The sequence below is a fragment of the Pauljensenia sp. 20925_1_34 genome, assembly GCF_041432775.1.
Classification (GTDB): domain Bacteria; phylum Actinomycetota; class Actinomycetes; order Actinomycetales; family Actinomycetaceae; genus Pauljensenia.
This window is the reverse complement of record NZ_JAPWAG010000002.1, coordinates 57,672-115,342: the sequence shown is the minus strand read 5'-3', so window position 1 is coordinate 115,342 and position 57,671 is coordinate 57,672. Positions and strand designations below refer to the sequence as shown.

47 protein-coding genes and 1 pseudogene (2 of these 48 cut by a window edge) are annotated in these 57,671 nt (G+C 64.9%); 32 read left to right on the top strand and 16 right to left on the bottom strand.

Translation table 11 applies throughout. The features are described 5' to 3' along the window. The 14 genes from O3669_RS01470 to O3669_RS01405 form a co-directional block, all read left to right on the top strand. A protein-coding gene (locus O3669_RS01470) for a bifunctional UDP-sugar hydrolase/5'-nucleotidase (protein ID WP_371523364.1) crosses the window boundary here: on the top strand, positions 1 to 261 show its 3' portion. Its footprint begins 2,043 nt before the window's first position; 261 of the gene's 2,304 nt are visible here — the last part of the coding sequence; the start codon falls outside the window, past its left edge; its stop codon occupies positions 259 to 261. Between the two features lie 156 nt (positions 262 to 417). Continuing rightward, the gene (locus tag O3669_RS01465) at positions 418 to 1,506 is read left to right on the top strand and encodes a BMP family protein (RefSeq protein WP_371523363.1); all 1,089 of its coding nucleotides are present in this window, start codon (positions 418 to 420) and stop codon (positions 1,504 to 1,506) included. A gap of 213 nt (positions 1,507 to 1,719) precedes the next feature. Beyond that, positions 1,720 to 2,817, top strand: a complete 1,098-nt coding sequence (locus tag O3669_RS01460; RefSeq protein WP_371523362.1) for a BMP family protein — start codon at positions 1,720 to 1,722, stop codon at positions 2,815 to 2,817. 93 nt (positions 2,818 to 2,910) lie between these two features. After that, the gene (locus O3669_RS01455; protein ID WP_371523361.1) at positions 2,911 to 4,473 is read left to right on the top strand and encodes an ABC transporter ATP-binding protein; all 1,563 of its coding nucleotides are present in this window, start codon (positions 2,911 to 2,913) and stop codon (positions 4,471 to 4,473) included. After that, the gene (locus O3669_RS01450) at positions 4,473 to 5,609 is read left to right on the top strand and encodes an ABC transporter permease (RefSeq protein ID WP_371523360.1); all 1,137 of its coding nucleotides are present in this window, start codon (positions 4,473 to 4,475) and stop codon (positions 5,607 to 5,609) included. The genes O3669_RS01455 and O3669_RS01450 overlap by 1 nt, the downstream gene beginning before the upstream one ends. Then, positions 5,596 to 6,870: an ABC transporter permease gene (locus O3669_RS01445; protein WP_371523359.1), complete on the top strand. Its 1,275-nt coding sequence runs from the start codon at positions 5,596 to 5,598 to the stop codon at positions 6,868 to 6,870. The genes O3669_RS01450 and O3669_RS01445 overlap by 14 nt, the downstream gene beginning before the upstream one ends. 14 nt (positions 6,871 to 6,884) lie before the next feature. Then, the gene (locus O3669_RS01440) at positions 6,885 to 7,340 is read left to right on the top strand and encodes a cytidine deaminase (RefSeq protein ID WP_295918969.1); all 456 of its coding nucleotides are present in this window, start codon (positions 6,885 to 6,887) and stop codon (positions 7,338 to 7,340) included. Positions 7,341 to 7,353: 13 nt separating this feature from the next. Beyond that, positions 7,354 to 8,640, top strand: coding sequence for a thymidine phosphorylase (locus O3669_RS01435; protein ID WP_371523358.1), 1,287 nt, complete (start codon positions 7,354 to 7,356; stop codon positions 8,638 to 8,640). Between the two features lie 29 nt (positions 8,641 to 8,669). After that, entirely contained in the window at positions 8,670 to 9,653 is a 984-nt protein-coding gene (locus O3669_RS01430) for a sugar-binding transcriptional regulator (RefSeq protein ID WP_371523357.1), read from the top strand. A gap of 109 nt (positions 9,654 to 9,762) precedes the next feature. Then, positions 9,763 to 10,470 (top strand): purine-nucleoside phosphorylase, encoded by a 708-nt coding sequence (gene deoD / locus O3669_RS01425; protein ID WP_314768084.1) that lies wholly within the window; start codon positions 9,763 to 9,765, stop codon positions 10,468 to 10,470. Positions 10,471 to 10,489: 19 nt separating this feature from the next. Beyond that, positions 10,490 to 11,143: a deoxyribose-phosphate aldolase gene (gene deoC, locus O3669_RS01420; RefSeq protein ID WP_371523356.1), complete on the top strand. Its 654-nt coding sequence runs from the start codon at positions 10,490 to 10,492 to the stop codon at positions 11,141 to 11,143. Between the two features lie 3 nt (positions 11,144 to 11,146). Continuing rightward, positions 11,147 to 12,820, top strand: a complete 1,674-nt coding sequence (locus O3669_RS01415; RefSeq protein WP_371523355.1) for a phospho-sugar mutase — start codon at positions 11,147 to 11,149, stop codon at positions 12,818 to 12,820. Positions 12,821 to 12,901: 81 nt separating this feature from the next. After that, positions 12,902 to 13,723 (top strand): methyltransferase domain-containing protein, encoded by an 822-nt coding sequence (locus tag O3669_RS01410; protein ID WP_371523353.1) that lies wholly within the window; start codon positions 12,902 to 12,904, stop codon positions 13,721 to 13,723. Then, positions 13,720 to 14,091, top strand: a complete 372-nt coding sequence (locus tag O3669_RS01405; RefSeq protein WP_295966284.1) for a cupin domain-containing protein — start codon at positions 13,720 to 13,722, stop codon at positions 14,089 to 14,091. Before O3669_RS01410 ends, O3669_RS01405 begins: the two co-directional genes overlap by 4 nt. A 94-nt stretch (positions 14,092 to 14,185) precedes the next feature. Here the strand turns inward: O3669_RS01405 and O3669_RS01400 are convergent, their stop codons facing one another. The 7 genes from O3669_RS01400 to O3669_RS01370 form a co-directional block, all read right to left on the bottom strand. Then, positions 14,186 to 14,542 (bottom strand): permease, encoded by a 357-nt coding sequence (locus O3669_RS01400; protein ID WP_295918989.1) that lies wholly within the window; start codon positions 14,540 to 14,542, stop codon positions 14,186 to 14,188. A 159-nt stretch (positions 14,543 to 14,701) separates the two neighbouring features. Next, complete coding sequence (locus O3669_RS01395) at positions 14,702 to 15,457, bottom strand: ABC transporter ATP-binding protein (RefSeq protein ID WP_371523352.1); 756 nt, start codon at positions 15,455 to 15,457, stop codon at positions 14,702 to 14,704. Next, positions 15,454 to 16,536 carry an iron chelate uptake ABC transporter family permease subunit gene (locus O3669_RS01390; RefSeq protein WP_295966288.1) on the bottom strand — a complete coding sequence of 361 codons (1,083 nt, stop codon included), beginning with the start codon at positions 16,534 to 16,536 and terminating at the stop codon, positions 15,454 to 15,456. The genes O3669_RS01395 and O3669_RS01390 overlap by 4 nt, the downstream gene beginning before the upstream one ends. Next, on the bottom strand, positions 16,533 to 17,567 hold the full coding sequence (locus tag O3669_RS01385) for an ABC transporter permease (protein ID WP_295966290.1): 1,035 nt from the start codon (positions 17,565 to 17,567) through the stop codon (positions 16,533 to 16,535). Before O3669_RS01385 ends, O3669_RS01390 begins: the two co-directional genes overlap by 4 nt. A 57-nt stretch (positions 17,568 to 17,624) precedes the next feature. Further along, the gene (locus O3669_RS01380; protein WP_295966293.1) at positions 17,625 to 18,635 is read right to left on the bottom strand and encodes a siderophore ABC transporter substrate-binding protein; all 1,011 of its coding nucleotides are present in this window, start codon (positions 18,633 to 18,635) and stop codon (positions 17,625 to 17,627) included. 478 nt (positions 18,636 to 19,113) lie between these two features. Continuing rightward, positions 19,114 to 21,195, bottom strand: a complete 2,082-nt coding sequence (locus O3669_RS01375; RefSeq protein WP_371523351.1) for an NAD(+) synthase — start codon at positions 21,193 to 21,195, stop codon at positions 19,114 to 19,116. Between the two features lie 21 nt (positions 21,196 to 21,216). After that, complete coding sequence (locus tag O3669_RS01370) at positions 21,217 to 21,972, bottom strand: NUDIX domain-containing protein (RefSeq protein ID WP_371523350.1); 756 nt, start codon at positions 21,970 to 21,972, stop codon at positions 21,217 to 21,219. A 104-nt stretch (positions 21,973 to 22,076) separates the two neighbouring features. Here O3669_RS01370 and O3669_RS01365 point away from each other — a divergent pair, with 104 nt between their 5' ends. From O3669_RS01365 to O3669_RS01355, 3 genes are all read left to right on the top strand, one after another. Then, a complete protein-coding gene (locus O3669_RS01365; protein ID WP_371523349.1) occupies positions 22,077 to 23,087 on the top strand; it encodes an SPFH domain-containing protein in 1,011 nt (336 codons plus the stop codon). Positions 23,088 to 23,089: 2 nt separating this feature from the next. Then, positions 23,090 to 23,992 carry a hypothetical protein gene (locus O3669_RS01360; protein WP_371523348.1) on the top strand — a complete coding sequence of 301 codons (903 nt, stop codon included), beginning with the start codon at positions 23,090 to 23,092 and terminating at the stop codon, positions 23,990 to 23,992. A 172-nt stretch (positions 23,993 to 24,164) separates the two neighbouring features. Next, positions 24,165 to 24,290 carry a hypothetical protein gene (locus tag O3669_RS01355; RefSeq protein ID WP_314768067.1) on the top strand — a complete coding sequence of 42 codons (126 nt, stop codon included), beginning with the start codon at positions 24,165 to 24,167 and terminating at the stop codon, positions 24,288 to 24,290. Between the two features lie 107 nt (positions 24,291 to 24,397). On the opposite strand, the gene O3669_RS01350 is transcribed toward O3669_RS01355, so the two are convergent. The 5 genes and pseudogenes from O3669_RS01350 to pta form a co-directional block, all read right to left on the bottom strand. Beyond that, positions 24,398 to 25,147 (bottom strand): NAD-dependent protein deacylase, encoded by a 750-nt coding sequence (locus O3669_RS01350; RefSeq protein ID WP_371523347.1) that lies wholly within the window; start codon positions 25,145 to 25,147, stop codon positions 24,398 to 24,400. A gap of 616 nt (positions 25,148 to 25,763) precedes the next feature. Next, positions 25,764 to 26,084 (bottom strand): annotated as a pseudogene (locus O3669_RS01345) (acetate kinase); the annotation flags it as partial. Between the two features lie 83 nt (positions 26,085 to 26,167). Continuing rightward, entirely contained in the window at positions 26,168 to 27,376 is a 1,209-nt protein-coding gene (locus O3669_RS01340) for a hypothetical protein (protein WP_371523346.1), read from the bottom strand. A gap of 268 nt (positions 27,377 to 27,644) precedes the next feature. Further along, a complete protein-coding gene (locus tag O3669_RS01335) occupies positions 27,645 to 28,844 on the bottom strand; it encodes an acetate/propionate family kinase (RefSeq protein WP_371523345.1) in 1,200 nt (399 codons plus the stop codon). A 96-nt stretch (positions 28,845 to 28,940) separates the two neighbouring features. Further along, the gene (gene pta, locus O3669_RS01330) at positions 28,941 to 30,419 is read right to left on the bottom strand and encodes a phosphate acetyltransferase (protein WP_314768062.1); all 1,479 of its coding nucleotides are present in this window, start codon (positions 30,417 to 30,419) and stop codon (positions 28,941 to 28,943) included. A 197-nt stretch (positions 30,420 to 30,616) separates the two neighbouring features. Between pta and O3669_RS01325 the strand changes: the two genes are divergently transcribed. The 4 genes from O3669_RS01325 to pgi all read left to right on the top strand — a co-directional run bounded on the left by O3669_RS01325 (position 30,617) and on the right by pgi (position 36,648). Beyond that, positions 30,617 to 30,886: a DUF3017 domain-containing protein gene (locus O3669_RS01325; protein WP_371523344.1), complete on the top strand. Its 270-nt coding sequence runs from the start codon at positions 30,617 to 30,619 to the stop codon at positions 30,884 to 30,886. A 168-nt stretch (positions 30,887 to 31,054) separates the two neighbouring features. After that, positions 31,055 to 32,386, top strand: a complete 1,332-nt coding sequence (locus O3669_RS01320) for a dicarboxylate/amino acid:cation symporter (RefSeq protein ID WP_315282944.1) — start codon at positions 31,055 to 31,057, stop codon at positions 32,384 to 32,386. Between the two features lie 172 nt (positions 32,387 to 32,558). Then, positions 32,559 to 34,814, top strand: a complete 2,256-nt coding sequence (locus O3669_RS01315; protein WP_371523343.1) for a 6-phosphofructokinase — start codon at positions 32,559 to 32,561, stop codon at positions 34,812 to 34,814. 154 nt (positions 34,815 to 34,968) lie between these two features. Continuing rightward, positions 34,969 to 36,648, top strand: a complete 1,680-nt coding sequence (gene pgi, locus O3669_RS01310) for a glucose-6-phosphate isomerase (RefSeq protein ID WP_371523342.1) — start codon at positions 34,969 to 34,971, stop codon at positions 36,646 to 36,648. Positions 36,649 to 36,723: 75 nt separating this feature from the next. On the opposite strand, the gene O3669_RS01305 is transcribed toward pgi, so the two are convergent. After that, positions 36,724 to 37,755, bottom strand: a complete 1,032-nt coding sequence (locus tag O3669_RS01305) for a cation diffusion facilitator family transporter (RefSeq protein WP_371523341.1) — start codon at positions 37,753 to 37,755, stop codon at positions 36,724 to 36,726. Positions 37,756 to 37,956: 201 nt separating this feature from the next. On the opposite strand from O3669_RS01305, the gene O3669_RS01300 reads away from it, so the two are divergent. Then, positions 37,957 to 38,946, top strand: coding sequence for a malate dehydrogenase (locus tag O3669_RS01300; RefSeq protein ID WP_070834996.1), 990 nt, complete (start codon positions 37,957 to 37,959; stop codon positions 38,944 to 38,946). 1,049 nt (positions 38,947 to 39,995) lie between these two features. Here the strand turns inward: O3669_RS01300 and O3669_RS01295 are convergent. Both O3669_RS01295 and O3669_RS01290 read right to left on the bottom strand, forming a co-directional pair. Then, a complete protein-coding gene (locus O3669_RS01295) occupies positions 39,996 to 40,502 on the bottom strand; it encodes a GNAT family N-acetyltransferase (RefSeq protein ID WP_371523340.1) in 507 nt (168 codons plus the stop codon). Between the two features lie 115 nt (positions 40,503 to 40,617). Next, positions 40,618 to 42,861 (bottom strand): hypothetical protein, encoded by a 2,244-nt coding sequence (locus O3669_RS01290; RefSeq protein ID WP_371523338.1) that lies wholly within the window; start codon positions 42,859 to 42,861, stop codon positions 40,618 to 40,620. A gap of 589 nt (positions 42,862 to 43,450) precedes the next feature. Here O3669_RS01290 and purU point away from each other — a divergent pair. The 7 genes from purU to O3669_RS01255 all read left to right on the top strand — a co-directional run bounded on the left by purU (position 43,451) and on the right by O3669_RS01255 (position 51,029). Continuing rightward, positions 43,451 to 44,305 carry a formyltetrahydrofolate deformylase gene (gene purU, locus O3669_RS01285; protein ID WP_371523336.1) on the top strand — a complete coding sequence of 285 codons (855 nt, stop codon included), beginning with the start codon at positions 43,451 to 43,453 and terminating at the stop codon, positions 44,303 to 44,305. A 325-nt stretch (positions 44,306 to 44,630) separates the two neighbouring features. After that, positions 44,631 to 45,128 carry an adenylyltransferase/cytidyltransferase family protein gene (locus tag O3669_RS01280; RefSeq protein ID WP_295921817.1) on the top strand — a complete coding sequence of 166 codons (498 nt, stop codon included), beginning with the start codon at positions 44,631 to 44,633 and terminating at the stop codon, positions 45,126 to 45,128. Continuing rightward, positions 45,125 to 45,895 carry a CDP-alcohol phosphatidyltransferase family protein gene (locus O3669_RS01275; RefSeq protein WP_295921815.1) on the top strand — a complete coding sequence of 257 codons (771 nt, stop codon included), beginning with the start codon at positions 45,125 to 45,127 and terminating at the stop codon, positions 45,893 to 45,895. The genes O3669_RS01280 and O3669_RS01275 overlap by 4 nt, the downstream gene beginning before the upstream one ends. Further along, a complete protein-coding gene (locus tag O3669_RS01270; protein ID WP_371523334.1) occupies positions 45,888 to 46,796 on the top strand; it encodes a glycosyltransferase family 2 protein in 909 nt (302 codons plus the stop codon). The genes O3669_RS01275 and O3669_RS01270 overlap by 8 nt, the downstream gene beginning before the upstream one ends. Then, positions 46,793 to 48,178 (top strand): hypothetical protein, encoded by a 1,386-nt coding sequence (locus tag O3669_RS01265; RefSeq protein ID WP_371523332.1) that lies wholly within the window; start codon positions 46,793 to 46,795, stop codon positions 48,176 to 48,178. Before O3669_RS01270 ends, O3669_RS01265 begins: the two co-directional genes overlap by 4 nt. After that, a complete protein-coding gene (locus O3669_RS01260) occupies positions 48,175 to 49,518 on the top strand; it encodes a glycosyltransferase family 2 protein (RefSeq protein WP_371523331.1) in 1,344 nt (447 codons plus the stop codon). The genes O3669_RS01265 and O3669_RS01260 overlap by 4 nt, the downstream gene beginning before the upstream one ends. Continuing rightward, on the top strand, positions 49,515 to 51,029 hold the full coding sequence (locus tag O3669_RS01255; protein WP_371523330.1) for an O-antigen ligase family protein: 1,515 nt from the start codon (positions 49,515 to 49,517) through the stop codon (positions 51,027 to 51,029). Before O3669_RS01260 ends, O3669_RS01255 begins: the two co-directional genes overlap by 4 nt. On the opposite strand, the gene O3669_RS01250 is transcribed toward O3669_RS01255, so the two are convergent. Beyond that, complete coding sequence (locus O3669_RS01250) at positions 50,950 to 51,597, bottom strand: hypothetical protein (protein WP_295917679.1); 648 nt, start codon at positions 51,595 to 51,597, stop codon at positions 50,950 to 50,952. The two genes, O3669_RS01255 and O3669_RS01250, sit on opposite strands and share 80 nt — an antisense overlap. Positions 51,598 to 51,656: 59 nt before the next feature. On the opposite strand from O3669_RS01250, the gene O3669_RS01245 reads away from it, so the two are divergent. From O3669_RS01245 to O3669_RS01235, 3 genes are all read left to right on the top strand, one after another. Then, positions 51,657 to 53,144 carry a flippase gene (locus O3669_RS01245; RefSeq protein ID WP_295917676.1) on the top strand — a complete coding sequence of 496 codons (1,488 nt, stop codon included), beginning with the start codon at positions 51,657 to 51,659 and terminating at the stop codon, positions 53,142 to 53,144. A gap of 115 nt (positions 53,145 to 53,259) precedes the next feature. Further along, a complete protein-coding gene (locus tag O3669_RS01240) occupies positions 53,260 to 56,778 on the top strand; it encodes a fibrinogen-like YCDxxxxGGGW domain-containing protein (RefSeq protein ID WP_371523327.1) in 3,519 nt (1,172 codons plus the stop codon). A gap of 227 nt (positions 56,779 to 57,005) precedes the next feature. Beyond that, a protein-coding gene (locus O3669_RS01235) for a fibrinogen-like YCDxxxxGGGW domain-containing protein (protein WP_371523326.1) crosses the window boundary here: on the top strand, positions 57,006 to 57,671 show its 5' portion. Its footprint extends 2,805 nt past the window's final position; only the first 666 of its 3,471 coding nucleotides appear in the window; it begins with the start codon at positions 57,006 to 57,008; its stop codon lies off the right edge, out of view.

The window sequence follows — 57,671 nt, the reverse complement described above, 5'->3', positions numbered from 1 at the left end:
GATGGCCTGACGATTCCGGTGACCTGTGCGGGCACCGAGGCCCCTGTGCCGGCCCCGTCCCCGTCGGCCAACGCGGACCAGGGGGCTGCCCCCGGCGCGGGTGCTCCTGCTTCCACGAAGAAACCGAACGCTGGCGCTCCTCGTGGGGCCATCGCCCGCACGGGTGCTGATTCCCGGGGATTGCCTGTCGCGTTTCTGCTGGCCGTCGTTGGTGTCGCCGCACTCTGGCTGCGTCGTTCTCAAATCGTTACCAGCAGGTAAGCGATTTGCCTTGACGTGATGGTGGTGGTGCGGGACACTTGGATACAGCGTAACTGCTGGCTCGCATGATTGGTACTATCGTGCGATAGTGTGAGAAATTCGTTCCCGCACCACCATCAATACGCAAGAGACTCGCGTCGCTAGAGAGAGATATTCATGAAGCAGTCCGTCAAATTTGCCGCCGCTATGGGCGCGCTCACACTCGCCTTGACCGCGTGTGCTGGAAATGGAAATGTGGCCCAGCAGTCTGATGGGGCCAAAGCTGAGCTTCCCTTCAAGGCATGCGCCGTCTCAGACACCGGCGGCTGGCAGGATAAGTCCTTCAACCAGTCCGCCTATGACGGGCTGATGGAGGCCAAGTCGTTCCTGGGGGTGACGGTCGATACCGCCGAATCCGACACGGTGGAGGACTTCACGAACAACGTCGAGAAGATGGTTGACGACAGCTGCACGCTGATCATCGGCGTCGGCTTCCATCTCGAGCCGGCCATCCACGAGTCCGCCTTGAAGCACACGGACCGCAACTACGCCCTTATCGACTCCGGGTTCTCCGACGGCACCAACCCCGTTGTTCTCGAGAACGGTCGCCCGTTGCTCTTCAATACCTCCGAGGCCGCCTACCTGGCGGGCTATGCCTCGGCCGCAATGACGAAGACGGGTAAGGTCGCCACCTTCGGCGGCGCTCAGATTCCCGCCGTGACCGTGTTCATGGATGGATTTGCCGACGGCGTGAACGCTTACAACCAGGCCAAGGGCGCCTCCGTGCAGGTGCTGGGCTGGGATAAGGAAGCCCAGACCGGCGCGTTCACCGACTCCTTCGATGATCAGTCGCTGGGCCTGCAGCAGGCACAGCAGTTCATCTCCGAGGGCGCCGACATCATCATGCCCGTCGCCGGCCCCGTGGGCCTGGGCGCTGCCGCGGCTGCCAAGAGCAGTGGAAACACGCTGATCGTTGGCGTGGATACCGACTGGTACGAGGCCAACCCCCAGTACTCCTCGATCGTGCTGACCTCCGTTCGCAAGGAGATCGGTGCCGCGGTCGAGCAGGCCATTCAGGATTCGACCAAGGGGAAGTTCACCTCGGATCCCTACGTGGGTACGCTGGCCAACGGCGGCGTCTCGCTTGCTCCCTTCCATGACTTCGAGGCTCAGGTTCCCATGGAGGTCAAGCAGGAGATCAGCAAGCTGACCGAACAGATCAAGAAGGGAACGCTTGTCATCGAATCGGAGAACGCTCCGAAGTAAGCCTTCTGGCCTCTCGCTGGCGGCCAGATGATCACGTAATCGTTATCAAAGCGAGAACAACCAGTCCTTGACAGGGACTGAGACGGCGCGGGACACTCGGATCAGACGTAAAAGTCGACTCATGCAAATGTTCGCAGGCACGCTGCGAACAGGGTCCGAGCCCGCGCCGTCATTGATTCATCGAAGAATCCGCATCAACAAAGGAACATACTCATGAAGCACCTCACGAAGCTCGTCGCTGCGGCGGGCATTGCATCGCTCGCGCTGTCCGCATGTGGCGGCGGGGGAAGCGCCGGCGGGTCCGGCGGTGGCTCTGGCGAGGCTAAGGACGCTGCGTCCTTCAAGGCCTGCGCAGTCTCCGACGCCGGCGGCTGGGACGACAAGTCCTTCAACGAGTCCGCGTATAACGGCCTCACGAGCGCCCAGACCAGCCTGGGCATCAAGATCAACACGGCTGAGTCCAGCTCTGACACCGACTTTGCTCCCAACGTCGAGGCCATGGTCTCCGATGGCTGCAACCTGATCATCGGCGTCGGCTTCAACCTCGAGCAGGCGATTCACAAGTCTGCGGAAGACAACACGGACGTGCACTACGCCCTGATCGACTCCAGCTTCTCCGACGGCTCCAAGCCCGTCACCCTCGACAACGGTCGTCCGCTCCTGTTCAACACGGCAGAGGCCGCGTTCCTGGCGGGCTACGCCGCTGCGGGCATGACGCAGACGGGCAAGGTCGCCACCTTCGGCGGCATGCAGATCCCCTCGGTGACGGTCTTCATGGATGGATTCGCCGACGGCGTTGACGCCTACAACAAGGCCAAGGGCACCACCGTGCAGCTGCTCGGCTGGGACAAGGCCGCGCAGAACGGCTCGTTCACGCAGAACTTCGACGACCAGACCCTCGGCAAGGAGCAGGCTCAGCAGTTCATTTCGCAGGGTGCCGACATCATCATGCCCGTCGCTGGCCCCGTGGGCCTGGGCGCCGCGGCGGCCGCCAAGGCCGACGGCAACACTTTCATCATCGGTGTGGACTCCGACTGGTACGAGGCCAACCCCGACTACTCCTCGATCGTTCTGACCTCGGTCATGAAGGAGATCGGCGCCTCGGTCGAGCAGGCCATCAAGGACTCCGTCGACGGCAAGTTCACCTCGGATCCGTACGTGGGCACGCTGGCCAACGGTGGTGTCTCGCTCGCTCCCTTCCACGATTTCGATGCGAAGGTCTCCGACGAGCTCAGGTCCGAGCTGGACAAGCTCGCGGACGATATCAAGTCCGGCAACCTGAAGATCGAATCGCAGAACGCCCCGAAGTGATGTCCCTGTGGTGGGGCTGTCGGCAGGTGTGCCGGCAGCCCCACCCGGGTTTCGGGAGGCTATCGCGCGCCTGTACTGGGGAAGGTCGAAGGAATGAAACTAGAGCTGCGGGGGATCACGAAGAGGTTTGGTCCCCTCACCGCCAATGACTCGATCAACTTGACGATCGAGGAGGGGCACATCCACGCCCTGCTCGGAGAGAACGGAGCGGGCAAGTCCACACTCATGAACGTCCTGTACGGGATGCATCAGCCCGATGAAGGGCAGATCCTCATCGACGGGGAGCCCGTGACGTTCAAGGGACCGGGCGACGCGGTCGCCGCGGGTATCGGCATGGTTCACCAGCACTTCATGCTGATTCCGGTCTTTACCGTGGCCGAGTCGATTGCGCTCGGCTTTGAACCGACGGGTCCCGCCGGCATCATCAGCCGCGAACGCGCGCGCAAGACTGTGCGCGAGGTGTCGGCGCGATTCGGATTCGACCTGGATCCTGATGCGCTGATCGAGGATCTGCCGGTTGGTGCGCAGCAGCGCGTCGAGATCGTCAAGGCGCTGTCGCGTCAGGCGAAGGTCCTGATCCTGGATGAACCGACGGCCGTGCTGACCCCGCAGGAGACGGACGAGCTCATGACGATCATGCGTCAGCTCGCCGACTCGGGGACGTCGATCGTGTTCATCACGCACAAGCTGCGCGAAGTGCGCGCGGTTGCCGACGAGATCACGGTGATTCGACGCGGAAAGGTCGTGGGCGAGGCCTCGCCCACCGACTCCGAGGCATCCCTGGCCTCCCAGATGGTGGGCCGCGAGGTGCTCATGCGCGTCGACAAGGAGCCGGCGCGCCCTCGCGGTGGGGGCCTCGTCTTTGACAACGTGTCCCTGCTGGGCGCGAACGGCGTGCCCGAGCTCGATCACGTCTCCTGCCAGGTCCAGCACGGCGAGATCCTCGCGGTCGCCGGCGTGCAGGGCAATGGGCAGACTGAGCTCGCCGAGGCGATCCTGGGTCTGCGTGTTCCCGACAGCGGCACGATTACCCTGGAGGGCGCGGATATCACGCGCGCCAAGCCCCGCAAGTCCCTGGAGGCGGGCCTCGGGTTCATCCCGGAGGATCGCTCGACGGACGGCATTATTTCCTCCTTCTCGGTTGCGGACAACCTGGTCTTGGACCAGTTCGATGCCGCCGATTTTGCCGTCGGCCCGGTTCGTAAGCTGGGCGCGGTCGCCCGCAACGCGCGCGAGAAGCAGGAGGAGTACGACATTCGCCTGACGTCGATTACCGACCCGATTTCGTCCCTGTCGGGCGGCAATCAGCAAAAGGTCGTCGTTGCGCGCGAAATGTCACGGGACCTGAAGCTGCTGGTGGCCAACCAGCCCACGCGAGGCGTGGACGTCGGGTCGATCGAGTTTATTCACCGCAGGATCGTGGACACGCGCGACCAAGGCTGCGCGGTGCTGCTGATTTCGTCGGAGCTCGACGAGGTCGTGGCCCTGGCTGATCGGATCGCGGTCATGTATCGCGGCCGGATTGTCGGCATTGTTCCGCCGGACACAGGGCGCGACGTCCTGGGTCTCATGATGGCGGGTGTTCCCCTGGACGAGGCCATGGCGACCTCGTCCACGAGCGGCGTTGGTAGCGACGTGGAGGGGCAGGAGAAGTGATGAATAAGAAAAACACCGCGTCCCTCGGTGTGTTCACGAGGATCGTTGGTTCTCAGTGGTTTGTCTCGGTGATCTCGGTCGTGATCGCGTTCTTGATCGGCGCGATTCTTATTGCTATGACCGGTGCGTCGGTGACGGATGCCTACTATGCGATGTTCCGCGGCGCGATCGTGGACCCGCAGGCATCGACCTTCGTGCGAACGATTAAGCCGCTGATGGACTCGGTGTACTTTGCGATTCCGTTGATCATCTCGGGTCTGGGCCTGGCCTTCGGCTTCCGTGCGGGCCTGTTCAACATCGGCGGTAAGGGCCAGATGATCGCCGGTGCGCTCGCGGCCGTGTGGGTGGGTTTCTCGCTGAGCCTGCCTCCGGTGGTGCACACCCTCGTTGCGCTGACGGCCGCGATCGTCGCGGGCGCCGCTTGGGGTGGCATCGCTGGCTTCTTGAAGGCCAAAACGGGCGCTAACGAGGTGATCGTGACGATCATGCTCAACTCGATTGCGACGCTGGCTCTGGGTTATGTGCTGAGCCAGAAGGCGTGGCAGAAGCCCAATTCGAATCAGCCCATCACTCCCAACGTTGCTGATTCGGCTGCCTTGGCCAAGCTGATGAGCGGTCCGATCAAGCTGCACTGGGGCCTGATCGTCGCGCTTGTTGCGCTGGCGGTGTTCTGGTTCCTGATGGAGCGTTCCACGCTGGGCTTCCAGATCCGCGCGGTCGGCGCGAACGCGGCTGCGGCCCGTACGGCCGGTATTTCAGTCGAGCGCATCACGGCGGTCACGATGATGTTCTCGGGCGCGTTCCTGGGATTGGCGGGTGCGAACGAGGCCTTGGGTACTCTCGGGTACGTCTCTCGTGACGTGGCCGGTTCGATTGGTTTCGACGCGATCACGGTGGCCCTGCTGGGGCGCAACAAGGCGTGGGGAACGTTTGGTGCCGGCCTGCTCTTTGGTGCGTTCAAGGCGGGCGGTTACGCGATGCAGGCCAAAGACGTGCCGATCGACATGATTTTGATCCTGCAGGCTGTGATCGTGTTGCTGATTGCCGCGCCGGCGTTGGTGCGGTGGCTGTTCAGGCTTCCCGACGCCAAGCGCCTGGCAGCCAGTGGAAAGGGGAACGACGATGCGCACAAGTGAGAAGGACACGCAGGTTCTGGCCAAGCGCTCCTGGAAGCTTCCTGGCGCGTACGTGGCCGCCAGCGTTTTGGCGCTGGTTTTCAGCGTCGCAACGCACGGTGACGTCACGATCCGACTCAACGACAAGTCGCAGTCCTACACGATCCCCGACATCGTCACGGCTGGTGCCCCGATTGTGTGGGTGCTTGCGGCCCTGATCCTCGTCATCACGGCGTGGACGCTGGCCAGCACGATCCGGCGCGTTGAGGACCCGTCGTGGGCCCGCACAGCGGGGATGGTCGTCGTCGGCGTGTCCACGATCCTGGGCTTCCTGCTCTACGCCGGCTCGGATTCGACCGGTGCGGTGACGCTGACCTCGACCCTGGTCTCGACGGTGGCGATTTCGACGCCGCTGATTTTCGGTTCGCTCTCGGGCGTGATCTCCGAGCGCGTCGGCGTCGTCAACATCGCGATTGAGGGCGACCTGCTGGTCGGCGCGTTCGCGGGGGTCATGGCCGCCTCCTACTTCCAGACCCCCTACGCGGGCCTGGTGGCGGCTCCTCTGGCCGGCGCCTTGCTGGGCTCCCTGCTGGCGCTCTTCTCCGTGAAGTACGGGGTGGACCAGATCATCGTCGGCGTCGTCCTGAACGTGCTGGCTCTTGGCCTGACGACCTTCCTGTACGGGACGATCATGAAGGCAAACCAGGGTGCGCTGAATACGAACCGCTACTCGCTCACCGACATCAAGATTCCTGGCCTGTCTGAGATTCCGGTGATTGGGCCGGTGCTCTTCGACCAGTCGATCCTCGTCTACCTCATGTACGTGGCCGTTATCGCGCTGGCGTTCTTCCTGTTCCGTTCCCGCTGGGGCCTGCGTCTGCGGGCCTGCGGCGAGCACCCGCGCGCGGCCGACACCGTCGGCATTAACGTGGGGCGCACGCGCACGGTGAACACGATCCTGGGTTCGGCCTTCGCTGGCCTGGGTGGCGCGTTCTTCACGATCGGGTCGGGACTGGCGTTCACGGACAACATCTCCGCGGGCAACGGCTACATTGCCCTGGCGGCGATGATCCTGGGCAAGTGGAACCCGGTGGGTGCCATGGCAGCGGCCGTCATGTTCGGCTTCGCGCAGGCCCTGGCCCGCATGCTGCCCAACATTGAGCCCGCGATCCCCGCCGACCTGGTCTCGATGATCCCCTACGTGGTGACGATCATCGCCGTGGCCGGATTCGTCGGGAAGTCTCGTGCCCCCGCGGCCGAGAACGTCCCCTACGTGAAGTGAGAGGCACGGTTACGATGACACAGCTCGACTGGGACGCCCTGCTGGGCGCGGCCATCGACGCGATGACCCGCGCCTACTGCCCCTACTCCCAATTCCCCGTGGGGGCCGCGGGCCTGACGGACGACGGGCGCATCGTCAGCGGATGCAACGTCGAAAACGCGAGCTACGGGGCGACGCTGTGCGCCGAGTGCGGCATGGTCTCCGACCTGATCCGCACCGGCGGCGGCACGCTCGTCGCGGTCGTCGCCGTCAACGGGGAGCGCGTGCCGGTCGCCCCGTGCGGGCGCTGCCGCCAGCTCATCTACGAGCACGGAGGACCGGCATGCCAGGTTCTCATGCCCGGGGGCGTCGCCGACATGACGCAGGTCCTGCCCGGCGCCTTTGGCCCACACGACCTGGAGGAGGCGGCATCCCGCCTTGCCCCCAGGCCAGACATTGTGTCCGACCCGGCCCAGGCCTCGTCGGAATAGAAAGAAGGAACGAATGGCACTCTTTGATGCCGTTGACATCATCCGCACGAAGCGGGATGGGGGCGTCTTGACCCCCGACCAGATCGACTGGACGATCGACGCCTACACGAAGGGCGTCGTCAAGGACGAGCAGATGGCCGCCTTGGCCATGGCGATTTTCCTGCGCGGAATGGACCGTGCGGAGATCGCCCGCTGGACGGACGCGATGATCCGCTCGGGCGCGCGCATGGATTTCTCCTCCATCGGCAAGCCGACTGCCGACAAGCACTCCACGGGCGGCGTGGGCGACAAGATCACGCTGCCCCTGGCCCCGCTGGTCGCCTGCTTCGGCGTGGCCGTCCCGCAGCTGTCGGGCCGAGGCCTGGGGCACACGGGCGGTACCCTCGACAAGCTCGAGGCCATCCCCGGGTGGCGCGCGCAGCTGTCCAACGAGGAGATCATGACTCAGCTGGGGTCCGGCTGCGGCGCGGTCATCTGCGCGGCCGGATCAGGCCTGGCTCCCGCGGACAAGAAGCTCTACGCGCTGCGCGACATCACCTCGACCGTGGAGTCGATCGCGCTGATTGCGTCCTCGATCATGAGCAAGAAGATCGCCGAGGGCACGGGTGCCCTGGTCCTGGACGTGAAGGTCGGCTCGGGTGCCTTCATGAAGGATATCGACGCCGCTCGTGAGCTCGCCCGCACGATGGTGGACCTCGGACGCGACGCGGGGGTCGCCACGCGCGCCCTGCTCACCGACATGTCCGTGCCGCTGGGCCGCAAGATCGGCAACGCGCTCGAAGTCGAAGAGTCCGTTGAGGTCCTCGCCGGCGGCGGACCCGCCGACGTCGTCGAGCTGACCTGCGAGCTGGCGCGCAACATGCTGGAGCTGGCTGGCGTCCACGACGCCGACGTCGAGGCCGCCCTGGCGGACGGCCGCGCGATGGACCGCTGGCGCGCGATGATCAGTGAGCAGGGAGGCGATCCCGACGCTCCCATGCCGCGCGCCGCGCACACCCACCAGGTGCTGGCCGAGGCCGACGGAACCATCGCAGAGATGGACGCCCTGTCCGTGGGCGTGGCCTCCTGGAGGCTGGGTGCGGGTCGCGCCGTCAAGGAGGACCCGGTGCAGGCAGGCGCCGGCATCGAGATCCACGCCAAGCCGGGCGAGCGCGTCACCAAGGGGCAGCCGATCCTGACGCTGCACACCGACGACGAGTGGCGCATCGACCGCGCGCTGGAGGCTCTGTCCGGCGGCATCGGTATCGCCGACGGGGTGGAGCTCGAGCAGCGCCGCGTCGTCCTGGAGACCATCTCCTGACGGCTGGGCCGGGCACGGGAAGGACGGACGTGGACAGGCGCGACGAAGCGGCGATCGAGGCGGTCAAGGCCTACTACCAGCAGGACCTGAGCCAGGCCGAGGTCGCCGCCCGCATGGGCATCTCCCGCCCCACGGTTGCCAAGCTCCTGGCCCACGGCCGCGCCCGCGGTTTCGTGACCGTCGAGATCCATGATCCGCGCGAGGAAGCCTCCGAGCTAGCCTTGCGCCTGCAGGAGCGCTTTGCCCTGGCGTGCGTGCGCGTGGCCCACGGCTGCGTCGCGGACGAGGCCGAGGCTATCTCCCAGGTCGGGCGCGTCGGTGCGGAGCTGGTGGCCCGGCTGGTGCGCGACGACATGAGCGTCGGCATCTCCTGGGGTCGCACGATGAGTGCCGTGGCCTCCCACCTGGCGCGCTCCCCGCGCCAGGGTGTGCGCGTCGTCCAGCTCAAGGGCGGAACCTCCTTCTCCGACCGGGCGACGCACGACTTCGAGATCATGCGCGCCTTTTGCGACGCCTTCGGCGCTGAACCCAGCTACCTGCCTCTGCCCGTTATTTTCGAGGACACGGCCACGGCCTCGATCGTGCGGGCGGACCGGGGGATCGAGCGGATCCTGCGGGAGGGACGCGGCGTGGATATCGCCGTGTTCACGGTCGGCGCGGTCAAGAAGGAGTCGCTCTCGCTGAACCTGGGCCAACTCGAGGCCGGCGAGGTCGACGCGCTGCTGCGCGACGCCGTGGGAGACGCGTGCTCGCGTTTCTACACGCGCGCGGGCACTGTCGCCCTGGCCGCCATCGACGAGCGCACGGTCGGCATCCGGCTGGAGGAGCTGCGTTCGCGCCCGGTGCGCGTCCTCGTGGCGGGCGGGCGCACCAAGACCGCGGCGTTGGAGACGGCGCTGCACATGGGGCTGGCCACGCACCTCGTGGTCGACCACGACCTGGCCCTCGCGCTGCTGGACAGGCAGGGCGAGGCACCCCCGTCGAGGGCGGGCAACGACGCCCTCGACGGATGAGAACACTTGTCAATTCAGTCGTTGACACTATGACAATGCAGGGCATAGCCTTGCGAACAGGTAAAGAAGCCGTAACGGAGCCACCGCTCCACGACGTATCGGAGGACACATGCGCTCGACACCGCACATCAACCCCACCGCCCCCATCGCCGAGACCATCCTCCTGCCGGGGGACCCGCTGCGCGCGAAGTTCATCGCCGAGAACTACCTGGAGGACGTCCAGCAGTTCAACGCGGTGCGTAACATGCTCGGCTTCACGGGTACCTTCCAGGGCACGCCCGTGTCCGTCATGGGTTCGGGCATGGGCATCCCGTCCATCTCCCTGTACGCCTACGAGCTGATCCACGAGTTTGGCTGCACACGCCTCGTGCGCGTGGGCACGTGTGGCGCGCTCCAGCCCGACATGCACCTCTACGACGTCGTCGTCGCCCAGGCGGCCTGTTCGAACTCCGCGTTCCTGGATCAGTACCAGCTGCCCGGTTCCTACGCGCCGATCGGTTCTTTCCGCCTCATGGAGGATGTCGTGCGCCGCGCCCGCGAGGCCGACGTCCCGGTCCACGTTGGCAACGTGTTGTCCTCGGATACCTTCTACAACGCCAACCCGACCTTCAATGAGGGCTGGCAGCGCATGGGCGTGCTCGCGGTCGAGATGGAGACCGCTGGCCTGTACGCGACCGCCGCCCACGCGGGCGTCGAGGCGCTGGGTATCTTCACCGTCTCGGACTCCCTGGTCACGGGCGAGGTCACCGACGCTCAGGCGCGCCAGACCGCCTTCACCGCGATGATGGAGCTGGCCCTTCCGCTGGCCACGCTCTGACACGAGAGGAACGTACCCTATGAACAAGCGTGATGTGGCCGCGATGATCGACCACACGATCCTCAAGCCCGAGGCCACGACCGCGGACGTGGCGCGCATCGTCGAGGAGGGCGCCGCCGCCGGCACCTTCTCGGTGTGCGTCTCCCCCTCGATGCTGCCCCTGGACGTGCCCGAGGGGCTCAAGGTTGCCTGCGTGGTCGGCTTCCCCTCGGGCGCGGTCAAGCCCCAGGTCAAGGCCTTCGAGGCCGCCCAGGCCGTCGCCGATGGCGCCGACGAGGTCGACATGGTCATCAACGTTGAGCTGGTCAAGGACGCGCGCCTGCACGAGCTGGAGGAAGAGATCGCGGCCGTGCGCCGGGTCGTGCCCGCCCCGCGCGTCCTGAAGGTCATCATCGAGTCCGCAGCCCTGAGCGACGACGAGATCGTCGCCGCCTGCACGGCCTCCATGGCCGCCGGTGCCGACTTCGTCAAGACGTCGACGGGCTTCCACCCGGCGGGCGGCGCATCGACGCACGCGGTCGCGCTCATGCGCGCCACGGTCGGCGACGCCCTGGGTGTCAAGGCCTCGGGTGGCATTCGCGACGCCGACACGGCGCTCGCCATGATCGAAGCCGGAGCCTCCCGCCTGGGAGTCTCGGCCACCACCGCCATCCTGGCAGGGCTGGAGGACTAAGTGATGGAACTGCTCGACAAGGCCCAGCAGTGGGCTGACCATGACCCCGACAGTGCCACGGCCTCGTCCCTGAACGCCGACATCGAGGCGGCGCGCGGCGGAGACGAGGAGGCCCTGGCTCGCGTGGGCGCCGCCATGAACGGCCCCCTCGAGTTCGGCACCGCGGGCCTGCGCGGCGTCGTCGGCCCCGGCGAATCCCGCATGAACCTGGCCGTCGTCATCCGCGCGACCGCCGGCCTGTGCGAGGTTGTCAAGCGTCACGCGACGGGCACCCCGACCCTGGTCGTCGGCTGCGACGCGCGCTACGGCTCCTCGGAGTTCGCCACGGCCGCCTGCCGCGTCGCCTCTGCTGCCGGCGTACGCGTCCTCGCGCTGCCCCAGGCCAACCCGACCCCGCTGACCTCGTTTGCGGTGCGCCACTACGGCGCGGACGCGGGCGTCATGGTTACCGCCTCGCACAACCCCGCCCCGGACAACGGCTACAAGGTCTACCTGGGCGGAAGCGTCGTCACCGGCGACGGACAGGGCGTCCAGATCGTCCCGCCCTTTGACGCCGAGATCGCCGCGGCCATCGAGGCGACCCCGCCGGCCGACCAGGTTCCCATGAATGACGACCTGGTCGAGGCCGTGGACCCCCGCGACGAATACGTGGCCGAAGCGGTCAAGCTGGCCTCCGGCGACGAGGCCGCCCGCGCGGACCTGCGCATCGTCTTGACCGCCATGCACGGCGTGGGGGCGTCCATGACCGCGCGCGTCCTGGCCGAGGCAGGCTTTGCGAACGTCTCGCTCGTGGCCGCGCAGGCCGAGCCGGACCCGGACTTCCCGACCGTTCCCTTCCCCAACCCGGAGGAAGCCGGCGCCCTGGACATGGCGATCGAGCAGGCCCGGGCCGAGGGCGCCGACCTCATCATCGCGGTCGACCCCGACGCTGACCGCTGCGCGCTCGCGGTGCCCGACCCGGGTGCCGAGGCCGGGTGGAGTCCGCTCAGCGGCGACCAGATCGGGTGCCTGCTGGGCGAGTTCCTCGCGGCGCGCGGCCTTGAGGGCTCGCTCGCCAACTCGATCGTGTCCTCTCGCCTGCTGGCCCGCATCGCCGAGGCGCACGGCCTGGTCCACCACACGACGCTCACGGGCTTCAAGTGGATCGCGCGCGCCCCCAAGCTGGCTTTCGGCTACGAGGAAGCCATCGGGTTCTGCCCGAACCCGGAGATTGCGCGCGACAAGGACGGCATCGCCTCCTCGGTTGTCGCCGCGTCGCTGTTCGCCGCGCTCAAGGTCGAGGGGCGCACCGCGTGGGACGAGCTGGATCGCCTGGCCCACGTTCACGGCCTGCACGTGACCGGCCCGCTGACCTTCCGCGTCGAGGAGATCGAGCAGATCGCCGCTGGCATGGCTCGCCTGCGCGCCCAGCCGCCGTCCGTCCTGGCGGGCTCGCCGGTTGTTGAGGTATCGGACCTGTCGGAGGGCTACCGGGGCCTGCCGCCCACGGACGGCGTCCTGGTTGTGACCGAGGCCGGGGACCGCGTGATTGCGCGCCCGTCGGGCACCGAGCCGAAGCTCAAGTGCTACCTCGAGGTCATCCTGCCCGCTCCCGAGGGTGAGCCGGTGCCGTGGGAGGCCGCGCGTGAGCGTCTGGAGCTGATCAAGAGCGAGTTCGGTCGGATTATCGGCCTGTAATCGCTGGTGGGGGCCTCCGTCGGCAGATTTAATAGGGGTGAATCCCTGCGCACAAAAATAGATAACGTTATACTTGCGTATATGTCACCTCGCATTGAATCTCCAACGGAGGCCCTGCCTTTTGCTGACCGTCCCGTGGATAAGACGCCCGGACACTGGGTGCTCGCGCGAGCGGGTAAGACGGTCCTGCGCCCCGGCGGCCTGGCCCTGAGCACGTGGGCACTGAAGCGAGCCGTCCTGCCCGGCGCTGACGTCGTCGAATTCGCCCCGGGCCTGGGGGTTACGGCGAGGGCGATCATTGGCGTCGGACCCTCCTCCTATACCGGCGTTGAGCGCGACCCCGACGCCTGCGCGCGCGTCGATGCCATCGCCTCGGGCGTGGGCCGATGCGTGAACGCGGACGCGGCCGAGACCGGGCTGCCGGACGAGAGTGCGGACGTCGTCGTCGGCGAGGCCATGCTGTCCATGCAGGGCGAAAAGGCCAAGCGCGCCATCATGGGCGAGGCCGCGCGTATTCTGCGCCCCGGCGGACGCTACGTCATCCACGAGCTGGCGATGCGCCCCGACTCCATCGGCGAGGAACCTGCTACCGAGATCAGAAAAGCCCTCGCGCGTGCCATCAGCGTCAACGCCCGACCCCTGACCGTCGCCGACTGGAGGCGCGCCCTCGAAGAGGTCGGCCTCATCGTCGAAGAAACCCGCATGGCACCCATGGCTCTGCTCAAGCCCGGCCGCATGATTGCGGACGAAGGCGTGCGCGGGGCGCTGCGCGTCGCCCGCAACGTCGTGCGCGACAAAGACCTGCGCGGGCGCGTCGCGACAATGGCGCGCACGTTCAAGAAGTATGACCGCAACCTGTGCGGCGTCGCCATCGTCGCGCGCAAACCCAAGGAGAACGAATGAGCCTCTCGCCCGAATCCAACACCGAGGTCCCCACCCCCATCATGACGGACCTGCAGGACATCGCCTCGATGGTTCAGATCAACGAGGGGGCCACCGTCTCGCGCACCGTCATGCACGCAGAGGGCGTGCGCCTGGTGCTCTTCAGCTTCGACAAGGGCGAGATCCTCAGCGAGCACACCGCCGCGATGCCGGTCATCCTCCACACCCTGGAGGGCGCCCTCGAGATCGAGGCCGACGGCCGCACCGTTGTTCTCAAGCCTGGCGACGTCATCCACTTCGGCACGCGCCTGCCCCACGCGGTGCGCGCGCTTGAGCCCTCGAAGCTGGCCCTGTACATGCTGGATCGTCGCGAGCGCCCCACGGCCTGAAACGCTCCTACCAAGCTGGGAACCCCGACCTCGTCTGAGAGCAACGAGGCCGGGGTTCCCCGTCGTTGAGCGGTGCACCGCCCGAGCGCACGCGCTACGTGAGCGAGGCCCTGCCGGCGCCTCGTGCGACCAGCCACAGGCCGACCTCAACGATGAGGCCCGAGACGACGAAGACGAGTGGCACGCTCACACGCGCATCCATGAAGGTCGTTGCGGCCAGCGCGATCCCGTGGGCGGTGCCCAGGACGCCGCCGCCAAAAAGGATCGGCCAGGCAGCGCGATGCGCGCGTTCCCACTCCTCGGAGCCGGGCTCCACGCCCGGCAGGCGCAGGCCCAACGGAGGGCGGCACGCGCCCGCCCGCGCCGTCAGGCCCGAGGAGAAGAGGTAGAGGCCGCCCGCGACGAGCGCCAAGGCAACCAGAACGAAGACGGCGATCAATGCGACGGACACGGGAACCTCCAGAAATAACGAGCGTTTCACGGCTGTTTCACGGGTCGCGTCAGCCGCCCGATCATTCTACCCGGCCCCGGCCTCGTCCCGATGAGGCGACAGCGAGCGGGGCGCCGACCGTGCCCTCAAGCGCGCGACCCCGTCAGTGTGTGGGCTCAGTCAGAAATAGCAGGCGATCGGCCCCTTGGGGCCGGGCACAACTGTGACGGGGGTATCGAAGATGTCCGTGAGGACCTCGTCGCGCATGATCTCGCCTGGCGTGCCCATGAAGGCGACCGTCCCGTCCTTGAGCGCGCAGATCTGGCTGGCGTAGCGGGCGGCGAAGTTAATGTCGTGCAGGACGATAACGATGGTGCGCGAGAATTCGCGGGCCGCGCGCTCGAGCATCGTCATCATTTCGACGCTGCGCGCGATGTCCAGGTTGTTCAGGGGCTCGTCCAACAGGACGTAGTCCGTTTCCTGGGCGAGGACCATGGCGACGTAGGCGCGCTGGCGCTGGCCGCCCGAGAGCTGGTCGAGATAGCGGCCCTGCAAGTCCTCCAGGTCGAGGAAGCCGATGTAGCGGTCGATGATTGCCTCATCCTCGGCGTTCAGGCGTCCCTTGGAGTGGGGAAAGCGCCCAAAACCGACCAGCTGGCGCACGGTCAGGCGCGAAATGAAGTGGTTTTCCTGCCGCAAAATCGACAGGGTGCGCGCCAGCTCGGAGGACTTCGTCGTGGCCACGTTGAGCCCGCCGACCGTGATAGTGCCCTCGTCGATGCCGAGAAGGCGCCCGATCATGGTGAGCAGCGTGGACTTGCCCGCGCCGTTGGGGCCCACGAGCGCCGTAATGCCGCCCGCGGGGATGTTGAGCGAAATCTCCCCGATGCGCACGGAGGACGAATACTGCTTGACGACGGAATCGATGGAGATCACAGGCGGCCCTTCCGCAGAATAGTAACGATGAACGCGAGCCCGCCGACGAACTCGATGATGATGGAGACGACGCCCTGCGTGTTAAACACGTGATTCATGAAGAAATAGGCGGTGGACAGGATCGCGATGCCCAGGGCGACGGCCATCGCGAAGATGTAGCGGTGATCGTGCGTGTCCGAGAACTGGTAGGACAGTGTGGCCACGAGGAACCCGAGGAAGGTCATGGGGCCGACGAGCGCAGTGGATGTGGCCATGAGGATCGACACCAGGACGAGGATGACGACCGAGGTACGCCGGTGGTTCAGGCCCAGGTTGGTGGCGGTCTCGCGCCCGAGCGAGACGACCGACAGGCGCCTCGTCATGAGCACGAGCGTGAGCGCGGAAATCGCGACGAGAGGAACTGCGATCGGGAAGTACTCCTTCTGCGCGTTCGCGATCGACCCGAAGAGGCGCGCGGTGAGCACGTCGAACTCCGAGGGAGTTAAGAGGCGCTGCATGAACGTGGATACCGAGCCCAGGCCGGCACCGAGCATGACGCCGATGAGGAGCATCGCGTGCATGGAGGCGCGCTGGGAGGTCAGCAGCCACGAGTAGAGCACAAGGGTCAGGGCAATCATCAGGGCGAGCTGGCCAGTGAAGTTGCCGACGGTCGCCGACGCGTTGAGCCCAGCCACGCCCAGGAAAAAAATCGTGGAGGTATGGATCGCGCGGTACAGGGACTCAAAACCGAGGATCGAGGGTGTGATGATGCGGTTGTTGGCCACTGTCTGGAAGGCGACGGTTGCCATGCCCTGGCACACAGCTACGAGCACGATGGCCAGCACCGCGAAGGCGCGCCTGTGCGCGAGGCGCCAGAAGACGGGCGTGCCGAATTGCGCGGGGTTCTTCCACACGAGCAGCCCGATGCAGGCCAGGATCGCGACCGCGCACACGGCGCCAAAGGCGATCCACCAGCGGCGTCGGGCAGCCGGGGAGACGAAGGCGCCGGTTCGCCTCGTCGGGCGCTTAAAGGTCGCGGACGAGGCCGTGGCCGGGGAGGCGGAAACGGCCTCGGCGGTGGGGGAGGGGAGGGTGTTCACAGGACGGCCCCCTTGCGCGCCTGGCGCAGGACCAGCGCGATGAAGACGAATGCTCCGAGGATGCCCAGAATGACGGAGACGGGCATCTCGAAGGGAGAGATGATGGTGCGTGCGAGCAGGTCGGTGACCGTCACCAGGGCGATGCCCGACAGGCATACCCACGGCAGGTTCGTGCGCAGGTTGTCGCCCATGGACAGGGAGACCAGGTTGGGGACGATCAGGCCCAGGAAGGGTAGGGAACCGACGACGACGGTGACGACGCCGGTTGCCACGGCGACGAGGCCGGTCGCGATGAGGACCATGCGGTGGTAGTTGACGCCGAGCGAGACGGCAATGTCTTCGCCCAGCGACACGGCGGTGAGTCGGTCGGCCATGATGAAGACGACGGCCACGACGACGGTGACGATCCACAGGACCTCGTATTGGCCCTCGTAGACGGAGGTGAAGGAACCCTGGAACCATATGCCCACGCTTTGTAGCGTGTTGGTTTCCAGCGCGATGAACATCGAGATCGCGGAGACGACGGCGCCCAGCATCATGCCCATGATGGGCACCAGCAGGGAGGATCGCAGGGAGACGCGGCGCAGCAGCGCGAAAAAGACCATGGTGCCGGCAAACGCGAAGGCGATGGCGCAGGTCATGCGCACGAGGATCGGTGCTCCCGGCCAGGCGATCATGATGGTGAGCAGGCCCAGCCCCGCCCATTCGGTGGTGCCCGTCGTGGAGGGCTCGGCGAAGCGGTTTTGGGTGACGAGCTGCATGACCAGTCCGCTCATGGACATGGCGGCGCCCGAGAGGATGAGGGCGATCGTGCGGGGGACGCGCACGGCCAGGAAGATTCGCCAGCCGTCGTCCTGGGACAGGATCGAGTATTCGCCGGTGGACAGGGACACGATCAGCAGCGCTGCGACCGCGAGCGTGGCCAGGATCAGGGGCAGGGGGCGCCTGGACGAGGCCGTGGCTGGCGTGGTCGGTGCAGCTTTCGTGGCGGGTGCCGTGGTGGTGGGCGCGGTGGTGGTGGAGTGCGTCATGAGAAGGGGGGCGCGGGTGCCGCCCGGTGGGGCGGCACCCGCGAGTGTGTCAGAGGATCACTTCTTCGCGGCCTCGAAGGCGTCCGCGAGGGAGTTGAAGATCTCCGTGTAGGTGATGATGGACTCGTTGGTGTAGGTGTCGTTGGGTGCGTAGACGACCTGGCCCGTGCTGATGGCGGTGACGTTCTGAAGGACGGCGTTACCGGAGATCACGGTCTCGGCCGGGGTGTTGGAACCGTCCTTGGTGATGGCGGCGTCGCGGTCGAGGACCAGCATCCATGCGGGGTTGGACTCGGCGATGGCTTCGACGGAGATGTCGTCGCCGGTGTGCGAGTCGGTCGCACCTTCGATCTCGAGGGCGGGCTTGAGGTCGAGCAGGTCGAAGACCGGGCCCCAGGTGCGGCCCTTGCCGGGGGCGACGTAGCCGATGTTGCCGCCGGAGACGTCGACTGCCATGACGGTGGAGGTGCCGTCGTAGGCGTTCTTGGCGCGCTCGATCGAGGCGTTGAAGTCGTCGACGAGCTTCTTGGCTTCGGCCTGCTTGCCGAAGATCTCGCCGAGGTCGGTGACCTGACGGATAAGCTCCTTGTCGAAGGGCTGTCCGTCGCGCGGCTCAAGGTTGATGAGCGGGACGTCGGGGGCGAGCTCCTTGATCTGGGAGTCGAACTTGGAGAAGCGCTGGCCGGAGATGATCAGGTCGGGCTCGGCGGCGACCAGGGCCTCGAGGTTGGGCTCGCGGTGCATGCCCACGTCGGCGACGCCCTCGCCGTTAAACGCGGTGATGGTGGAGGGGATGAGCTTCTTGGGGGCGGCGACCAGCTCGACGTCCCACTGCTGCAGCACCTCGAAGGTGCGGTTGTCCAGGGAGGCCGCGCGGGTGACGGGCAAGTTGATCTCGACCATGCCGTCGTTTGCGTCGATTGTCACCGACGAGGCCTGGGTGGCGCTCGCGGTGTCGCCCGAGGCAGCGGAGGGCTGCGAGGAGGGGGCGGCGCCCGAGGAACAGGCAGCCAGGCCGAGGGCAGCGATGGCGGCGATGGCGGCCAGGGAGGTGGTCGTGCGAGTCATTATTTCTCCGTCATAGTTACTTGTGATGGCACTGAAATAGGAAAAGCTAGGCTTACCTAACTGCCAAACTAACCTTACAGAAATTTGGGCTCGCGTGCGTGTGAGTGTGCGCATAGTTTCGCGCTGTCCTGTCGGGGCTTCGCGTTCACGCGTTCGTCGGCCGCACCTTCCTCCCGCCGACGGCGGTCGCTTGTTGTCAAGCTCACGCATTTCAGAAATTTCGCACGTAATTTGGCTAACCTAAATTTTATTAGCACATTGAAAAACGGCGTATTTTCAACGTTTCTGGTGTGAGTCATCGCGAAGTCGCGGGGGAATTACGTGCGAAATTGTGAGTGCTGCTGTGAGTAAGCCTGAGTAAGCCTGAGTAAGCCTGAGTAAGCCTGAGTAAGCCGAGGGGCGGTGCTCACGTGAGCACCGCCCCGGGAACTAGCTCGGTCAGTCGAGCGAGCGTGAAGTCGGCCGAGCGAGCGTCAGGTCAGTCGACCAGGCCCTTCACGGCCTCGTCGAGTTCGGTGACCCAATCCGCGCCCGACACGTCCGAGGGCATGCGCCAATCCCCGCGCGGGGACAGGGAGCCGCCGGCCATGACCTTCGGGCCGTTGGGCAGGGCGCTGCGCTTGAACTGCTGGCTGAAGAAACGCCACAGGAACAGGCGCTCCCACTTGACGATCTCCTCGAGCGAGTAGGCGACCTTGTCCTCCTCGGGGAAGCCGACCGGCCAGGAGCCGACCGAGGCGTCCGACCATGCCTTCTCGGCGAGGAATGCGATCTTCGAGGGGCGCGCGCCGCGGCGCAGCACGTAGTAGAGCGTGAAGTCCTGCAGGTTGTAGGGGCCGATCTTGTCCTGCGTGGACTGCATCTTCTCGCCCGGCTTGGCGGGAACCAGCTCGGGGGAGATCTCCGTGTGCAGGATCGACAGGAGGACCTCACCGACGCGGTCGTCGAACTGCTTGGAGGATACGACCCAGCGGATCAGGTGCTGCATGAGGGTCTTCGGAACGCCCGTGTTGACCGCGTAGTGGCTCATCTGGTCGCCCACGCCGTAGGTGCACCAGCCCAACGCCAGCTCGGACAGGTCACCCGTGCCCAGCACGATGCCGCCCAGATGGTTGGCCAGGCGGAACAGGTAGTCGGTGCGCAGGCCCGCCTGGACGTTCTCAAAGGTCACGTCGTAGGTGGCCTCGCCCTCGCCGTAGGGGTGACCGATGTCGGCCAGCATCTGCGTGGCCGCCGGGCGGATGTCGATCTCCTGGAAGGACGTGCCCAGGTACTGACACAGCAGGGTCGCGTTCTTCTTCGTGCGCTCGGAGGTGGCGAAACCGGGCAGCGTGTAGCACAGGATGTCCGTGCGCGGACGGCCCAGCAGGTCCATCGCGCGGGAGGCCACGACCAGCGCGTGCGTCGAATCCAGGCCGCCCGACACACCGATGACGATCTTCGGGTTGCCGATCGCGCGCAGGCGCTGGACCAGGCCGGCCACCTGAATGTTGTAGGCCTCGTAGCAGTCTTGCTCCAGGCGCGTGGGGTCGTTGGGGACGAAGGGGAAACGGTTGACGGCTCGCTCCAGGCCCAAGTCGGTGCGCGGCGGGTCGAGCGTGAACTCGACCTCCTGCGGGGCCATGCGCTCGTCGCCCGCGAAATAGCGCTGGGCGTTGTCCGTGAACGAGTTCTGGCGCTTGCGCTCCGTGCGCAGACGCTCCAGATCCACGTCGGCGATCGTGATGTGCGCGCCCTCCTGGAAGCGCTCGCCGATCGCCAGGCGGTCCCCGGCCTCGTAAATCATGGTCTCGCCGTCCCATGCCAGGTCCGTGCTGGACTCGCCCATGCCCGCGGCCGTGTAGATGTAGGCTGCCGAGCAGCGCGAGGATACCGAGCGCACCATGAGCTCGCGGTCTGCGCCGCGTCCCACGGTGATGGGGGAGGCGGACAGGTTCGCCAGGACGGTTGCGCCCGCGAGCGCCAGCTCGGTGGCCGGGGTGACGGGTACCCACATGTCTTCGCAGATTTCGATGCCGACGGTTAGGCCGGGCACGTCGTCGGCGGAAATGAGGACCTGGCCGAAGGGCACCCACACGGGTCCGCCGGAAAATTCCTCGATGCCGCCCCACGGCACTTCGATGCGCTCGCAGGCGCGCGGAGGCATGGTGACGAAGTGGCGCTTCTCGTAGAACTCGCGGTAGTTGGGCAGGTGCGACTTGGGGATGATCGCCAGCACGCGCCCGCGGTGGATGGCGACGGCGCAGTTGTACAGGGCGTTGTCCTTGCGCAGCGGTGCGCCCACGATGAGGAGGGGGAGCAGGTCGGCGCTGGCCTCGACGATGGTGGCGAGGGCCTTCTCGACGTTATCGAGCAGCACGTCCTGCAGGAGGAGATCGTCGATGGCGTAGCCGGAGACGCACAGTTCGGGGTAGACGGCGACTGCGACGCCGCGCGCGTCAAGCTCGCGTGCGGTGTCAATGATTTCGCGTGCGTTCTCGAAGGGGCGCGCGGGGTGCACGGGCAGGGTCACGGCGGCAACGCGCGCGAAGCCCTGGTCGTAGAGGGAATGGAAGTTCATGGTTCTCCTTTGGTACTGGGCTTATTCTTGCGTACTCGGCGCGCTTGCGCTCTTCATTGACGAGGCCGGGGCTGGGGCGGGTGGTCGGCGCAGGGGTGGGTCGAGAACGAAGGCCGTCTCGTCGACGCCGGGGGCCAGTCGGTACAGGGCGGCGGGGCGCCCGGCTCCCTCGCGCACGGTGGCACCCGTCGCTTTGATGAAGGAGGCTGTTTTCGTTGCTTTTCTGTGGAAGTTGCGCGGGTCGAGGGCCGATCCCCAGATGGCTTCGTAGGTGGTGCGCAGCTGGGTGATCGTGAACTCGGGGCCGCAGAAGGAGGTGGCCAGGGGTGAGTATTCGATCTTGGAGCGTGCGCGCTCTACCCCGTCGGCGAGGATGGTGGCGTGGTCGAAGGCGAGGGGTGAGTCGGGCGCGAGGAGCGCATCGACCGGGCACCACAGTGCTCCGGCGGCGTCGCCGCCTGCACGCGTGGGTGAAAAAGATGGGGCGAGGAGGAGGTAGACGACGGAGAGGATGGGGCCTCGGGGGTCTCGTCCGATGGGGCCGTAGGTGCGCAGTTGCTCGAGGTGGCCCGGGGGAGTGATGCCGGTTTCCTCTTCGAGCTCGCGCGCGGCGGCTTGCTCGGTTTGTTCACCCTCTCGCAGGAAGCCGCCGGGCAGGGCCAGGTGGTCCTTGAAGGGCTCGATACCTCGGCGCACGACGAGCGTGTGCAGGGTGTGGTCGATGACCGTCAGAGCCACGACGTCGACGGCGACCGGGATGGTGAGGGGTTCAGTCATAGTGTCAGCATAACCTATTTGTGTCGAGTTGACATTAAATGCTGATGCGGATTATCGTCAGTATGACACAAACAAGTGGGAGACCACCCAAGCAAGGAGCCATCATGGGAACCCTCCACCACCACCCCTTCCTCATCCGCTACCAGGGCGGCGCCGGCGACCACGTCGTCCAAATCCGGGCCGGGCAAACCATCCGCTCCGGCGTCGGCCAGTCCTTCTGGCTGCGCGCGGGACGCTGCGCGCTCGCGGAAGTACCCACCGCCAACCGCACCCACAGCTTCCTCGTGCAGGTCCCCTCCGCCGACCAGCAAAACGTCAGCGCCCAAGTCGCCATCACCTACCGCATCGAGGAGGCCGAGGCCGCCGCCTCGCACTACGACTTCGACCTGTACCCCCGAGACGCGAGCAATGATGCGCAGGGGTTGTGGCAGATCGACGAAACCGTCACCCGAATCGCCCACTCGGCCCTGGCCTCGTCCATTGGCAAGATGCCCCTGTCCGAGGCCATCTCCGGTTCTCTGGATCGCGTCGGCCAGATCCTCGAAGAGGCCTTCGAATCGGACGAGCGGCTGCGCGCCACCGGCGTCGCCGTCGTCGATGTGCGCCTCATGAGCCTGCGCCCGGACGAGGGGGTCGAGTCCTCCCTGCGCGCCCCGCTCCTCGAGCAACTCCAAGCCGAGGCCGACCGCGCCCTCTACGAACGTCGCGCTCTCGCCGTCGAACGCGAGTCACAGATCTCCGAAAATGAGATGCAGTCCAAGCTTGATCTGGCCCGTAAGCGCGCCGACCTGGTTGACCAGGAAGGCCACAACGCGCGGCGCGAGGCCGAAGAGAAGGCCGCCGCCGACGCGATCGCCGTCGAGGCAGAAGCGCGACGCATCGTCGAAAAAGCCAAAGCCTACGAGGCGGATTGGAAGACCGCTGGTGCCGCGCGGACTGCGACCGATGCATCCTACGTCAGGGCCCTCGGCGAGGCCGGACCAGAGGTGGCGCGCGCCGTCGCCCTCAAGGAACTGGCCAAGAACATGCCGTCCTTCGGCGACATCACCATCACCGCCGACGTGCTCAGCGATCTCGTCTCGGCATTCACCGGCTCCAAGAAGGCAGGCAAGTAGCCATGCGTCGCCGCGCCGTCATCGTCCGACGCCCGACCGAGTATGACGAACTCATGGACCGCTACTCCACGCGCGGTCAGGTCGAGTTCGTCCTGCGGCGCCGTGGGCGCACCCTCGACGCTGTCGAGCGTGCCCACGAGTCACACGTGGCAGCCCTGGCCCGCGTGCGCGCGGGCATCCCGGAGGGGTGGGCGAGCGCCGACGTGTCGCGCGAGAGCCTGTCGCGCTTCCTCTTCGCCCCCGAGGACGTCATCGTTGTCGTCGGTCCCGACGGCCTGGTCGCCAACGTCGCCAAATACGCGGGCGACCAGGTCGTGGTCGGCGTCAACTCCGTCCCTCAGTCGAACGCCGGCGTGCTCGTGCGCTGCACGCCCGACCAGGGGGTTTCGGCTCTCGGTTGTATCGATGCGGGCGCCGACCTGCGAGTGGACCAGCTGACGATGGTACGCGCGACCTCCGACGACTCGCGCACGATCACCGCGCTCAACGAGGTGTTCATCGGCCACCCGAGCCACCAAAGCGCACGCTATGAGCTGAGCCTCGGCTCCCAGGTCGAGCGCCAGTCTTCCTCCGGAGTCGTCGTCTCAACCGGGACCGGGGCGACGGGATGGGGCGCCTCCCTGAAGCGTGGCCGAGCGATGGGGGAGTTGCCCGCGCCGACCTCGTCCTCGCTCGCCTGGTTCGTGCGTGAGGCGTGGCCCTCCCCCCACACCAGCATCGAGCACACCGAGGGGATCCTGGCGGACAGTGAGGAGCTGAGCCTTGTTGTTGGATCCGAGTCCCTCGTCCTGTTCGGTGATGGCATGGAATCCGACCGCCTCACCCTCACGTGGGGCCAGAGCGTGCGGGTCTCCCGAGCACCGCGAGCCCTCTCCCTCGTGGACCCCGCGGGCCTGTCGGCGTGACGTGGAGAGGGGCTAGTCTCCTGGACCCGACAGGCATAGGAGGCTCCGATAGACATGGGTAACGCTCGTGTCTAAGATAGAAAGTGATAACGGAGCTAGCGCTCAGAGTGCCACATCGAAGACCCACGCCCTTGCGGCGTGGGTTTCCGTCTATCTAGCCAAAGGGGGCCAGATGCTGGTTGCTTATCTTGATGAAGTCGCCGAGGCGGGAGCATTTGTCAGCAAGACGCACAAGAACTACAACGGATCGCCAGCTTTCGGGTATGCGGGCTTTGAGGATGCCTCGTTCGCTCCTTGATGAGGCGTCGCTTCAGGGAGAGGACATGAGAACCTGGCTAGGTGAACGACCTACACGTAAGCGCGTCCTGTCCGAATGTGTACCCGGGGTGAGCTACTCGCTACCGCTCAGATGGCCCCCTCCTCGCGCAACTCGGCCATAACTTGGTCGAACGTGCGGGCGACCGGGTCGCGGACGATCAGGTCCGCGTGCGCGTCGGCCGAGGTCGGGGTGGCGTTCATGAGCACCAGGTGGTCCCCGGAGAAGTAGTTGATGAGGCCCGCCGCCGGGTAGACCACGAGGGACGTGCCGGCCACGATCAGCGTGGACGCCCGCGCGATGGCAGACACGGCGGCCTCGATGACTCCCTGATCCAAGGACTCCCCGTACATGACGATGTCCGGGCGCATCTGGGAGGCGCACGATGGGCACGCGGGCACGGGATCCCCGTCGACTGTGACGGCCTCGCCCAGGGGTGCGACCATTCCGCAGCCCGTGCACACGAGGCGCTCCCAGTTGCCGTGCAGCTCCCACACGGCGCGCGACCCGGCCCGGTGGTGCAGGCCGTCGATGTTCTGCGTGACGACCGCATCCATCCGGCCCGCCGCTTCTAGCGACGCCAGGGCTTTGTGTGCACCGTTGGGCTCCACCGGGCGGTAGATCTCGTGGAACCACTCCCAGTACGCTTCGGGGTGTTTGGTGAAGAAGTCAATGCTCAGCACCGTCTCGAGGGGAATCTCGCGCTCCTGAAAGTAGAAGCCGTTCGCCCCGCGAAAATCGGGGATCCCGGACTCAGTGGAGACGCCCGCGCCGCCGAAAAACACGGTTGACGGGGAATCCGCAATCCACTCGGCCAGGGTAGAAACGTCGTCGTTCATGAGGGCCTCCTTGCTCGCGCTACCATCCCAGGATACGCCCGGAGCCCGCGCGCCCCTGGCTCACAGGACGAGTCATGTTGCTGGGAGCCTCTCCCGACATGAGGGGCGCTCCCAACATCTGGATAGGTTGCGTGCATCCGGATAGGTTATGGGCATCCGGATAGGTTATTAACCTATCCGGATATGTCGTTTCCTATCCAGATGCGCCGTTCCTATCCACAAGCAGCATCTGACAAGCAGGGGCGCGGCCCGACGCCCCGCACCTGGGCCACAACCGCCTTCGCGACCAATTCTCCCCATCCAGCACAGTGGCACAACGCTTCGCCCCCAACGCTGTCTGCCTCTAACGCCGAAAGGCCGGGGCCCCACGGGGGAACCCCGGCCTCGCCAACTTCGTCGATATAAGCGAAGAGCCTGTTCCTCCTCACTGAGAGACGCAAAGACCCACGGCGCAACGTGTGCGCTCGTGGGCCCGCGGATTGGCACTCTGCGAGGACTTGCTCGCCGTTACCACTATTGATAGTAGCCGCCGTGTGGGGGTGAAGTCAATGCGCGCGACGGATACGCCCGAGGCCGGGGCCCACGTGGGAACCCCGGCCTCGAACAAACCTGACAATCAGGCTGTGGTCAGCGCCTGGCGGGCGATCGCCAGCTCCTCGTTGGTCGGGAAGAAGTAGATCGTCACGGCCGAGTCGGCAGCGGAGACGACACGCGGCTCGCCGGAGCGAACCTTGTTCGCCTCCAGGTCGATCTTGACGCCGAAGGGAGCGAGGGCCTCGGCCAGCTCGCGACGCACTGCTGCGTCGTTTTCGCCGATGCCGGCGGTGAAGGTAATGACGTCCAGGCCGCCCAGCTCGGCGGTGTAGGACCCCACGTACTTTAGCAGGCGGTTGATGTAGACGTCCATGGCGACGCGGGCGCGCTGCTGTGCCTCGGGACGGATCTAAGGCAGATGTGGGACTGCCGAAGTGGGCTTATATTACGAACAAGGATGTGTAGCTATTCGAAGATCTTGTACTATTATTTCGTGGGTTCTAATTTGTAAACTCCTGCTGACTCCTCTTCAATATGATAAGAGGTAATCGCGGGATACTTGCGAGCAATAGTCTCCCATACTTTTGGCCAATTAATGCTGAGTCCAGCAGAAACTGTGGAGTAATAGTCCAATTTGTTTTGAGAACCTCCAAATTTGAAAGAAATCTCCATATTGGGAATATCTGATGAAAAACATTGGTTGAAGGCGGAGACTTCATCGTCTTCGAGTGTTACGCACCCTTTTTTGTTGGGTGCATTTGTGGCGAATCCGAGAACTAGGTTAAGGACAATTGTGAGTCGAAGAAGATCTCCGGCGAGGGTGGCGGGGGAGATGGGTGTGTTGTTGTGTTTCCATGTTGACAGACCTCGTTTCTTCTTCTTGTTATTCTCTAGCGTTAGCCATTCGGCGAGTGATGTCTTAAAGTGTGTAAGAAGGGGTGAAAGGATGTCTCGTGTATTTTGAATAAGTTTGTCAACATCTCTCATCTCTCCGATTTGTCTATTTGTTCCTGTAGCTTTGCTTGTTCCGATGTCGATGATTCGAATGTCTGCTGGTGTGAGAGAGCCGGGGGTTGCGATGTTTGTGAACCGAAGTAAATTAGTTCTTGTTATTTCGGTATCTGAGATTAGCAGGTTGCCTGTGTGTAGGTCGCCGTGTGTCATGTCGTTTTCGTATAATGTGCCAGTGCATAAGAGTAGTCCGCTTGTCACGTTTAATGCTTGTGCGCAACTGCGTAGCTTGCGATTTTGGAGACGCATTTTATCGGTCTTTGCGTCGTTCTCTAGTTCTTGTAGTGATTGATTTCGAAGTTTGATCCACTCTTTGAGGGTCTTTGCGTCGTTCACGATTTCCATAACTGCAAAGAAAATATCTGATGGGTATTCGTAGATTCCAGCGTCGTTGATATGTGCTACGGAATTCCCTAAGTTTCGATTCGCATTCTTTTTTGCCTCGTTCTTCGCTTTTCTGAAGTCGCTAGCCTTCTCTGGTCTCAAGACCTTAACGGCTTGCTGAATGCCGAGTATGCTGTGTGATGCGCGAAAAACGACACCATTTGCCCCGTCTTCACTGAGGGGCTCGTCCTCAAAGTAGAGGCGCGAGAATCCAGGATTGTGTTCAGAATTGCCGATAGGTTTGTTGTCGTAGTACAGTTGCCCTTTTTTGACTTTAAACAGATGGCTTCGTTTGCTCATTGTTGCGCTCCGGTATGAATGGTGTTGCGTATAGGGTGTGATTATATTCGCTAGATTAGGTTTTCTTTAGTTAACCTTTGTTGGGATCTTGGTGCTTCTTCGCAGTTGTAATTTGCAGTGAACTTACCTGGACGTAACGTGAGAATTTATACGTTAGAAAGGTTGACACGTCGTTGTTCATGAGGGCCTCCTTGCTCGCGCTACATTCCCAGGATACGCCCGAGGCCGGGGCCCACGCGGGAACCCCGGCCTCGTGCGGAATAGCCGATCAGGCGAAGGTCAGTGCCTGGCGGGCGATCGCCAGCTCCTCGTTGGTCGGGAAGACGTAGATTGTCACGGCCGAGTCGGCAGTGGAGACGACGCGCGGCTCGCCGGAGCGAACCTTGTTCGCCTCGACGTCGATCTTGACGCCGAAGGGAGCGAGGGCCTCGGCCAGCTCGCGGCGCACTGCTGCGTCGTTTTCGCCGATGCCGGCGGTGAAGGTGATGACGTCCAGGCCGCCCAGCTCGGCGGTGTAGGAACCCACGTACTTCAGCAGGCGGTTGATGTAGACGTCCATGGCGGTACGGGCGCGCTGCTGGGCCTCGGGGTCGTCATCGTTGTGGATCATGTCCCACACGGAGCGCATGTCGGACTCGCCCGTCATGCCCTTCATGCCGGACTTCTTGTTGAAAAGGGTGTCGACCTCGTCGACGCTCATGCCGGCCACGCGCTGCAGGTGGAACACGACGGCGGGATCAATGTCGCCGGTGCGGGTGCCCATCACGAGGCCCTCGAGGGGGGTCAGGCCCATGGACGTGTCGATCGGCTTGCCGTTCTTGACGGCGGACACGGACGCGCCGTTACCCAGGTGCAGGACGATCTGCTTGAGGTCGTCGCGGCCTTCCAGCTTCGCGATCTCCTGGGAGACGAACTGATGGGAGGTGCCGTGGGCGCCGTAGCGACGAACCGAGTACTTCTCGGCGGTTTCGGTCTCCAGGGCGTACAGGGCCGAGCGGTCCGGCAGCTGCTGGAAGAACGCGGTGTCGAAGACGGCGACGTGGGGGACGTCGGGCATGAGCTGACGCGCCACGTCGATGCCCTTGAGGTGGGCGGGGTTGTGCAGGGGTGCCAGCGGGCACAGCTCTTCGATGAGATCGCGGACCTCGTTGGTGATGAGGGCCGGGCCGTCGAAGTGGCGGCCGCCCTGAACGACGCGGTGGCCGACGGCGAGGATGCCGGCCTCGGCCAGGTTCGGGCCCTCCGTGTCGAAGAGGCGCAGGACCTCGCGCATGCCGACGGTGTGGTCGGGAACCGGGAGCTCTTCCTCGGTGACGGCGTCGCCGTGCACGTGCTTGATGAGGCCCATGGGGTCGCCGATGCGCTCGACGAGGCCCTTGGCGATCGCGTCGCCGGTCTCGGGGTCGACAAGCTGGTACTTGATGGAGGAGGAACCGGAGTTAATAACGAGGACGGAGGACGAGGACACGCGTTCGCCTTTCGTGTTGGGGGGATGGGGAGGAAAAGTACGAGGCCGGGGCCCGGTTACCGTCAATAGTAACCGGACCCCGGGACCTGGGTCCCGTCAGCCCTGGGCCTGGACGGCGGTCAGGGCGACGGTGTTGACGATGTCTTCGACGAGGGCGCCGCGCGACAGGTCGTTGACGGGCTTGTTGAGGCCCTGCAAGACGGGGCCGACGGCGAGCGCGCCGGAGGAGCGCTGGACGGCCTTGTAGCCGATGTTTCCGGCTTCCAGCGAGGGGAAGACAAAAACGGTGGCCTTGCCGGCGACGTCGGAGCCGGGCAGCTTCTTGGAGGCGACGGCCGCATCGACGGCCGCGTCGAACTGGATGGGGCCTTCGATGGCCAGCTCGGGGGCCTTCTCGCGGGCGAGGCGGGTGGCTTCGACGACGGCGTCAACGTCCGGGCCGGCCCCGGAGGTGCCGGTGGAGTAGGAGAGCATGGCGACGCGCGGGGTGACGCCGAACTGTGCGGCGGTGCGCGCGGAGGTCACGGCGATGTCGGCGAGCTGCTCGGGCGTGGGGTTGGGGTTGACTGCGCAGTCGCCGAAGGCCCACACGCGGTCCTTCATCGCCATGAGGAAGATGGAGGAGACGACGGAGACGCCGGGGGCGGTCTTGATGATCTGGAAGGAGGGAACGATCGTGTGCGCGGTCGTGTGGGCAGCGCCCGAGACCATGCCGTCGGCGTCACCCATGTGGACCATCATGGTGCCGAAGTAGGACACGTCGGTGACCTTCTCGCGGGCCTGCTCGAGGGTGACGCCCTTCTTGGCGCGCAGGCGCGCGAACTCTTCGGCGTAGCGCTCGCGGTAGGCGGGGTCGTCCACGGAGACGACCTGGGCGGCGCTCAGGTCGATGCCGAGCTCACCGGCGCGCTTGGCGACGTAGTCGGCGTCGCCCACGAAGGTGATGTCGGCGATGCCGGCGGCGAGGACCTGGGCGGCGGCCTGCAGGACGCGGTCGTCGTCGGGTTCGGGCAGGACGATGCGCTTGCGGTCGGCGCGGGCGCGCTCGATGAGGTCGGCCTGGAAGGCGAGCGGGGTCACGGCCGTGGGGACGGCGGTCGCGCGCAGGGCGGCGGCTGCTTCCTCGCCGAGGGGGAGGGCGAGGACGGGCAGGTCGCAGGCGACCTCGGGCGCGCCACCGGTCAGGACGACGGCGACGACGGAGGCGGCTGCGGCCTTGGCGCGCAGGCGGGCGGCGGCGATCTCATCGGCGAGCAGTTCGGCGCTGGCACCCTCGGCATCGAAGGCGAGGACGACACCGGCGCGGGTGGAGGCGGCCAGGTTCAGGTTCCAAGCGACGTGGTCGAAGGCGCGGTTCGAGGCCTCGCGGGCGGGGGCGATGAGCGCGTCGTCACCGGCGGCGCGCACAGCTTCGACGGCGGCGGGCAGAGCGGTGGCGGGACGCAGGGCGGCGTCGGCGGCGCTGGTGCCGGCGAGGGCGTCAACGGTGGTGACGCCAAGAACGCGGGCAAGTTCTTCGGTGGCGAGGGCGGCTGCCTCCGACGAACCGGGGGCGACGACGATGAAACGAGACACTCGAAATACTCCTTTGGGACGAGAAGATATGCTGCGGCTCATAAGCCTTTCGTTCTATCCTAAACCCGCTCGCGTTCATTTTGTGGCACTCTTTCGGGACGAGGCCTGGGCCGGGTTAGCGGGACCAGGGTGAACCGCGGGTGGATTGTGGCCGATCGTACGCTAGGGTAGGGGACGTGGAGAACGAGGAAAGGACCGTGCGCGCGCGACTGGGCGCGTTTCTCGGTGCTGCCCTGAGCGCTAGCGCAGTCCTCGGAGTTATTGCCCTTGCCGTGACGGATCACCGTCATCGTGCCGTCATGCTGATGGTCGCAGTCCTTGTCGGAATGGGGATTGTGCGCCTGTGGACGCCCGGGCGACCATGGTTCGCGTCACGCGGCCGACTCGCCGACGCGATCGTGTACGTGATCCTCGCCGCGATTATCTGGTATCTAGCTCCGTTCGTGTCCACGATGGCGGTTCGCTGACGCGCGAGGGATCGTTGAGGCTCCAAGGCAAACCCCGGCCTCGTCAAGGATGAGAGATTCGAGGGGGATGCGTCACGCATATCCCGCATCGTGGTTTCGAGTTCAAGTATTCGTAAAGGTCGGGCATGCTGTGGGTGACCCATCGTCCCTATTCTCAAGGTGAAACACATGCGCGCGTTCCTGCGTAAGTCTGGAATCCTCGTGTGGGTGATCGCTGCGATCATCCTCGCGACCGTCCTTGGATCGATCCGTGTCGGCGGCAACCACCTGGTTCCCGTGGAGATCGGCCGTATCTTCGCGACGTTCTCGGCTATCTTCAGCCAGTTCCTCTCCTTCTCTATCCCGCTCATCATCATCGGCCTGGTGACCCCCGCTATTGCGGATCTGGGTCGCGGCGCCGGCAAGTGGCTGGGCATCACGACGGCGATTGCCTACGGTTCGACGCTCTTCTCGGGGTTCCTGACCTTCCTGGTGTGCGCCGCCCTGTTCCCGCGCCTGCTCGCCTCTACGCAGTTGGCCTCGGTGGCGGAGCCCGGTAGCGCCCTGGAGTCCTACTTCACGATCGAGATGCCCGCGCCCCTGCAGGTTATGACGGCTCTGCTGCTGTCCTTCGTGGTGGGCCTGGGCCTGTCGATGGTTCCGCGCGGCGTCCTGCGTAAGGGCTTCATCGAGTTCCGCGCCATCATCACGCGCCTCATCGAGACGATCATCATCCCGCTGCTGCCCCTGCACATCTTCGGCATCTTCCTGAACCTGACCTACACCGGTGAGGCTGCCTCCGTTATCCGCACGCTGCTGCGCGTCGTGGTCGTCGTCCTGGTCCTCGAGGTCGTCATCCTGCTGACTCAGTTCTGTGTCGCCGGCGCGGTTGCTCGCCGCAACCCCATCAAGGCGCTGCTGACCATGATGCCCGCCTACCTGACGGCGCTGGGCACCTCGTCCTCTGCGGCCACCATCCCGGTGACGCTGCGTCAGACGAAGAAGAATGGCGTGTCCGACGCGGTTGCTTCCTTCACGGTTCCGCTGTGCGCGACGATCCACCTGGCTGGCTCGACCTCGAAGATCTTCGCGTTCGCGTTCGCGATCGTCCTGACCCAGGGCCTGACGGTGTCCAGCCTCCAGTGGGTCGGCTTCATCTTCATGCTCGGCATCACGATGGTCGCTGCCCCCGGCGTCCCCGGCGGCGCCATCATGGCGGCCACCGGCCTGCTCAGCTCGATGCTGGGCTTCGACGACGCGCAGGTTGCGCTCATGATCGCCACCTACATCGCGCTGGATTCCTTCGGCACCGCGACGAACGTGACGGGCGACGGTGCGATCGCGCTGGTCGTGGATCGCATGGCCCACGGCTCCATTGGTAACGAGGGTGACCCGGAGAACGCCCGTGAGCTCGCGTTTGACGGCATGGCCTACCTGGACCGCGTGTCGGTCGAGGGCGTCGTCAGCCCCGAGGAGCTCGCCGACTCCGCCGCCCGCAACGGCGCGGACGCCACCGCGTAGGTCCCGTTGATCCGCCCTGTGCGCGCCCGCCGATTCCGGCGGGCGCGCACTTGTCGTTTTCTCGGTAAATGGGAGTTTGGCCCTAGTGGTGGAGGCGCAGGTCACGTAGAATAGGACACGCTAGGCACACTGGGCCTCGCGGCCCGCTCCGTCAATGAAAGATGGCAGAATCATGAGCACAGTCCGTATCGGTGTCCTGACCTCGGGCGGCGACGCCCAGGGCATGAACGCGGCCGTCCGCGCAGTGGTGCGCACGGCGTTGGCGAAGGGCGCGCAGCCCTATGCGATCCTGGAAGGCTGGCAGGGGGCGTGCGACGGGGGCGATTCCATCAAGAAGATGGGCTGGTCGGACGTGTCTTCGATTCTCGCCGAGGGTGGCACCGTCATCGGCACCGCTCGTTCCGCTGAATTCCGCACCTACGAGGGCCGTCATCGCTCTGCCGCGAACCTGCTGGAGCACGGCATCGATCACCTGGTCGTGATCGGCGGCGATGGCTCCCTGTCGGGCACGAACGAGTTCCGTAAGGAATGGCCCCAGCACGTGGCTGAGCTGGTCGCCGAGGGCGTCATCACGCAGGAGTTCGCGGACGCTCATCCGGCCCTCATCATCGTCGGCCTGGTCGGCTCGATCGACAACGACATGGTCGGCACCGACATGACGATCGGCGCGGACACCGCCCTGCACCGCATCCTGGACGCGATCGACCAGCTGACCAGCACCGCTGCCTCGCACCAGCGCACATTCGTCGTCGAGGTCATGGGACGCCACTGCGGCTACCTGCCCCTCATGGCGGCCGTCGCGGGCGGCGCCGACTACGTCTTCACGCCCGAAGACCCCGCAGGACCGGGATGGCAGGACGATCTGGCCGAGCACCTGCGCCTGGGGCGCGAGGCGGGCCGCCGCGAGTCCATCGTCCTGGTCGCTGAGGGCGCGCATGACCGCGACGGCAACGAACTGTCCACCCAGCTCGTCGCCGACACGATCGAGGAGCGTACGGGTGAGGATGCCCGCGTGACGATCCTTGGGCACGTGCAGCGCGGCGGCACCCCGTCGGCCTACGACCGCTGGATGTCGACTCTGCTGGGCTACGCGGCGGTCCAGGAGATCCTGGCGTCCACGGGCGAGGACGAACCTGTGATCCTGGGCGTTCGTCGCAACCGCATCACCCGCGTCCCCCTCATGAAGGCCGTCCACGATACGCGCGCGGTCAAAGATCTCATTGCCGCGGGCGACTACGCTGCTGCCCAGGCGTCGCGCGGCTCGTCCTTCTCCTCGATGGTGGGCATCTATCACCTGCTGTCCACGCCCCCGCAGCTGATTCCCGAGCCCACGGGCGACATCAAGCGCGTCGCGATCCTGCATGCGGGTGGCTTGGCCCCCGGCATGAACACGGCGGCCCGCGTGGCCGTGCGCCTGGGCATCGCGCGCGGCTGGACGATGCTGGGCGTCGATGGTTCGTGGAGTGGCCTGGCGGATGATCGCGTGCGCGAGCTGAGCTGGTCCGACGTCGAAGGCTGGGCCTTCAAGGGAGGCGCGGAGCTGGGCACGAAGCGCGATGTCCCGCCGATCGAGCAGTTCTACGCGCTGGGACGCGCGATCGAGCGCAACGAGATCGACGCCCTCCTCGTCATCGGCGGCATGAACGCCTACCTGGGCGTCCACGCGATCCAGGCGGAAAAGGACCGCTACCCGGCGTTCCGCATCCCGATGCTGCTGATCCCCGCCTCCATCGATAACAACCTGCCCGGCTGCGAGCTTGCGATCGGTACGGACACGGCCATCAACAACGCGACGTGGGCGATCGACCGCATCAAGGAGAGCGCGGCCGCCTCCAAGCGCTGCTTCATCGCCGAGACGATGGGCCGACGCTGCGGCTACCTGACTCTCATGAGCGCCCTGTCCAGCGGCGCCGAGTACATGTACATCAACGAGGAGTCCCCCTCCCTCCAGCAGATCGCCGCGGACGCAGAGCGCATGGTTGGCTCCTTCAAGTCGGGCCGCCGCCTCTTCTTGACGCTCGTCAACGAGTCGGCGTCGCAGTATTACGACCGGGATTTCCTGGCCGACGTGTTCAACGCCGAGTCCGAGGGCATCTACGACGTGCGGCATCAGGCACTCGGCCACATGCAGCAGGGTGGCTCGCCCTCGCCCTACGACCGCCTGCTCGCCACGCGCCTCGTGGCACGCGCCTTCGAGCAGCTCGTCGGCCAGTTCGAGCGTGGTGACCGCGGCGCCTACTACATCGGCCAGGTCGGCGCCGCGATGGAGGCGCGTCCTGTCAAGCGGATGTTTGACGATCTGGACATCGAGAATCGCCGCCCCTTCGCCCAGTGGTGGCTCGACCTCCTCCCCGTCCAGCGCATCGTGTCCCTGCAGAACCCGGGCATCGAGGCCACCCCGATCCCCATCGACGACCCCGTCGAGTAGGAAGTCCGTCCCGTTTTCCCAGGGATTGACGAGGCCGTGGTTCCGTGACCGCTCACGGTCCACGGCCTCGTCCGTCGTCAGGGAAAACGAGGGTGACCGAGGGCGCATTGACCGCTAAACTGGGAGTTACATATCCCTACTGTCAGGAGCACCCATGAGTGATATCCCCGTGATCGACCCGACGATGACCCCCGCGTGGGACAAGCTCGACCAGCTGGCCGACACCTTTGAGCCCGATCTGCGCAAGATGTTCGCGGATGACCCCGAACGCACGAAGAAGTTCACCTTCCAGGCCGCCGACCTGCACGTCGACCTGTCGAAGAACCTCGTGTGCCCCACGCTGCTGGACCACCTGCTCGCGCTCGCCGAGCAGACGGGCGTGGCGGACCTGCGCGACCGCATGTTTGCGGGCGAGCACATCAACATCACCGAGGACCGCGCCGTCCTGCATACCGCGCTGCGCCGCCCCGCGACCGACTCCCTGACCGTGGACGGCCAGGACGCGATTGCCGACGTGCACGAGGTCCTGGAGAAGGTCTACGCCTTCGCCCGCCGCGTCCGCTCCGGCGAGTGGGTCGGCATCACCGGCAAGCCCGTCAAGACGGTCGTCAACGTCGGCATCGGCGGCTCCGACCTGGGTCCCGTCATGGCGTACGAGGCCCTCAAGCCCTACGTGCAGGAGGGCCTGGAATGCCGCTTCATCTCCAACATTGACCCCACTGACGCGGGCGAGACCACGAAGGACCTGGACCCCGAGACGACCCTCGTGATCGTCGCCTCCAAGACCTTCACGACGCTCGAGACCATCACGAACGCCAAGGTCGTGCGCGCCTGGCTGCTCGACGCCCTGCGTGAGCGCGGCCTGGTCACCGACGAGGCCTCCGAGAAGGAAGCCATCGCCAAGCACTTCGTCGCCGTGTCCACCGCCCTGGACAAGGTCGCCGAGTTCGGCATCGACCCGGCCAACGCCTTCGGCTTCTGGAGCTGGGTGGGCGGCCGCTACTCCGTGGATTCCGCCGTGGGTACCTCCCTGGCCGTCGCGATCGGCCCCGAGGGCTTCGCCGACTTCCTCGCCGGCTTCAACGCGATGGACCGTCACTTCGCCGAGGCCGCACCCGAGAAGAACGTGCCCCTGCTGATGGGCCTGCTCAACGTCTGGTATTCAAACTTCCTGGGCGCCGACACGCACGCCGTCCTGCCCTACTCCCAGTACCTGCACCGCTTCCCCGCGTACCTGCAGCAGCTGACCATGGAGTCCAACGGCAAGTCCGTGCGCCGCGACGGCAGCCCCGTCACCTACGAGACCGGCGAGGTCTTCTGGGGCGAGCCCGGCACCAACGGCCAGCACGCCTTCTACCAGCTGATTCACCAGGGCACCCGCATGGTTCCCGCCGACTTCATTGCGTTTGCGAACCCGACGTGGGCGCTGGGTGATGGTGACGCCGACATGCACGAGCTGTTCCTGTCGAACTTCTTCGCCCAGACCAAGGCCCTGGCCTTCGGTAAGACCAGCGAGGAGGTGCGCGCTGAGGGCACGCCCGAGGCCATCGTCTCCGCCCGCGTGTTCACCGGCAACCGTCCCACGACGTCGATCATGGCTCCGTCCCTGACCCCGTCGGTCCTGGGCCAGCTGATCGCCCTGTATGAGCACATCACCTTCGTCGAGGGTGCCGTGTGGGGCATTGACTCCTTCGATCAGTGGGGCGTCGAGCTGGGTAAGGTCCTGGCCAAGCAGATCCTCCCCGCCATCGAGGGCTCGTCCGAGGCCCCGGAGGCGCAGGATCAGTCGACCCGCGCTCTCATCGAGTACTACCGCGCGAATCGCACGAAGTAATCGCATCTGATCCTTGGGGGGCGGTGGGAGCGTGAAGCTCCCGCCGCCTCGCTGTTTGTGGGGACGAGGTGTCGCTTAGTGCTCGATGTGCTCGTGGCTCGCGTGCTCGGGGCATTCGAGCTGGAACGTGGAGTGCGCGATGGGGAAGTGATGGCACGCGCATTCGCCCAGCTCGTGGACGATGCGGTCGCGTGTGGGACCGTCGGCCTCGTGCGTGACAGTCACGTGCGCCGTGACGGTGACGAGGTGAGAGGAGACGGCTACCACGTGCAGGTCGTGCACGCCCTGCACGCCGTCGATGCCCAGCATGTGCGCGCGTAGCTTGGCCATGTCCACGCTGGCGGGTGCCTGCTCCATGAGGATCGCAACGGAGCGGCGCAGGAGCGTGAGCGCTCGCGGTGCCATGAGGACGGCGATGAGCAGGGAGGCGATCGCGTCGGCGCGGGTCCACCCCAACGCCCACTCGGCCCCTGCCGCGGCAATGACCGCGAGAGAGCCGAGCGCGTCGTTCGCGACCTCCAGGAACGCAGCGCGCATGTTGAGGTTCGCCTCGCGCCCGCCCGCGAGGATCACCAACGACACAACGTTCGCGACCAGGCCGACGACGCCGACGAGGAGCATGGGGCCGGCCTCGACCTCGGGCGGGGATGCCAGGCGCCACGCGCCCTCCCACGCGACCATGACGCAGATGACGAGGAGCATGCCGGCCTGCAGGGCGGCGGCCAAGACCTCGGAGCGCGCCCACCCCCACGTGTGCTTCTCGTCGCGCGGGCGGCGCATGAGGCGCGTGGCGATCAGCGCGATAACGAGGCCGGAGGCGTCCACGACCATGTGCCCCGCGTCCGCTGCCAGCGACAGGGAGCCCGACCAGAAGGCGCCGAGCAGCTCGGCCACGACGACCGCCCCCGTGACCGCGAGCGCCCACCCCAGGCGCGCCGCAGACGCCGACGAATGAGAGTGATCGTGCGAGTGCGCGCCGTGCCCGGCGCCCGGAGAGTGCACGTGATTGTGGGAGTGAGCCACGGCCTCGTCAATATGGGACGAGGCGGGGGCCGATTCTCGCGCGGATCCGGCGCTGGGGGAGGGGCTGGGACGGTTGTCGGACATGGTCCTACTGTACGTTCGAAATGGGTTCTGTGTGGAGAGCTCCACCCCTTTGGTATGTCGCAGATCACTGCTTGGGTGGGTTGTCCTGGGACTGGGTGCCCGGGTCTGAGTGTGACGGACGACGTATCCTAGAAGACAGAGCGCGGGGAACCCCGCGACTGCAAGGGCACACGCCCACAGGACTGTAAAGGAGCGCCACTCATGGCAGAACCTCGTATCGTCACCGTCACTGGCGCAGCCGGCAACATCGGCTACGCCCTCCTGTTCCGCATTGCTTCCGGCCAGCTGTTCGGCCCGGACGTGCCCGTCAAGCTGAACCTGCTCGAGATCCCGCAGGCCGTCAAGGCCGCCGAGGGCACCGCGATGGAGCTCGACGACTGTGCGTTCCCGACCCTGGCCGGCGTTGAGATCTTCGACGACGTGAACCGTGCGTTCCAGGGCACCAACGTTGCTTACCTGGTGGGCGCCATGCCGCGCCGCGCCGGCATGGAGCGCGCCGACCTGCTCGAGGCCAACGCGGGCATCTTCGGCCCCCAGGGCAAGGCCATCAACGACGGCGCCGCCGACGACGTGCGCGTCCTCGTCGTGGGCAACCCCGCGAACACCAACGCCACCATCGCCCAGAACGCTGCGCCGGACGTCCCCGCGTCGCGCTTCACCGCGATGATGCGCCTCGACCACAACCGTGCGATCGCGCAGCTCGCCCACAAGACCGGCGCCGCGAACGCCGACATCAAGGACGTCGTCGTGTGGGGTAACCACTCGGCCGACCAGTACCCGGACGTCTCCTTCGCGAAGGTTGCCGGCAAGCCCGCGACCGAGCTGGTGGACGAAGAGTGGCTGTCCAGCTACTACCGTCCCACCGTCGCCAAGCGTGGCGCCGCCATCATCGAGGCGCGTGGCGCCTCCTCGGCCGCCTCCGCTGCGAACGCCGCGATCGACCACATGTACTCGTGGATCCACGGTACCCCCGAGGGTGAGTGGGTCACCGCCGGTGTCATGTCCGATGGCACGCACTACGGCGTCCCCGCCGGCCTGAACTTCGGCTTCCCCGTCACCTCCGATGGTGGCGAGTGGCAGGTCGTCGACGGCCTGGAGATCTCCGACGCGACCCGCGCCGGAATCGACCACAACATCAAGGCCCTGCAGGAAGAGTACGACGCCGTCAAGGCGCTCGGCTTCATCAAGTGAGGCTACCGCCCTCGTGGCGGTTGGTGGGAAGGGCGCGCGCCCGGTTGATTGGCCGGGCGCGCGCCCGCTTGTATGCCGGGTTGTGTGTGCGGGTGTGTTTGGGTGTGGGCTTGTCGTGCGCCCGTGTGTGTGCGGGGTTGTTGTGGGGTCGGGCAGTGTTGTTGCGGGTTTTGTATGTGAACGTGGCGCGTCGTGGCACCTCGGTGACGTGCGGCAGACCCGCATCATGGAGCAATTCACTAGGTGCGGCAGCATTGCACTAGATAGCGAGGCATTGCACTAGATAGCGCGGCAATGCACTGCTTACTACCCAGTGCAATGCTGCGCTAAGTGGTGCAACGCTACTGAGCAACAAGCCTGCGCGCGGCAAGATCTGCTCGATAGTTACTCCAACAAAATGTCAGCGAGCCATGCCGGGCAGCCCTGCACCAGTTGGGGCCCATTGCACCAGTTAGGGAGCATTGCACCATCTCCGAACTGGTGTAATGCCCCGCTAAGTGGTGTAACACCACTTAGGAACAAGCTTGAGTGTGGTCAGCTGTTGCTAGAAGCGGGCTGTGTGGGCTTATGGGTGTGTGCGTAGTGGTTCCAGGCGGTGGCTTTCGCCAAACCGTAGACCCATTCACCAAAATTCCACGAAATTTGGCTGTTTTTGCTCAATGGGTCTGCACTTTGGCGGAATGGATGCTGCACCGTTATGGGTGTGCCTCGTGGTCGGTGCTTGGGACTCAGATATGCGGCGTTGGCGGGAGCGTCGGTGTGTGGGATGGGGCTTAGTCGTGGTGTCCATTCCTCCTACGAAGCGTATCCGCGATAGAGCTTGTCGTCGATGAGGGCGTGCACCCGATCAGTGAGCATTGCACCTGTTCTGATCGGGTGTAACGCTCCTCAACGGGTGCAGCACCGGAAAAGTCGCACGTAATTCTATTGAGGCTCCTTCAATATTTGAAATCACAACGTTGAAATTCCGCGGTTTCTGAGGTCTCTCGAGTGTGGGGTGTTGAAGAATTACGTGCGAGATTGTCGGGCAAGCGCTCGAGGGCGTGAGCCTAGCGTGTTGCTGTGCAAGCCGGGGCGTCCCTGAGCCAGTCGTAGGCGACGCGCTGCGTGCCGTTGGCGACCGTGATCGTGCCGCACTCGCGGAATCCGAAGGACGTAAGCGCGCGCCGCATCGGCGCGTTGTCCTCGTGGGTGTCGCAGCGCAGGTAGTCAGCGTGCGAAGCCGTGAACGTGAAGATCGCCCGAGCAACGCCGTGCCCGCGTACCGCGGCCACGCGGTGAATCACGTGGTAGTCGGCGTCGGAATGCCACGCGCCATCGATCGACGCGTAGGTCTCGTCTGGCCCGGGAGTGAAAGAGAAGACGGCGAGTGGCCCCTCGTCGTCGGACACAAGGAAGCAGTGCCCGCGCGCGATGTCTTCCTCAGCGTCAATCCGGCCCGGATACCCGTCGGGCCAATGAGTCGCATTCCCATTCGCCTGCATGAAAGCCCGGGCATGCTCATACGCCCCCTCGATAAACTCGAGGTCGTCAGGGGAAACGATTCGAACCTGCATACCATCACCCTATCTGTGGACCATCGCTTGCTGCCAAATATACCGATAATGCGGCCATAACAAGCATCAAAGGCCGGTCGCAATCTCATTGCCTAGGTAGTAAGTACCTGTATTCTTAGTCCTGAGGATCAGGCTCTTTGATCCAGTCATATGCAATCCGTGTTGATCCGTCATCTGCTGTAAATGTACCGCACTCCTTGAAACCGAATACTTCGAGTGCGTGACGCAACAGAATGTTGCTTGCGTTCACATCACTGCGCAAGTAGTCTGCGTGCTCTGAAGCGTAGTCGAGAATGGCTCGTGCTGTTCCGCGCCCATTGATAGGTGCTATATTGCTAATGACAAGGAAATGACTAGACGAACGCCAACTTAGCTTAGTATCCGCGTAATGGCGTACGGGAGTAGATGACAATGTGAAAGAGCCAAGAATTAAAATAGGATTGCTTGTGGTTTCAACTGATGTGACAATGTAGCAGGAGCCGTTCTTAAAGCTGCTCGCAGCGTCTTGCTCATCTGCAAAGTTATTGAGCGTGTCCGTATATAGAGGTATTGCGTCGGCGACGTCTCTCATTGTAGCGGCATTTTGACGGAGCAGCTCGAGGTCATGATCTGATGCTTGTTGAATATGAGTTGGCTGCATTTGAGAAGGTAAAGTGCAGGCTGATGCGGATAAAATGGGGGCTCGATAAGTACCGGTATCCCATGGTTCGATATAACGGTCTTTAGATTCCTTGGCGTCTGCATCTTCAAAATGAAAATAATTCGCACCTTGATTCTGTTGTATGCATTGTAGTTGGTGGATTTTTTTGGGAGTTTCAGCAAGTCTGGTTTGCGTTATCTCATCAAAAGCCTCTGGTTTGACAATATAGTTGTTGTCGAAGTTAATTGGAATGGAGGGAAGTTCGATATTTAAAGGTGTTTTGAAAGAGATTGTTATCGGTGGTTCATTCTGCTGTGCATTAAAGATATTTCCCTGGACTATGAAGTTTGGTGTGTCTTGAGGGTGTTCGCGAAGGGGAGCGTGCGGGTATCTAGCGTGATATGCCCTTTGGTCATTGTTGTTAAAAACGAATTTCAGGCCGTTTCTGATCCTGCATTCCTCAAGGGTGAACCCTATTTCTGTGTGTGTGAGGTCGAGTTTGACTGAATTAAGTTGGCATTTATAAAATATGTATTCGCTAAATCTATTTTGTTCTCTGTACGCAATGTCCGTTATGGTGATACTTGATTCTGAGTAGGTAGTGGGGCAGTTGCATTGTGTCGCGACTTGACAATTAGAGCCATTCGCAATGTTATGGGCGTGGTAATCGCATTCGCTTTGGTAAGGGCAGTTTCTGTTGAGAAAAATGCACTCCCTGAACTCTGTTGTGTGCGATGGGGCACATTTCTCCCGCTCAGGGGTTGGTCTGATCGTCAATATTGGTTCTCGTGTTATAAATGTTGTGTTTTGGAATAAGCCTCTGCTGATATTTCGTGGTATTTCATCAATCTGAATGGTGACGGGCTTATCGTGCTGTCCGATTTCTGCTCCATTTTTAAAGTTTGTGTTGACCCACATGATGTGTCCCATCTTAGAGTCGTAAATTCGCAGTTTGTGTTCGAGATTTGAATTGCTAAGATCGATCGTTGCGTGAGTCGTTATGTTCTGTATTCTAATGGGAGTTAGGAAATGTGTGTCAGTGAGGCGGATGTGAACTTTGGACCAATCTGCTGCTTCGGATTTGTTCGTGTTGTCGCAGTTAATTCGAGTCAGAATGGCGTCGAGAATTACACGTTGGATTTCGGCGTGTTCTTGTTCATTGCCTTCGGTGTCGAGGTTTAGGCCCTCGTGGCGAATTTGGAGGCAAAGGGTGTTGATGATGTGTTGGTGAAGCTGTCGGATCTCAGTGTCATTTAGTAATTTGCTGTGTTGTGTAGAGTCGGCCAATTCTGCGAGTAGTGCAACTGCACCGAGGCGTAGGCCAGGATTCTTTGAGTCGAGAAGATGGAAAATGTGCTCGCGGCGCTTCCAGTAGTCATCGCGTTCGATTGTCGCCTGTTCTTGCTTCTCTTTGACCACGTTATCGTGGCTTCTCTGCTGCCAGGCCGAGAATGCTAGACCTGCTCCGACAATCGTTACGCATAGTTTCATCGCTCCTGATGATGGCCAATGGGGTTGACCTCCCCAGAAGATTGCGAGCAAGAGGGGCCAGCGCAGTAGCCCTTCAGCAATAGCTAGTGGGGTCCACCAATGCATTAGCCAAGCGGGCATTGTGGTCAGCCGTGCACTGCTATCGGAGCTCGCTGTCGGCGGTTTGTTGCCCGCAGTGATCTGAGGCGTCGTGGGCTCAGGCTCTTGCGCGTCGTCGGCGGGGACCATGCTGGCTCCTTTGGTCTGGGTTCACTGCCTCGCATCGTAGCAGCCTGTCCAGGGAATTGGTCCCGACATGAAAGCTTGGGCAGCTTTGGTGTCAAGCGAATGTCCGGGAGGGTTCCTGGCGTTGCAGTTATATAGCGTGGAATGTGGCAGCAGGACCCGATGGGTGGCTACCTGGGCCCCATAACTGGAGCGCTAACCCCTTTGGTGGAAGTGCTGGCAGGGGTGCCCACGCTCCACCTATGGGGTTAACGTGCGCATTGAGGGGTTAAGGGTGCCACCTATCGGGCCGACGCGCCAGCGTTCGTGCCGGTCGGCGCTATTTGGCCGCGGCTCGGGCGCGCATCCTCAGGAATATTGGGGCAGGGGCGGGCTAGCCAGGCGTGAAACGCGCGTGAAACTAGGTCGCTGGGGTTGGCGGCTCGTGAAACTTACGCGAAACGGCAATCGTGCCCGCTTAGGCGGCAAACCCGCCCGCAACGACGCGACCTCGCCACGTCCAGCAACAACCCCACCCCGCAACCCCGTGGCGTCCCCCGCAAACCCTGCCCCGGCCTCGTTGAAGGGTATGAACCTGACTAGACTGGCTCCCATGACTGAAAACGCGCAGCTTGTTGTGACCCTGTCCTGCCCGGACCGCCCCGGGATCGTGCACGCCGTGACCGGCGTGATCGGCGAGTCCGGCGGCAACGTCATCCAGTCTCAGCAGTTCGGCGACTCCGACACGGGTACCTTTTTCATGCGCGTCGAGGTTGACTCTCCGAAGGGCCGCGCGCCCATCGACGAGGGTCTGGCCAGCGTCGCCGAAGAATTCGGTGCCACCTACCGCGTCGACGACCTGGGCCGCAAGCTGCGCACCATCATCATGGTGTCGCGCGAAGGCCACTGCCTCACAGACCTCCTGTACCGCCAGCAGACGCAGGGCTTGCCCATCGACGTGATCGCGGTCGTTGGCAACCACCCGGACCTGGCGCCCGTCGCCCAGTTCTACGGCGTCCCCTTCCTGAACATCCCCGTCACGAAGGACACGAAGGCCCAGGCGGAGCGCCAGCTCCTCGACCTCATTGCCTCCGAAAAGGTGGAGCTCGTCGTCCTGGCGCGCTACATGCAGATCCTCTCCGACGGGGTCTGCCGCGCCATGCAGGGCCGCGTCATCAACATCCACCACTCCTTCCTGCCCTCCTTCAAGGGGGCGCGCCCCTACGCGCAGGCCCACGATCGCGGCGTCAAGCTGATCGGCGCGACCGCCCACTACGTGACCGCCGACCTCGACGAGGGGCCGATCATCGAGCAGGACGTCACCCGCGTCTCCCACGCCGACTCCACGCCGGACATGGTGGCCCTCGGCCAGGACGTGGAGCGCCGCGTCCTCGCCCAGGCCGTCCGCTTCCACGCGGAGCGCCGCGTCCTGATGAACGGCAACCGCACGGTCGTCTTCTCGCGCTGACGCTGGGCGCGCGGGGTGTCAAACGTTCGCCTCGCGCGTCGGCTGAGCGTGGCGCCCATCGACGAGGCCTTGGCTGGCTCTCGCGGTGGGCGCCTCGTCACCTGCGCGGATGGGTGCGCCTAGGTTGTATTCAAGCCGGAGAGGCCAGGCTCGGCGTGTCGTGCCCTGTCACCAGAAAGCGTGCGGCCAGGCGGTCATATTTGCCTGTGATTGCGCGCTTCCGCGAAAGTGATTGTCACTTGGTGGGCAACGCTGAGACGTGATCTTTCGGTCATTTAGCGGGTAAGCGTCGCGTTGACCGTCTGATAAATGGCACACTTGTTACGTGGACGAAACGACTCAGCAACGCACTCCTGTTACCGGCTACGTGCCCGGTGGTTTTGACATGTTCCACCAGGGACACCTCAACATCCTGCGCGCGGCGCGCGAGCGCTGCGATCGCCTGGTCGTCGGCGTGACCTCCGACGAGGCCCTCATTCGTATGAAGGGCCGCGCCCCCGTGATTCCCCTCAAGGAGCGCTGCGACCTCGTGTCGTCGCTGCGTTTCGTGGACGCGGTGGTCGTGGACCTGGATCAGGACAAGCGCCTGGCGTGGCGCCTCCAGCCTTTCGATGTGCTCTTCAAGGGAGATGACTGGAAGGACACCCCCAAGGGCGCTCAGCTCGAAGCAGAGATGGCGGAGGTCGGCGCGCGCGTCGTCTATCTGCCCTACACGCCGTCGACGTCGTCGACGAAGCTACGCCGCTTCATCGCGCCCGAAGATTTCACTGACGAGGCTCCGGCCCCGGACGCGGATCAGGCGGCGGAAGGAGAGGCGCAGTGAGTCTCCCCGTCGTGCTTGAGCCGGGCTCCTCGTGGGGCACACGTTTTACGACGTATCGCAGTGCGCTGGCCGCTGCCCAGAAGCCAGGCGCGGGTGTTCCCGCGTACATGCGCTGGGTGAATCGTGGCGCCGCTCGCGTCGTTGCGGCCGCCTGCGCGGCTTTCGGCTGGACCCCTAACTTCGTCAGCTTCATTTCCGTGTGCTTTTCGACGCTGGGCCTCATCGTTCTCGTCGCGCTCGAACCCGCGTGGTGGAGCGGCCTGATCGTGGGCACGGCGCTGGCGGTCGGCTTTATGTTCGATTCCGCCGACGGCCAGGTGTCGCGCGTGACGGGCGCGTCGTCGAAGACGGGGGAGTGGGTGGACCACGTCGCTGACGCGTTCCGTTCCCCCGCGATCCACTTTTGCACCGCGGCGGCCGTTATGGTCTACCGCCCCGAGTCGTGGTGGCTGGCCGTCGTTGCGCTCGTCTATGGGTGGGTGACGTCCGGCCAGTTCATGAGCCAGATCCTGGCTGAGCAGTTCGTGCGTGCGGCGGGCCGCAAGCAGACGCGCGGCGGTAACCTGCGTTCGTTCATCCTGCTGCCCACCGATCCGGGCGTCGTGTGCTGGTCCTTCGCCCTGTGGGGCCTGGGAGCTCCCTTCATGGTGTTCTACACCTTCCTGGCTGCGGTGGCCGTTGCGCACTCGTCGATGTCGCTGCGTCGCCGCTACCGCGACCTGCGTGCGCTGGACGCGGCCGCCAAGCAGGGGGATGGTCGTGCCTGAGCTGTCCGTCATCCTGCCCGCGCGTAACGCCGCGGGCACGATCGCGCGTGCCGTGGCCTCGACCCTGGCCGCCATGCCCAAGGACTCCGAGCTGGTCGTGGGCAACGATTCCTCCTCCGACTCGACGGTCGGAGAGGCGATCCGCGGTGCGTCGAAGGGCGGGGAGGTCGATCCTCGCCTGCGCATCGAAGACATCACGCCCGGCGAGGGCGGCGTCTCGCGCGTCCTCACCCAGCTGATGGAGCGCACGGATTCGCGTCTGGTCGGCCGCATGGATGCCGACGACGTGTCCCTCAAGAAGCGCTTTACGCGTACGATGCGCGCCATCGAGCGCGGCGACGACATGGTCTTCACGCAGATGATCGAGCTGCACGGCTCCCGCCCGGTGCCCCGCATGCCCTACGAGATCACGCCCGAGGACATGGGCTGGCATCTGCTGCTCACCAACCCCGTGTGTCACCCGACCATGCTGGCCACGCGCGACATCATCGACCGTGTGGGCGGCTACCGTAGCGTTCCCGCTGAAGACTACGACCTGTGGATACGCGTCGCCTCTGCGGGCGGCCGTATCCGCCGACTGGCCTCCTGGGGCCTGCTGTACCGGATTCACCCCGGACAGGTCACCGGCAACAAGGCGTGGCGCTCCGACTCGTGGAAGAACCCCGAGCAGGCCCAGGCCTTCGCGCAGCTGTCGGCGCACCTGACGGGCCAGGAGCTGCCTCGCCTCGTCTCCCTCGTATCGCTTCCTCGCGATGAGGCCGAGCGCCAGCTCGACCGATTCGTTCAGGTCTACACTCAGGGGGTCGCGTCTCGACCCTCGACGTCCCGCCGTGTCCTCGAACGGCGGCTGAATGCGCGTGCCGCGTGGGTGCGCTCGAACCTCCAAGGAGAACAGTCATGATCCTTACCCCTCCGCCCACGGGCGGCCAGCAGATCCTGCGTCATGCCCTGGGGCGTCGCTGGAGGACGATTGCTGCGGGGACTGTGGCAGGCGTTCTTGTAGGCGTCGGCGCTGCCTTCGCGATGCCCGTCACCCACTCGGCGACGGTGTCGATGACTGTCACCTCTCCGACGTTGACCCCCGCGCCTGCAGTTCGCGCGTCGCTGTCCAACACGACGGACATGGTCACCGAGCAGGGCATTGCGAAGTCCGCCGCTGTCCTGGACGCCGCGGCCGCGACGATCGGAGGCGGCGTGACCGCAGCCGACCTGCGCGCGAACATGGAGGTGTCGGGCGACACGAACGGAACGATCGTCAAGATCGAGTACTCGGCGCCGACCCGCGAGGAGGCCATCAAGGCCGCTGACGCGATCTCTGACTCCTACCTCAAGCAGCGCACCGCCCTCGTTGAGCAGCGCGCGGACGAGATGGCGGCTGGCATCAACGAGCAAATCGAGAAGCTCGAGACTGAGCTCGCCGGGCTTGATCCCGTCGTGGATGAGGACGGCGAGGTCGTGGGATCGAACCCGCGGGCCGCTAGCCTGACCGCCGACATCAACAAGCTCAAGGAGCAGGCGGCGCAGTTTGAGCCCTACCACGCCAGTGCTGGCCTCGTGATTACGAGCGCCGATGCTTCGGCTGACCAGGTCGAGCCCGCCAAGTCCCGCCTCGTCCTGATCTTCACTGTTGTCGGCATCTTCGCTGGGCTGGTGATGATGCTCCTGCGCGAGACCCGCGCCCGCAGCCTGGATTCGGCCACGCAGCTGGCCGACCTGACGGCCCTGCCCGTGTGGAGCGCCGAGCACGGGACGCCCGAGCCGTGGCTGGCCCCCACTCGCATGCTCGCCATGGCGATCGACCGCGACCACTGGGTCGACCTGATCACCGATGCCTCCGACCCGGAGGCCCGCCAGCTGCACCGCGTCCTGTCGCGTTCCCTGGCCGAGACCCGCGTGCCCGCCCCGCGCCTTATCGACATCTACCAGCCCCTGGCCTCCCTCCTCGACGAGGTTCGCCCTTCCCGCCACGTCCTCATCGCCGTGCGCAAGGGCCACGACCTCAAGAAGCTGCACGGCCTCCTCGACGAGCTCGCGCTCATCAACCGCGAGGTCAACGGCATGCTCTACCTGGAGAGCAAGGTCAGCGCCTCCGCTGCGGACACGGACGAGGACGGCTCCGGCTTTGAGGTCATCGAACCTGAGGACGCCCCGAAGCACCCCGCCGACCCGGACGAAACCCAGAACATGGCGGCCTACCCCGCGGATAACCGTCCTGATAAGGCCACCGAAATGACGACGGTTCATAAGAAGCTCGACTCCACCGAAGCGAAGGATCAGAAATGAGCGCCGAGGAGACCCTCGAGATCGACGATAAGGCAGCGTCGATCTGGCACGTTGACCGCACCGCCCGCGTCACCCAGCTCATCTCGGGCGACCCGAAGGCGACGCGCGCGCTCGTCTTGGTGCGCGACAACGGACGCAACTCCGACTTCATCGAGATCGACGGTACGACGCACCCAGAATTCAATTCGCGTGTCTCCAGCGTCGAAGCGGCTGGCCCGCGCGGCTGGGAGGAAGGCGCCGGCGCGAAGGTCGACGCCACCGTCATCATGTGCACCGTTGGCTCGTGCGACATGCTCGAGGACGCTGTGCGCGCCATCCTGGCGCAAAAGCACCACCGCTTCTCCCTGGTCGTCGTGGACAACGCTCCAGAAACCGGCCAGACTCGCGAAAAGCTTGCCAGCATCGATGACACCCGCATGACCATCGTGCCCGCCTCGCGTCCGGGCCTGTCGCGCGCTCGCAACCGCGGCGTGCTGGCCGCGCGCGGCGAGGTTATCGTCTTCACCGACGACGACGCGATCGTCGACCCGAACTGGCTGACCGCCATGATCGACCCGTTCACGGCCTCGCCGTACGTGGCCGCGACCACGGGCATCGCTCTGCCTCTCGAGGAACGCTACAAGCCCCAGCGCTGGTTCGAGTCTCGCGGCGGCTTCCCCAAGGACATGAAACCGCGCGTGTGGGCCGCCGGGGACATCCCGGAGGGCTTGGAGGCCCTGGGCGACAAGGGCGAGGGCGGCCCCCTCTTCCCGATCACGACCGCGCGCGTGGGCGCCGGCGTGTGCATGGCTATGCGCCGTGACGTCCTCATGGAGGTCGGCCCCTTCGATCCCGCTCTCGGCGCCGGCACCGCCACGCGCGGCGGCGAAGACCTCGACATGTTCGCGCGCATCCTGGCCACGGGCGACGTCATCGTGCACACGCCCGACGCTCTCGTCCACCACCGTCACCGCGTCGACGAGGTCGGCCTGGACAAGCAGATCCGCGGCAACGGTTCCGGCATGGCTGCCCTGCTGACCAAGGCGATCATCGAAAAGCCTTCCGTGCTGTGCACGCTCCTGTGCCGTGTCCCCGCCGTCCTCAAGCGCATCAGGCCAGGCGGGGCCCGCGTGGCAGGCGCCGACGACGATACGCCCGGCTCGCTGACCAGGTCCGAGATCAAGGGCTTCCTTGAGGGCCCCTTCCTCTACCTGTCCTCACGCCGACACAACAGGCTCGGCGCGCCCAAGGCACCCACCCAGTCGGAGGGCACCGCCAGCGCGACCGCGCCGGATGCGTCCGCGCCTGCCCAGGCCTCGTCCGAGGGTAACGCCAGCCCCGAAGGGAGCCCCGGCGCGTGAGTTGGGGCCGCGGAATCTGGAGGAAACCGGCCCCCGCGCGTATCGGGCCGCTGCGGGAGGACGTGCAGGACCTGCCGGCCTGGCCCTTTGTCGTGGCCTACGCGGCGTACCTGCTGTGGTGGGTGCTGGGCTCCGGCGACCTCATGTGGTCGTTCTTCGCGATCATCATGCTCGTGCTGATGCTCGGTCGAAGTGGCCTGCGCTTCCCGCCAGGAACGATCATTTGGACGCTCTTCCTGGCGTGGGTCCTCGCCTCCATGTCGATGCTGGACTCGGGCGGTCGCGTCATCGGCGCGCTCTACCGTTTCTCGCTGCAGCTTGCGCCGGGCATCTTCGCCGTCTACGCGTATAACGCGCGTCAGACCCTGAGCGTGCGCGTCATCGTGGGCACCATGTGGGGCTTCCTCACCTCCACGACGATCGGCGGCTTCATCGCCATGGCGTGGCCCGAGCTGCGATTTAAGACGCTCATGTACTACCTGGTGCCGAAGCCGCTGCACGCCAACGACTTCGTTCGGGAGTTCACCAAGCGCGCGACCACCCAGTGGAACCCTTCGTCGTGGATCCTGTCCGACCCTCGCCCCTCCGCGCCCTTCATCTACTCGAATACCTACGGCAACGTGTATTCGATGATCTTCCCGCTCGCTCTGATCTTCGCCTACGTGCTGTGGCGCGAACGCTCGAAGTACCGCTTCATCGTCGCGGGCGTGTGCGCCCTGTCGGTGATCCCCGCGGCTGCAACCCTCAACCGCGGCATGTATATCGGCCTGATGGTCATCGTCACCTGGGTCGGCTTCCAGCGCCTGCGCGCCGGTGCATGGCGCACAGTTCTGGGGATCTTCGCCGCCCTCGTCGTCGGCGTGTTCGCGTGGCTAGCGACGCCCGCCTCGAAGTCTCTGTTTGATCGCGTCCAGGAATCCTCCTCGACGGAGGACCGCGCGTCGAACTACCTGGAGACCATCACCGAGCTGGCTGAGTCGCCCTTCCTGGGCTTTGGCGCACCGCGCCCCTCGGCCTCGTCCTGGCTGCCCGCTCTGGGCACCCAGGGGCAGTTCTGGACGGTCATCTTCTCCTACGGCCTCGTTGGCGTCACCCTGTTCATTTTCTTCTTCGTGCGCATGTTCCCGCGCATCTGGCGCGCGAAGGACGTCTACGGCTCGATCTTGGGCGGCATCATTTTGGCCACGATGGTCGAGCAGTTCTACTACGGCATGAACACCGGCCTGATGGTCTCCGTCGTCGCCGTCGCCCTCTTGTCGCGTCACCTTGAGGAGGAGAGCGACCCGCTGCGCGCGGCCGCCGCTCAGGCGGGTCGGCCCACGCCTGGCTCCGTTGCAGGTACGGTGCGTTCTGCGCGTCCGGTTCGTTTGGGCGAATGGGGAAGCCCCGCCGCGAACGACGGGGCTTTCTCCACTCAGATGCTGGCGCGACTCAACAGGTCGGGTCGTCGGGGAACGAGTAACCGGCAAGCTTCCAGTTCTGACCGTCCTTCACAAACCGAAGATAAGTGAGGGCGCGGGTCATGGCCGTGTCGTCCGTGAGAACCGTGCCGGCGTCGTTCAGGATGCGCACTGAGGAGGAGTCCACGCACACCGACACGGTGACGTTTCCGGCCCCGTCATCCTCGATGACCTGCGGGTTCTCGATGGTGGGTGTGCCTTCGGAGTACAGGCCTTCGGTCGTCCACTCCAGGGCCTTGGCGTCGAACTCTTCGAGCGCGGATTCGGTCAGGACGGAGGATAGGTCGGTGGCCTGGGCCTGCTCGGGGTCGGCGTACGCGTCCCATATGGTGGTCATGACGTACGAGGCCTGCGCGCCGGCGTCCGCGTCCGTGCCCATCGAGCCGGTGGTGTTGGCCGGGCCCGCCGACTGCGGCGTAATGGTCTTGGCAATGGATTGCGGGGCGCCGGATTGGCCGGGGCCCACGCTCTGTGCGCCGGACGCGGCAGCGGTCGTGTCGGCCTCCGACGAACCCATCAGGCGCAGGCCGACGACGATGACGAGCGCGACGACCACGAGGATCGCCACTGCGAGGATGCTCTTCTTACGAGCGGGGGAGAGTGAGTTGATGAAGTCCATGTGTTTCCCATCGATCGGTTATAGGGAAAGGCTACCGCGCGGTAGCGGGAAGGTTACTCATGAGTGAGACAAATCAAGCCAGGCGTTCCCTCGCTCGCGGGGGCATCGTCGGCTTCGTCGGCGCCATGGCCTCGGCGATCCTGGGCTTCGCGTTCACCATCATTCTCTCGCGCATGCTGGGCACGACCGGCGCGGGCGTCGTCACGCAGGCGACCGGTGTCTTCGCGATCGTCATGGCCCTGGCGAAGGTGGGCCTGGACTCGACCGCGATCTACCTGATGCCTCGTCTGTCGCTCGATTCACCGCAGGAGATCCGCGCGACCCTGTCCTTCATGGCGACCATGACGGTGGGGGTGTCCACCGTGTGCGTCCTCATTCTCGAGGCCGTGGCACCGTTGATCTGGAACGCGGAGGTCTCGGGTGCTACCCGCGCGGTCCTGTGGTTCGTCCCCATCGGGGCGCTGACCCTCGTGGCCTCCGCCGCGCTGCGGGCGCTGGGTAATATGCGCGAATACGTGCTCGTGCAGAACCTCATTCTGCCTGGCCTGCGCCCCCTCCTCGTCGCGCTCGCGGCTGCTGTCACTGGCTCGCTGGCGCTCGTGTCGGTGGCGTGGGCCCTGCCCTTCGTCGTTGTTCTCGTGGCGTCCTGGTGGCTACTTCTCAAGCACATGCCGTCGGCCGCGGACTCGGTGGGGCGCTGGCCGAGTGCGCAGCGTCGTCGCCAGGTCGTTTCTTTCGCACTGCCGCGTACTCTCACCGCCGGTCTCGAACAGGCTCTGCAGTGGCTGGACGTCCTGCTCGTCGGCCTGCTCGCCGGGGACGCCGCCTCGGGCATCTACGGCGGAGCGATCCGTTTTATTCAGGCTGGCATGGTCGTCGATACAGCCCTGCGCGTGGTTGTCTCCCCGCAGTTCTCCAAGCTCTTGCACCAGAGGCGCACGAGCGAGCTGCGTGACCTGTACGCCACCGCCTCAATCTGGCTGGTCCTCTTCGCCGCGCCGATCTACACCCTCATGGCGATCTTCGCCCCGGCCCTCATGAGGATCTTGGGCGATGGCTTCGCACCGGGCGCCAACGTGCTTGTCGTTTTGTGCATCGGCTCGATCGTGACCTTCATGGCTGGCAACATCCACTCCCTGCTCATCATGAGCGGGCGCTCCGGCTGGGCGGCCGTGAACAAGGTTGTCGTCCTGACGTTCAACGTTGTGGGAAACGTCATCTTCATTCCTCGTGGAGGTATGGTGGCCGCCGCGATCGTGTGGGCGGTGTGCATGGTGCTTGACGCTGCGATGGCAACTATTCAAGTTTCGCGTTTCATTGGCGTTACACCAAAATTATCCGAGGTGGTCAAGCCAATCCTCGTTGTTGGCGTTTCTGCGGTCATTCCGGGCGGTTGTATAGCGTGGATTTGTGGGCGCGATTCCTTCGTGGGGACGGTCCTTGGGTCGGCCCTGTCGATCCTCGTTTTTGCTTGTGTTTGTTGGCTTTTGCGGGCGCATCTGCACCTGTCGGGACTTGGGTCCTTGGCGAAGAAAAAGCGGGGATAAGGAAGGGGAATATGATGCGCCTGTGAAAGTGATGCTTGACCGGCCGGTTGATGAAGGATCCCTTGTTGTGTAATCATTGATGTAACAAGTTATTGTCCCCTTGAAAGGTCGTGTCATGGCTTCCGCACTTTCGCGCCTTGTAACCCTTGCGTCTGCGCCGATTATTGCGTGTGCCTCCCTTGCGTTTGCGCCGATGGCGCACGCCGATAATGGTGATCAGCCCCCTGTTTCCCCTGGTCAGGCTATTGTTCATGATGGCCTCAGCGCCGCAACCGCCGCAGCATCGTGCTGGGACATCAAGCAGCGCGACCCCAACTCGCAGGACGGCACCTACTGGCTGCAGACCCCCGCGATGGATGCCCCCGCTCAGTTCTTCTGTGACCAGACCACGGACGGCGGCGGCTGGGTCATGATCGGCCGCGGCCGTGAAGGCTGGGAACCGTGGAGTGTCGGCAAGGGCGATCCCGCCAAGCTGGCCACCCGCGAGCGCAACACCGACGCCTTCGACGTCGTTCAGCTCTCCAACGACTCGGTCAACGATCTCCTCAATCATGAGAACGTTAAGGATCAGCCGGACGGCGTTCGCGTCCTGCGTTCCTGGAGTGCTTCGGGCCGTTCCTACCAGAAGCTGGACCTGAAGTTCTCCAAGATGACGGACTTCGTGTGGCCTTTCAAAATGGCTCACCCGGCCAGTCTTTCGATTGATGACCGCGCTCCGGTCTCGGGCCTCCTGTGGAACACCCTGGGTTACGACCAGGGTTGGAACGCCTTGCAGGTCTACCCTTCGGGTCGCACCGGCTGGACGGTGGGCTGGGGCTACGGCGCCGGCGCGGCGAACTGGACCGGTGACCTGAGCTCGCCGACCTCCTTCTTCCATAAGAACGGGCAGACGGTCTTCGCCTACTCCGAGGCCTACGTGCGTCCGCGCATCTCCTCGGACTCCTTTACCCCCATCCCCGACGAGGGCGTGGCCGGGTCTACCGTGACCCGCGCCGTGTCCAACTACGCGGCCAAGACCTCGTGGGGCGTCACCGGTAACATCAACGGCTCCTACGCCGAAGGTTCGATCCAGGTCCAGGCGCTGGCGCAGGTCGGCTCCACCATGTACGTGGGCGGCAACTTCACCGGGGTCAAGCAGGGTGAAAATGGCTCCGAGACCGCCTCGCGCGGCCTGGCCGCCTTCGACGTCAATACCGGCGACTGGACCGGCCAGACCTTCGACTTCAATAACCAGGTTAAGGCCCTCCTCGTGCTGCCCGACGGTCGCCTCCTCGTGGCCGGCGACTTCACGCGCGTCAACGGCGAGACCCACATCGGCACCGTCGCGATCGACCCCTCCACCGGGAAGGTTGATCCCTCGTGGGACCTGTCCATCAGGAATGCCATCGGCGGCGGCCTGGTGAGTGTGCGCGCCCTTGACTACTACAACGGCTACGTGTACATGGGTGGCGTGTTCACCCACCTGAGCGGCGGCGGCACCTCCAGCGTCTACGGCCGCAACGCGGCGCGCGTCTCCCTGGATTCGCGCCCCGACCGCAGCTGGAACCCCGAGTTCAGTGGTTCCGTGCAGGCCGTTGGCGTCAGTGAGGACAACGGTTCCTTCTACGCCGGTGGACACTTCACCCGTGCGCACGGCTCCGAGCGCGCCTGGTACGCCGCCAAGTTCTCCACGGAGGCCGGCGCCGCGCAGGATACGAGCTTCGACTTCCAGCCCTCCACCGTGAGCGCCGGCAAGTACCAGCAGACCATCTCTACCGGAGGTAGTCGCGTCTTCATCGGCGGTTCCGAGCACTCCCTGTTCGGCTACGACACGCAGACGAACCAGCGCACCTCCGGCTCGGTGACCTTGAGCATGGGCGGCGACATGCAGGCCAGCACCATCTCCTCCAAGGGCGTCATCTACGCGTCCTGCCACTGCTCCGACGGTGCCTACCAGGACAAGTACGACTGGGCCGTCTCCGACCGCTGGTCGCGCATCGACGAGATCAAGTGGGTCGGCGCGTGGGATGCCACCACCGGCGAGAACCTGCATTGGACGCCCTTCGAGCTCTCCTCCAAGCGTAAGACCGGCGCGTGGGCCCTGACGACCGACACCAACGGCAACCTGTGGGTCGGCGGCGACTTCGACCTGTCCCACATCGACGCCTCGCATACGCAGTGGAACGGCGGCTTCGCCCGCTTCGACAACCGCGACAACGTCGCGCCCGAGACCCCGACGCTCGTGCGTACCTCGGCCTCGACTCCTCAGACCGTGACCCTGGCGTGGGACGGTGTTTCCGACGCAGTTTCTTACGAGATCCTGCGCGACGATCGCCCGATCGCCTCCACGACCTCGACTACCGTTGAGGTTCCGCGCGGCGGCAACAACCGCTTCTTCGTGCGCGCTGTCGACGCGTCGGGCAACCGCTCCGCGACCACGTCGGTCTACGTGCCCCCGGCCCAGGGCGAGGTTGATCCTGCGAACCCGGTCCTGCTGGATGCGGGCGCCACGTGGAGCTACCGCGCCCAGACCAGTGCGGCTCCCGAGAACTGGGCCCAGGCCTCGTTCGATGATTCCCAGTGGTCCACCGGTGCCGCGCCCCTGGGCTACGGTGACTCCCGCATCGCCACCGTCCTGGCGTCCAACATCACGCGCCCCGTGACCTCCTACTTCCGCTCGCACTTCCAGGTGTCCGACGCGCGCGCCCTCAAGGGTGTCACCGTCAAGTACCTGGCCGACGATGGTGCCGTCGTCTACGTCAACGGCACCGAGGTTGACCGCACGCGCATCGACGCTGGCCCCGTCAGCTACACGACCCGCGCCAACGCCGCGCCGAGCTACACGGCTGCCTCGAACTCGGTCTCCGAGGTCTTCGTCCCGGCCGCCCTGCTCACCAGTGGCGACAACGTCATCGCGGTCGAGACGCACGTGAACTACACGCGCAGCGCGACCCTGGGCATGTGGGCATCCGTCCAGCGCGTCGAGGGAACCCCCGATTCGGTGCCCGGCGACGATGCGGTGACGCCCGAGCCGGAGCCTCAGCCCCAGCCCGAGCCGGAGCCGGCGCCCGTTCCCGATCATCAGAAGCTGGAGCCGTCGAACCTCGAGGACGCCACGAAGCCGATCGCCATCAACGCCATGACGAACGGCGAGGTCATTCCCTCGGCCACCACGCAGTGGAACTACTGGACGTCCATGAACGCGCCCGCCACGGACTGGGCAACCACCGCAGACCTGAAGGACTGGTCGCGCGGCGCCGGCCCGATCGGCTGGGGCGACCCGCAGGCCGCCACCAGCCTCGACATCGCCAAGAAGGACCGTCCCGTGACGTACTACTTCGCGCGCGACATCGACCTGGGTACCATCACGCCCTCCACCACGCTCACCGTCAAGGTGCGTGCAGACGATGGCGCAGTCCTGCGCGTCAACGGAAAGGTCGTGGATACGAAGCGTATGTCACCTGGCAACATTACCCACGGCACATACGCGAACGCGGCGGTGACGGCCACGCAGGCAGCCTCTGATCTGCTCGAAGTTACCGTCCCGGCCAGCTACTTGACAGATGGTGTCAATAGGATCGGCGTTGAGGAGCATGTGAACTACAGGAACACCCCGTCGATGACCTTCGACTTGACCGCCACGATGGTCAAATAGAGGAGATTCCGTGCCTCTTCGAGCAGGTTGATGTGACGTTGTGACTAGTCTGGACAGTCTGACCACACGCATATAATCCTGTTGACAAGGGGAGCCCTCGCCGGTACGGCGAGGGCTCCCTCGTATGTGGTACAACACTCTCGTTTCTAGCTAACCACGTGGTTGAGCACAAGGGGTTTTCGTGACACTATAGGGGTAACCATTAACGCGATACCTGTGAGGATCCGATGAAATTTTTCCGCCGTTGCCTGGCACTCGGCTTGGCGTCAATAACCGGTTTCGGAGTGCTTGCACTCAGTCCCGTCGCAGCTCAGGCGGCAGTTGATCCGCTCCACGATGGCCTCTCCGAGGCGACCGCAGCGGCCTCCTGCTGGGAGATTAAGCAGAACGATCCGCGATCCGCGGACGGTACCTACTGGCTCCAGACATCCACGATGGAGGCCCCCGGCCAGTTCTTCTGTGACCAAACGACGGACGGCGGCGGCTGGGTCATGATTGGCCGAGGCCGCGAAGGCTGGGAAACCTGGGGACAGGGCAACGGCGATCAGACCCGACTCCAGACCCGCCCGCGCACCGCCGGTGACTTCGAGGTCGTTCAGGCCTCCCACGAAACCGTCAACGGACTTCTCGGCGGCACCAAGGTCTCCGACCTGCCCGACGGCGTCATGGTCCAGCGCGCCTGGAACCACCGCGGCAGCTCCTACCAGACCGTGCGCATGCAGTTCCCCAAGATGAGTGACTTCATCTGGCCGTTCAAGAGTGCTCACCCCGTCAACGTCAAGTTCAACCGGGAGTGGTGGGTTAACGGCGGCATCGTCTGGTCCGGCTTCGGCACCAACGCCGGCTGGGGATACGTCAACCTGACGGCCTCCCCTCAGAACCAATACACGATG

What these genes read in the sequence shown, in the direction of transcription:
- O3669_RS01370 (WP_371523350.1), bottom strand. Translation starts at nt 21,972, where the DNA reads ATGACTGAACCCCTCACCATCCCGGTCGCCGTCGACGTCGTGGCTCTG.
- O3669_RS01250 (WP_295917679.1), bottom strand. Translation starts at nt 51,597, where the DNA reads ATGGACTTCATCAACTCACTCTCCCCCGCTCGTAAGAAGAGCATCCTC.
- O3669_RS01320 (WP_315282944.1), top strand. Translation starts at nt 31,055, where the DNA reads ATGCGCGCGTTCCTGCGTAAGTCTGGAATCCTCGTGTGGGTGATCGCT.
- O3669_RS01315 (WP_371523343.1), top strand. Translation starts at nt 32,559, where the DNA reads ATGAGCACAGTCCGTATCGGTGTCCTGACCTCGGGCGGCGACGCCCAG.
- O3669_RS01450 (WP_371523360.1), top strand. Translation starts at nt 4,473, where the DNA reads ATGAATAAGAAAAACACCGCGTCCCTCGGTGTGTTCACGAGGATCGTT.
- O3669_RS01245 (WP_295917676.1), top strand. Translation starts at nt 51,657, where the DNA reads ATGAGTGAGACAAATCAAGCCAGGCGTTCCCTCGCTCGCGGGGGCATC.
- deoD (WP_314768084.1), top strand. Translation starts at nt 9,763, where the DNA reads ATGCGCTCGACACCGCACATCAACCCCACCGCCCCCATCGCCGAGACC.
- O3669_RS01380 (WP_295966293.1), bottom strand. Translation starts at nt 18,635, where the DNA reads ATGACTCGCACGACCACCTCCCTGGCCGCCATCGCCGCCATCGCTGCC.
- O3669_RS01460 (WP_371523362.1), top strand. Translation starts at nt 1,720, where the DNA reads ATGAAGCACCTCACGAAGCTCGTCGCTGCGGCGGGCATTGCATCGCTC.
- O3669_RS01355 (WP_314768067.1), top strand. Translation starts at nt 24,165, where the DNA reads ATGCTGGTTGCTTATCTTGATGAAGTCGCCGAGGCGGGAGCATTTGTC.
- O3669_RS01465 (WP_371523363.1), top strand. Translation starts at nt 418, where the DNA reads ATGAAGCAGTCCGTCAAATTTGCCGCCGCTATGGGCGCGCTCACACTC.
- O3669_RS01240 (WP_371523327.1), top strand. Translation starts at nt 53,260, where the DNA reads ATGGCTTCCGCACTTTCGCGCCTTGTAACCCTTGCGTCTGCGCCGATT.
- O3669_RS01440 (WP_295918969.1), top strand. Translation starts at nt 6,885, where the DNA reads ATGACACAGCTCGACTGGGACGCCCTGCTGGGCGCGGCCATCGACGCG.
- O3669_RS01410 (WP_371523353.1), top strand. Translation starts at nt 12,902, where the DNA reads ATGTCACCTCGCATTGAATCTCCAACGGAGGCCCTGCCTTTTGCTGAC.
- O3669_RS01340 (WP_371523346.1), bottom strand. Translation starts at nt 27,376, where the DNA reads ATGAGCAAACGAAGCCATCTGTTTAAAGTCAAAAAAGGGCAACTGTAC.
- O3669_RS01295 (WP_371523340.1), bottom strand. Translation starts at nt 40,502, where the DNA reads ATGCAGGTTCGAATCGTTTCCCCTGACGACCTCGAGTTTATCGAGGGG.
- O3669_RS01290 (WP_371523338.1), bottom strand. Translation starts at nt 42,861, where the DNA reads ATGGTCCCCGCCGACGACGCGCAAGAGCCTGAGCCCACGACGCCTCAG.
- O3669_RS01405 (WP_295966284.1), top strand. Translation starts at nt 13,720, where the DNA reads ATGAGCCTCTCGCCCGAATCCAACACCGAGGTCCCCACCCCCATCATG.
- O3669_RS01455 (WP_371523361.1), top strand. Translation starts at nt 2,911, where the DNA reads ATGAAACTAGAGCTGCGGGGGATCACGAAGAGGTTTGGTCCCCTCACC.
- O3669_RS01435 (WP_371523358.1), top strand. Translation starts at nt 7,354, where the DNA reads ATGGCACTCTTTGATGCCGTTGACATCATCCGCACGAAGCGGGATGGG.
- O3669_RS01300 (WP_070834996.1), top strand. Translation starts at nt 37,957, where the DNA reads ATGGCAGAACCTCGTATCGTCACCGTCACTGGCGCAGCCGGCAACATC.
- pgi (WP_371523342.1), top strand. Translation starts at nt 34,969, where the DNA reads ATGAGTGATATCCCCGTGATCGACCCGACGATGACCCCCGCGTGGGAC.
- O3669_RS01365 (WP_371523349.1), top strand. Translation starts at nt 22,077, where the DNA reads ATGGGAACCCTCCACCACCACCCCTTCCTCATCCGCTACCAGGGCGGC.
- O3669_RS01415 (WP_371523355.1), top strand. Translation starts at nt 11,147, where the DNA reads ATGGAACTGCTCGACAAGGCCCAGCAGTGGGCTGACCATGACCCCGAC.
- O3669_RS01350 (WP_371523347.1), bottom strand. Translation starts at nt 25,147, where the DNA reads ATGAACGACGACGTTTCTACCCTGGCCGAGTGGATTGCGGATTCCCCG.
- O3669_RS01265 (WP_371523332.1), top strand. Translation starts at nt 46,793, where the DNA reads ATGATCCTTACCCCTCCGCCCACGGGCGGCCAGCAGATCCTGCGTCAT.
- O3669_RS01385 (WP_295966290.1), bottom strand. Translation starts at nt 17,567, where the DNA reads ATGACGCACTCCACCACCACCGCGCCCACCACCACGGCACCCGCCACG.
- O3669_RS01360 (WP_371523348.1), top strand. Translation starts at nt 23,090, where the DNA reads ATGCGTCGCCGCGCCGTCATCGTCCGACGCCCGACCGAGTATGACGAA.
- O3669_RS01305 (WP_371523341.1), bottom strand. Translation starts at nt 37,755, where the DNA reads ATGTCCGACAACCGTCCCAGCCCCTCCCCCAGCGCCGGATCCGCGCGA.
- purU (WP_371523336.1), top strand. Translation starts at nt 43,451, where the DNA reads ATGACTGAAAACGCGCAGCTTGTTGTGACCCTGTCCTGCCCGGACCGC.
- deoC (WP_371523356.1), top strand. Translation starts at nt 10,490, where the DNA reads ATGAACAAGCGTGATGTGGCCGCGATGATCGACCACACGATCCTCAAG.
- O3669_RS01375 (WP_371523351.1), bottom strand. Translation starts at nt 21,195, where the DNA reads ATGAACTTCCATTCCCTCTACGACCAGGGCTTCGCGCGCGTTGCCGCC.
- O3669_RS01260 (WP_371523331.1), top strand. Translation starts at nt 48,175, where the DNA reads ATGAGCGCCGAGGAGACCCTCGAGATCGACGATAAGGCAGCGTCGATC.
- O3669_RS01445 (WP_371523359.1), top strand. Translation starts at nt 5,596, where the DNA reads ATGCGCACAAGTGAGAAGGACACGCAGGTTCTGGCCAAGCGCTCCTGG.